Below are 57671 nucleotides of genomic sequence, written 5' to 3'. Positions count from 1 at the left end.
GCGCCCTTGAGCAGCTGGCCTTTCATTTCCTGCGCATTTATGCCCCCATCGCCGCCGCCGATGCGCCGGACGGGCTGGTGCTGGACACGGCGGGTGCAGATCATCTGCACGGCAATGAGATGCTGATGCTGAGCGGGATGGTCAACCGCCAGCATGCCGCAGGCTTCGCCGCCCGCGCCGCCATTGCCGATAGCTGGGGTGCGGCCCATGCACTGGCGCGTTTCGGCCGCGAGCAGATCAGCATCATACCGCCGGGTGGGCAACGGGTGGCGATCAGCAGCTTGCCACTTGCCGCGCTGAGGCTGGAGGACCGTATCGTTTCCGGGTTGAAGGTGCTCGGCTTTCGCAGCATCGGTGAGCTTGCCGAAGCCCCGCGCGCGCCGCTCACCTTGCGCTTCGGCCCGGAAGTCGTCCGGCGTCTGGCGCAGGCTTTCGGAGAGATCGGCGAACCCATAGAGCCGGTGCGCGTGGCCGAACTGGTGGAGGTGCGGCGCGCCTTTCCAGAGCCGATCGCAGCGGCGGAAACGATTGCCCGTTATACACAAAAGCTGGTCACGGGGCTTTGCGCCGCCCTGGAAAGGCGTGGTCTCGGCGCCCGCCGGGTCGATCTGGTGCTGCACCGTGTGGATAGCGGCCTGCAGGCGATCAGGGCGGGCACATCAAGACCGGTGCGCGATGTCAAGCAACTTGTCCGGCTTCTGACTGACCGTATCGACACCATCGATCCCGGCTTCGGCATAGAGATGATGGTGCTCACCGCCTCCCATGCCGAACCGCTTGTCGCCGCGCAGGTCAGATCCTCGCTTCTGGAAGAAGGGCGTGCGGACATCGCCGATACGGTCGATGTCATCCTCAATCGCGGCCACAGGGTCTATCGTTATGCAGCGGTGGCGAGCGACGTGCCGGAACGCTCCGTTGCCCGCATTGCGGCACTTGCCACTGAGGATACGCTCGGCTGGCCCGGCCACTGGCCACGCCCGGTCAGACTGCTTGCAACACCTGAACCCGTTGAGACAATGGCGCTTCTCCCGGACCATCCGCCGCGTTATTTCATCTGGAAAGGCATACGCCACAATGTGCGCCGTGCCGACGGGCCGGAACGGGTGTTTGGTGAATGGTGGAAGCGTGACCGGGAAAAGGCCGCCGTGCGCGATTATTTCACGGTGGAAAATGAAAGCGGCGAACGTTTCTGGATTTTCCGCTCCGGTGACGGCGAACATGCCGAGACGGGATCGCAGGGCTGGTTCATCCACGGGGTCTTCGCATGAATACGCCGCGTTATGCCGAGCTTCAGGTCACCACGCATTTTTCCTTTCTGCGCGGAGCGAGCTCCTGCGACGAATTATTCGAACAGGCAAAAATTCTCGGCATCGAGGCGCTGGGCATTGTCGATCGCAACAGCCTTGCAGGCATTCCCCGCGCTTATGAAGCAGCCAATAATCATGGCATCCGCCTTGTCATCGGCTGCCGGCTCGATCTGGATGACGATCTATCCGTGCTTGTTTATCCCATGGATCGCCCCGCTTACGGCAGGCTTTGCCGGCTGCTTTCCGTGGGCAAAAAAAGGGGCGGCAAGGGCAAGTGCAGGCTGACATGGGACGATCTCGTCACCTATGGCGAAGGGCTGATCGTGGTGCTGCTCGCCGATCTGGCCGATGATCTCTGCGCGCTCCGCCTGCGGCGGCTGAAAGCCGCTTTTGCGGACAGGGCCTATATGGCGCTCAGTCTCAGGAGGCGTCCCAATGATCAGATGCGGCTTTTCGAACTCTCAGCTATGGCCGACGCGGCTGGTGTGCCGACCGTGGTAACCAATGATGTGCTGTTTCATGTGCCCGAACGGCGCATGTTGCAGGATGTCGTCACCTGCATCCGTCACAATTGCACCATCGACGAGGCCGGTTTTCGCCGCGAGCGCCATGCCGATCGTTATATGAAGCCGCCGCAGGAGATGCACCGGCTGTTTGCCCGTTACCCCGAGGCGCTGGCCCGCAGTCTCGAAATTACGAAGCGCTGTAAGTTTTCACTGAAGGAACTGGTCTATCAATATCCCGAGGAGCGCAGCTTGCCGGGGCTGACGGCGCAACAGGCGCTGGAGAAGATGGTCTGGGAAGCGGTGCCGGTCAGGTATCCGGATGGTTTGCCCGAAAAGGTGGAGAAGGCGCTGCATCATGAGTTGGATGTTGTCGGCAGATTAAATTACGCCCCCTATTTTCTGACAGTGAGTGCTATCGTCCGGCAGGCACGTAAGATGGACATCTTGTGCCAAGGACGCGGTTCGGCGGCAAACTCAGTTATCTGTTTTGTACTTGGTATCACTGCCATTGATCCTGCTCGTTTCAGCAATCTCGTCTTTGAGCGTTTCGTTTCCGAAAACCGGGGTGAGCCGCCCGATATTGACGTGGATTTCGAGCATCAGCGACGTGAGGAAATTATTCAATGGGTCTACAAAACCTATGGCCATGATAAAGCCGCGCTTTGCTCAGTTGTCACCCGCTATCGTGGTCGAGGGGCATTGCGAGATGTTGGTAAAGTACTGGGCCTGCCGGAAGATTTGACCAAGCTTCTGTCCTCGCAAGTATGGCGCTGGAGCGAAGGTGTTGGTGAAAAACAGGTAAGGGAACTAAACCTCAATATGGAGGATCGCCGCCTGAAGCTGGCTTTCGAGCTTGCCAATCAGCTTGTTGGCACGCCACGCCATCACAGCCAACATCCTGGCGGCTTCGTGCTTTCCCATGATCGGCTAGATGAACTCGTGCCGATTGAGCCCGCCGCCATGGACGGTCGTCAGATCATCGAATGGGACAAGGACGATATCGATATCGTGCAGTTCATGAAGATGGATTGTCTGGCGCTTGGGATGTTGTCCTGCATGAAGCGCGGCTTCGATCTCCTTGAGGCGCGTACGGGAGAAAAATACGATCTTGCTGCGATGCCGCCAGATGATCCTGCAACCTTTGCAATGATCCAAAAGGCAGACACGCTAGGCACTTTCCAGATTGAAAGCCGGGCGCAGATGTCGATGTTGCCGCGCCTGAGACCGAAGGAGTTTTACGACCTCGTCATTCAGGTCGCCATCGTTCGTCCTGGGCCCATTCAGGGGGATATGGTGCATCCCTATTTGCGACGGCGTCAGGGTAAAGAGCCCGTTGTGTACGAAAAACCGGAGCTCAAAAATATTCTCGAAAAGACGCTGGGGGTCCCGCTGTTTCAGGAACAGGCCATGAAGATAGCCATCGAATGCGCCGGGTTTTCACCCGGTAAGGCGGATCAGCTGCGTCGCGCCATGGCAACCTTCAAAAATGTCGGCACCATCTCCAAGTTCAGGCAGGATCTGATCGATGGCATGGTGGAGCGCGACTATGACAAGGAATTCGCCGAACGAATCTTCAAGCAGCTGGAAGGTTTCGGCAGTTATGGTTTTCCCGAAAGCCACGCGGCTTCCTTCGCTTTGATTGCTTATGCCTCCTCATGGCTGAAATGCCACCATCCCGATATTTTCTGTACTGCCCTTCTCAACTCGCAGCCGATGGGATTTTACGCTCCGGCGCAGATCGTGCGTGATGCGCGTGATCATGGCGTGGAAGTACGCCCGGTCTGCGTCAATCACAGCCGCTTCGATTGCACGCTGGAACCTACGGGTGAGAAAGATGCGAGTGGCAAAGAGCGTTATGCCGTGCGGTTGGGTATGCGCATGGTGAAGGGGCTCTCCAATGATCATGCTGCCGATATAGTCAATGTCAGGCAGGATAGGCCTTTTGTCTCCGTGGATGATTTGTGGCGAAGGGCGGGTGTTCCGGCCGCCGCCCTTGTCTGTCTCGCCGAAGCCGATGCCTTTCTGCCGTCGCTTCGTCTTGCCAGACGCGAGGCGCTCTGGGCCATCAAGGCCTTGCGGGATGAGCCGCTGCCGCTTTTCGCTGCCGCTGCCATCAGGGAAAATGCCGTTATCGAGGAGCTTCAGGAACCCTCCGTCATGCTCCGCCCCATGACTGACGGTGGCGAGGTTGTGCAGGATTACGGTCATGTGGGATTGACGCTGCGCGAACATCCCATGACCTTCCTGCGGCGCGATCTTTCCCGTCGCCGCATCGTCACCTGTGCGGAGGCGGTGCGCGTTCGGGACGGAACATGGCTGGAAACGGCCGGGCTGGTGCTGGTGCGCCAGCGTCCCGGCTCGGCAAAAGGCGTTATCTTCATGACGCTGGAGGACGAGACGGGTATCGCCAATGCGGTGCTGTGGGTCAAAACTTTCGAAAAATACCGCCGCGTGGTGCTGTCGGCCGGTATGGTCGGCATTTATGGCAAGATTCAAAGGGAAGGCGAAGTCGTGCATCTGGTCGCCCACCGGCTGACCGATCTGTCACAGGCGCTTGCTAGTGTGGGCGAGCGCAACCACGCGTTTCCGCTGCCGCACGGGCGTGGTGACGAGTTTCACCATGGCATGCCACAGGAAGATCACCGCGCCATCAGGAAAAGACCGCCGCCGGCCACCCATGATGAAGATGCGGTGGAGCGGATAAAGGTCATTTCCCGTAATTTCCACTGAGTCCGAGGTTTCCGCCGAGAGGGCGCGTCTTAAGCCGCATCCTCCAGCCCTGCCGCATCTTTCCTGCGGAACTGGCTGGGTGGTGCGCCGATTACCCGTTTGAAGGCGCGGCTGAAAGAGGCCTCGGAATCGTAACCGAGCTTTTCGGCCGCCAGCGTCACCCGCATGCCCTCTCGCAGCCACAGCCGCGCCTGATGCATGCGCACCCGCACCACATAACGCGCGGGGCTTTCTCCTACCACGCGGGTGAAACGTTCCGCGAAACTTGAGCGGGATGCGCCCATCAATGAGGCAAGCTCTTCCACGCTCCAGTCCTTTTCGGGATTGAGGTGAATGGCGGCGAGCACGCGGCCGAGTTCGGGATTGCGCACGGCGGCAAGCCAGCCGCTGGAATCGCCACAGCCATATTCCACCCAAGTACGGATCAGCGTTGCAGTCAACACATCGGCAAGCCTTGCCAGAATGCCACCCGCGCCGACGCGGTTCAGCTCGACCTCCCGCGTCATGGCTTCCAGAAGATGCGGAATGGCCGGATCGCTTTTGGCCAGATCGCTGGTCAGCATCACGTCAGGCATCAGCTGCAGCAGCGGATGCAGATTATCCATGTTGAAACGCATCGAAGCGGTGAAAGCCACGGTATCGCCACCCGCACTCGCGCACTCCATGTCGAAAATGCCCTGGCACACTTCCTTCTTGCCGAACCGGTCGAAGGGGGAAGGGGCCACCTTTTCACCGCTCGCCAGCACATGTGCATGCCCGCGCGGCAGAAGCACCGCGTCGCCACATGTCAGGGTCAGCCATTCACCCGAGGGTTTTTGTAATTTCGCATGCCCCACGCCGATGAAATGAAACCGCGCCGCCTCCTGTTCGGGAAAAGCTGTCGCCCAGGGGGTGGCCATGCGGCAGCGGCCATATTCCACACCGTCAAGCCTAAGGCCACGCAACATTTCCGTCAGGGCATCGTTCATGGTATCTCGCATATTCGGACGATTGGTTAAGGAATACGGATTTTCTAGCATGGAAACGCCGGGCTGTCACGCATAGCCTGCTTGCATCGATTTGCAGTCGTCGAAGAAGGGCTCCCAACCGGCTTCCTCGCCTTGCCCTTTCCGTTTCACGACGCGTTCTGGGAATGCGCATCAGGAGATTTTCATGAATAGCCGGACCATAAACGAACTGGAATATACGCCGCGCAGACAGGAGCCGGATGCGAAATGGGCCGCTGTGGTTTCACTTTCGCTCGGCGTTTTCGGACTGGTAACGGCGGAATTCCTGCCCGTCAGCCTCCTGACGCCGCTATCGGCCGATCTCTCCATTAGCTCCGGCATTGCCGGGCAATCCATAACCGTCACGGCGCTGGTCGCGGCGGTTGCAGGTCCGGGTGTCGTCATCGGCACACGCGGCATTGACCGGCGCTGGACCCTGCTGGGGCTGACCACGCTGCTGATCATCTCCAGCACGCTGGCCGCCTTTGCCAATGGGCTTTTCATGCTCTTTGCCTCGCGTGTCCTGCTGGGCATCGGTCTTGGCGGCTTCTGGGCCATGTCGGCGGCGCTGGCGTTGCGGCTCGTGCCTATTGAAAAAATGCCACGCGCCATGGCCATCATCCTTACCGGGGTCTCCGTCGCAACCGTGTGTGCGGCACCGGTGGGCGCGTGGATTGGCGCGACGCTCGGCTGGCGATCGGCTTTCGTCGTTGCCGGCGTGCTCGGCGTCATTGCGCTCGCCGTGCAATTGCTCACCGTGCCTTCGCTGCCGCCGGCCGGTGCCCCCGGCCTTTCCACCATGTTCCGGTTGCTTCAGCGAACGCCGGTCCGGATCGGTCTTTTGACGACGCTATTTATCGTTGCGGGCCACTTTGCCGGCTTTACCTATGTCCGACCGTTCCTGGAAGACGTGCCGCAGCTTGGCGTGGAGGCGATTTCGCTTGTTCTGCTGATTTACGGTATCGGCGGTTTCTTCGGCAATCTTTTCGGCGGTTTCCTTGCCGAAAAGAACACGGCCTGGGCGGTGACCTTCGCCGCGACGCTGATCGCCGCATCGGCTTCCATCCTGGTGATTGCCGGCGCATCTCCCGTTGTTGCGGGCCTTGCCATCGCCTCCTGGGGTTTTGCTTTCGGCGCATTGCCCGTCAGCGTGCAGAGTTTCATCACGCGTGTTGCCTCGGATGAGGCCGAGAGTGCGGGTGCGCTGCTGCTTACGACATTCCAGATCGCTATTTCCAGCGGTGCGGTTCTTGGCGGCCTGCTGATCGATCTCCAGGGCGCAACCATGGTGTTCGTCTTCGTGGCCATCGCAGCTCTTCTCGGCGCCTCGCTGATGGCGTCGCGGCGCGGCGTGGTGCCGCAGGTAGAGGCATCGCAGGGCTGAGGACCTGGCGAGAGGAATGGGCCTGCATTCTTGTGGGCCCGCCTTCACTACGACCGGTTTCGGGTTTCAAACCGTCTTGATCGCCTTCTGCGTCCGGTCCTTGCCCACTTCGATCACATGCCGCATGGCCTTCACCGCCGCATCCGCGTCCCGCGCCGCGATGGCGTGGACAATGCGAAGGTGGTTGGATGCGATCTCGGCGATGGTGTCGGGCGAGGCGGCCGGTGACGAAAGCTGGAATGAGATGGCAAGCGCCGCCTCGATCAGCCCGCTTGCCGAACGCATGAAGGGATTGCCGGACATATGCGCGACGGCAAGATGGAACTCGAGATCCACCTTGGCGATGCTCTCTGGCGTATGCTGCGGATTGTCGAATTTTGCGGCGATGACGTAAAGCGAGACAATATCTTCATTGGAGGCCTGGAGAGCTGCGGCCGCCGCCGCCGCCGGCTCCAGCGCCAGCCGAATTTCAGCCAGGTGCTTCACAAATTCCTGGTCGATGCCAGCTTCGCAGCGCCAGCCCAGCACATCTGGATCAAAGAAATTCCAGCTCGAACGGTCGAGCACCCGGGTACCCACCTTCGCCTTCGGTTCCACCAGCCGCTTGGCCGCCAGCGTCTTCATGGTTTCGCGCAGCACCGTGCGCGAGACGCCGAAACGCATGGAGAGCTCCGCATCGTTGGGCAGCAGAGAGCCTTCGGCGATCCTGCCCGAGACGATGGCGCTGCCGAGTTCGGAAACCACATGCGCGTGGCTGTTCCGGCGTTTTCGCCCGCTAATCGTCGTTTCGAGCAGCCCCAAGCAAGCCTCCGTTTGCGTTATGCCGGATGCGGTCCGGCCAGTCTCCTGTTTGAATACCAGATGATTGCGCGCTGCAACACGATGAACACGAAAAGCAGCACGCCGATGACGATTTTCGTCCACCAGGAGGACAGGGTTCCATCAAAAACGATGTAGGTCTGGATCAGGCCTTGGATCAAAAGCCCGACAAATGTTCCCGCAACCAATCCCGTGCCACCGGTCAGAAGTGTACCGCCGATGACGACGGCGGCGATCGCGTCCAGCTCTACGCCCACCGTCGCCAGCGAGTAACCTGACGAAGTGTAAAGCGTATAAACGATGCCAGCGAGGCCGGAGAGAAAGCCGGAAAGTGCATAGATGCCGATGGTGGTGGTCCCGATCGGCACGCCCATCAGCTCGGCAGATTGCGGATTGCCGCCCAGCGCATAGACATTGGCACCGAAGCGGGTGCGGCTTGCGATCAGCATGCCGGCGGCGAAGACGAGAAGCATGAGCATGGCGAGCGCCGTCAGCCTGCCGCCGCCTGGAAAGCGGAAATAAAAGCCCTGTATCGCATCGATGAAAGGATGTGAGATCGGCACCGACTGGGTGGAGATCAGATAGGCAGCCCCGCGCGCCAGGAACATGCCCGCGAGTGTCACCACAAAAGGCGGGATGGACAGAAAGCGGATCATCGCGCCCATGAGGCAGCCAAACAGCGTGGAAATCAAAAGCACGATGGCGAAGGCAAGCAGCGGATGGATGTTATAGGTGCCGACCAGGACGGCCACAAAGACGCTGGTGAAGGCAATGACCGAACCAATCGAGAGATCGATGCCGCCTGACAGGATGACGAAAGTCATGCCGACGGCGGCTATGCCGAGAAAGGCGTTGTCTGTAAGAAGATTTCCGATCACCCGCGTCGAAAAGATCGCCGGATATTGCATCACGCAAAGAAGATAGGCGACAACGAAAATCGTCAGCGTGGTGAGGAAGGGCAGGTTGCGGCTGTGGATCATCGCGCGGTTCCTTCCTTGGTAATACCGTTGGTGGCGGTTTTGACGTGCTGCTTTGGCGCTTTCACGAAACCGAGGACGGCCATGATCGCCGGAGATTGCAGCGTCAGCACCACCATGATGATGCCGGCCTTTATGATGAGGTTGAATTCCGGCGGAAAGCCCGAGACGAGGATGCCGGTATTGATGGTCTGGATGATGAGCGCGCCGATCAGCGATGCGGTGATGGAGAAGCGGCCACCATTTAGTGAAGTGCCGCCGATGACCACCGCCAAGATGGCGTCCAATTCCAGCCAGAGGCCGGCATTGTTGGCATCCGCGCCACGAATATCCGCCGTCACGATCATGCCGGCGATCGCCGCGCAAAGACCGGAAACGGCATAGACGAAGAACAGCAGAAAGCGCGCCCTTACACCGGCGAGAGCCGCTGCACGGCGATTGATGCCGGTCGCTTCGATCAGGAAACCGAGTGCGCTCTTGCGAACGAGAAAGCCTATCAGGAGCGCGGCCGTTATCCAGATGATGACGGGCAGGGGCACACCGGCAAATGCGCCGGAGCCGATCGCGGAAAAGCTGTCATTGTTGAACGTGAGGATGACGCCCTCGGTGATGAGCTGCGCGATGCCGCGCCCTGCCACCATGAGGATCAGCGTGGCGATGATAGGCTGTATGTCGAGAAGGGCAACCAGCACGCCGTTCCAGAGGCCACAGACAATTCCCACGCCAAGCGAAATGGCGATGACGGCGGGAATGGAATGTCCATTGCTGATGAGCGTGGCGGCGACGGCGCCGCAGATGGCGATGACAGCACCAATGGAAAGATCGATGCCCTTGGTCGCGATGACCAGCGTCATGCCGATGGTGAGCAGCGCCACGGGGGCGGCGCGCACAAGAATATCCACCAGACTGCCATAGAGCCTGCCATTTTGAAACGACACATTGAGGAAGCCGGGCGAAATGATTGTAATCGCTGCGAGAATGATAAAAAGCGCAGCAAGCTGCGGTGCAAGTCTTCTAAGACGCCGATTGACTGCCGTCATCATGCCGCCTCCGTTCTGGCCGCATCTGCGATCGCACGCATGATATTGTCGGCCGTCACTTCGCCGCCTTTCAGCTCGCTGACATGCCGGCGGTCGGAAAGCACGACGACACGATGCGCCACGGCGGTGAGTTCCTCCAGTTCGGAGGATATGACGACAAGCGACATGCCCTCACCGCAGAGTTTTTCGATCATTTTGAGAATTTCCGCGTGGGCGCCGATATCGATGCCGCGTGTCGGCTCGTCGAGGATCAGAAGCCGGGGATGGGTGGCCAGCCAGCGGGCCAGGATGGCCTTCTGCTGGTTGCCGCCGGACAGGAACTTGATCGGCCGGTCGGGGTCGGCCGGGCGGATATCAAGGGATTTGATGAAACCTTCCGCCAGCTCCGCCTTTTGCCGGCGCGACAGCGGCCGCGCCCATCCCCGCCGGGCCTGAAGGGCCAGCGCGATGTTGTCGGTCACGGAGAAATCACCAATGATGCCGTCCGTCTTGCGTTCTTCGGGACAGAAACCGAAGCCGGCCGCAATCGCCGCCTCGGGAGAAGAAATCGTCACCGCCTGCCCGTCGATCGTGGCTTTGCCCGTGTCGGGGCGATCTATGCCGAAGAGCAGGAATGCCGTTTCGGTCCGGCCGGAGCCGAGAAGCCCTGCCACGCCGACGATTTCCCCGGGGCGTATCCCGAGATCGAAGGGAGAGACGCTGCCGCGTTTGCCATAACCTTCGAAGCGAATGCTTGGCTCGCCTTCGGCGATTGTTTCTTCGGTCGCCTGATGGTCATGGGTAATCTGTTGAAGTTCCCGGCCGAGCATCATCGATATCAACTCGGAACGCGGCAGGCTGCCGATTTCGCGTGTGCCGACAAGCCGGCCGTTGCGCAGCACCGTCACCCGGTCGGCGATATCGTAGACCTGATTGAGGAAATGAGTGATGATTACGATACCGATACCGCGCGCCCGCAGTTTTTTGAGCACGCCGAACAGCATTTCAACCTCATGAGCGTCGAGGCTGGCGGTCGGTTCGTCCAGCACCAGCACCTTGCCGGAAAGATCGACGGCGCGGGCGATGGCGATGATCTGACGGATGGCGACGGAATAGCTGGAGAGAAGGGCGTTGACGTCAATGGAAAGGCCGTACTGGGAAAGCAGCGCCTGCGAATTCTTTTGCATCGTGCTGCGGTCGATCAGCCCGAAGCGCCGCGGCTGGCGGCCAAGGTAGAGGTTCTCCGCAACGGTGAGGTTTTCGAGAAGGTTGACCTCCTGATAGACGGTGCCGATGCCAAGGGCCTGCGCCTCACCCACATTGGCGGGCGAGATTTCGCTGCCTTCCAGAAAGACTGATCCGCTGCCGCGGCTGTAGACGCCCGTCAGGATTTTGATCAGCGTCGATTTGCCCGCGCCGTTTTCGCCGAGCAGGGCATGGATTTCGCCGTGCCCAAGCAAAAAGTCGACGCCATCCAGCGCCGTGATCCCCAAAAAGGATTTGCCGATGGCGCGTGCTTCCAGAAGTGGTGCCGTTTCGGACATTGAGCAGTTTCCGTATTGCAATGGGTTTTGGTAGGGCAATCGGCAGGGAGCGGCGTATTTCTTCATCCCCGCCGGGGATAAGGTGGGCCGAAGGGTCGGATGAGGGGGCAAGCTCTCCTGACATCTCCAGGCTTGCGCCCCCCCTCATCCCGCTGCCGCGGACTTCTCCCCGGACGGGGAGAAGAAACAAGTGGCATGCGCTCGCTCCATACGAGATCATTCTGCAGACTGGATCGGAGGGGTTTCGTTCTCCTCAACAGAAAGAGACGGCGCAATCCACGCGCCGTTTCTGCAAAGAATGGCTTAGTAACCCAGGCCCTTCTTCGCCTCGTAGACCTTCATCGGGTCGTCAGATGCCGTGTAGAGCTTGGATTCGGTCTGAATCCACTTCGCCGGAGCCTTCTTGTCTTTCAGATAGGCTTCGAGCGCGTCGAATGCCGGGCCGGCCATGTCGGGCGTCAGTTCCACGGTGGCGTTGGCTTCACCGGCTGCCATGGCCTTGAAGATGTCAGGCACGGCGTCGATCGACACGACCTTGATGTCGGTTCCGGGCTTGAGACCGGCTTCCTTGATCGCCTGGATCGCGCCAACGGCCATGTCGTCATTGTGGGCGTAGACGGCACAGATGTCCTTGCCGCCGCCTTCGGCCTTGATGAAGCTTTCCATCACTTCCTTACCCTTGGTGCGGGTAAAGTCACCCGTCTGCGAGCGGACGATCTTGATATTGGCGTGTGAAGCGATGGCTTGCTCGAAGCCCTTCTTGCGATTGATGGCGGGCGAGGAGCCGGTCGTGCCCTGCAATTCCACCACCTTGCAATCCTTGGAACCGACGTCCTTCACCAGCCAGTCACCGGCAACCTTGCCTTCGTGGACCTGGTCCGAGGTAACTGCGGTCAGGTAAAGATCATCGGGAGCCTCGATCTGGCGATCGAGCAGGATGACAGGGATTTTCTCTTCCTTGGCTTCCTTCAGGACAGCATCCCAGCCCGTTGCGACGACCGGTGCAATCAGGATTGCGTCGACGCCCTGCGCGATAAAGCCGCGAACGGCCTTGATCTGGTTTTCCTGCTTCTGTTGCGCGTCGGCGAACTTAAGCGTGACGCCGCGCTTCTCGGCCTGCTGTTTGGTAACGGTGGTTTCAGCCGCGCGCCAGCCGGATTCCGAACCGATCTGCGAGAAGCCGACGGTAAGCGATTTGGCGGAAACACTTGATGCAAGGCACAGCGAAACGGCGACAGTAACTGTCGCGAGAGCTTTTCTCATCTTAATCCTCCCAGAGATGATGTCAGCGTGACGCGATCACTATGAGCATATAGTAATACTCTTGAAAAGCGATTTTTTAGCCTTTCCGCAATTTGGCTTCGGTGAACTGCGGTGAATTTTCGCCATAATACGATGATTCAATGGGTTGAACGAAAGAAAGCCCCATTTTTCCGCTTGCAGAACCGGCTTGTCGCGGCCTCAGAGGCAACTTGACAGAAGGCGATTGTCTCTAATAGTAATACAAATAAAGAGACTTTATAAAAGGCGGAGCGCGGAGCCGAAGAGCTAGCCGCATTCCCGAAAGGCATGGGAGGGAGAGGCCGTTGCGCGACACCGGTATCACCATAAATACCGAAAAATATTCGGCTAAATCCGAAGAACGGCTTCAGGTCACTCGTCTGGCGCTGCTCTGTCGGTTATGCGTGTTCTCCGAAAGCTGATTCCATTTTCCTTGCGCACAACATAAGCTTGTCGCATTTCGTAATATTTTACCGTTGGCCACTTCCGGCTGGAGACCTGCATCATGACTACATCCGACAAACTGCCTGCAACACAAGGCAAGCTTCGCTCACGCGCCTGGTTCGACAACCCCGCAAATGCGGATATGACCGCGCTTTATCTCGAGCGTTACATGAACTTCGGTCTGAGCCAGGCCGAGCTTCAGTCCGACCGCCCGATCATCGGCATCGCGCAGACGGGTTCGGACCTTTCTCCTTGCAACCGTCACCATCTGGAACTGGCAAACCGCCTGCGCGAAGGTATCCGTGAAGCTGGCGGCATCGCCATCGAATTTCCGGTTCACCCGATCCAGGAAACCGGCAAGCGGCCGACCGCAGGTCTCGACCGTAACCTCGCCTATCTCGGCCTCGTGGAAGTGCTTTATGGCTATCCGCTCGACGGCGTCGTTCTGACCATCGGCTGTGACAAGACCACGCCTGCCTGTCTCATGGCGGCGGCCACCGTCAACATTCCGGCCATCGCCCTTTCCGTCGGCCCGATGCTGAACGGCTGGTTCCGCGGTGAACGCACCGGCTCCGGCACCATCGTCTGGAAGGCGCGTGAACTGCTGGCGAAGGGTGAGATCGATTATCAGGGCTTCGTCAAGCTTGTCGCTTCCTCGGCTCCGTCGACCGGCTATTGCAACACCATGGGCACGGCGACGACCATGAATTCGCTTGCCGAGGCGCTGGGCATGCAGCTTCCCGGCTCCGCCGCCATCCCGGCGCCTTACCGTGATCGTCAGGAAGTCTCCTACCTCACCGGTCTGCGTATCGTCGAAATGGTCAAGGAAGACCTGAAGCCATCGGACATCATGACAAAGGATGCGTTCATCAACGCCATCCGCGTCAACTCGGCGATTGGCGGCTCCACCAACGCACCGATCCACCTGAACGGCCTTGCACGTCACGTCGGCGTCGAGCTGACAGTGGATGACTGGCAGACCTATGGTGAAGACGTACCGCTGCTCGTTAACCTGCAGCCGGCCGGTGAGTATCTCGGCGAGGATTATTACCATGCCGGCGGCGTTCCTGCTGTCGTCAACCAGCTGATGACCCAGGGGCTGATCATGGAAGATGCCATGACGGTCAACGGCAAGACCATCGGCGAAAACTGCCGTGGCGCGATCATCGAGGACGAAAAGGTCATTCGCCCCTATGAACAGCCGCTCAAGGAGCGCGCCGGCTTCCGCGTTCTACGCGGTAACCTGTTCTCCTCCGCCATCATGAAGACGAGTGTGATTTCGGAAGAGTTCCGCAACCGTTACCTTTCCAACCCGAACGATCCCGAAGCTTTTGAAGGACGTGCCGTGGTGTTCGACGGTCCGGAAGACTATCATCACCGCATCGATGATCCGTCGCTGAAGATCGACGCCAACACCATCCTGTTCATGCGCGGTGCCGGCCCGATCGGTTATCCCGGCGCGGCAGAAGTCGTGAACATGCGCGCTCCGGATTATCTGCTGAAGGAAGGCGTCAACTCGCTGCCCTGCATCGGCGATGGCCGTCAGTCAGGCACTTCGGGCAGCCCGTCCATCCTCAATGCTTCCCCTGAAGCAGCAGCAGGTGGCGGCCTTGCCGTTCTGCAGACAGGCGACCGCGTCCGCATCGATGTAGGCCGCGGCAAGGCGGATATCCTGATTTCTGGTGAAGAACTGGCCAAGCGTTACGAGGCTCTGCATGCAGAGGGTGGCTACAAGTTCCCTGACCACCAGACGCCATGGCAGGAAATCCAGCGCGGCATCGTCAGCCAGATGGAAACCGGCGCGGTCCTGGAACCTGCCGTGAAGTATCAGCGCATCGCCCAGACCAAGGGCCTGCCGCGCGACAACCACTAACAGCCATCACAAGACTATGCGGCCCCGAGGACAACCTCGGGGCCGCTTTCGTTTCTTTTAACGGTAAACTAGAAATATTGAGGTCTACGGACCGACCAACGCTATCATGCGCCCCGCGCCCCGCATCATGAGGCCACGGAGGGTCAATGTGTCGATGGCTTGGAGCGTGCGGCAGACGCTCAAATCACCGGGTAAAGCGACCAGAAAAACAGTTCATATTCCTGATCGCGATCGTCATCGTGCGATTCGTCGTCGGGTCTGCGCGGTGTTTTGTCCTGAAACTCGGTCTCCACCCGCTCATTGACGACGGGCATCCTTCGGCCGATGCCAAAGAGGTCAAAGGAGAGCATGTTGAACCCTGCTACCATGGCCGTTTCCCTTCTTCACGCGAGTTAACGTAGCGTTAAGTTTCGCGCGTTGCCATGATTTCGTCAAGATTGGCGGAGGAATTTGTCTACCATTTTTAACAACAATGTCGTGAGCGGCGTTCCATCGCGAGCGGATTTTGCGCAATGAATGTTCTTCGACACCGTCAAGCGCCATCCGCAGGTGCGTCTGAATAGGTTTTTTCTGCGGCTTCCAGCGCGAAATCGGTATTTGCAGCGTGGCCGAGGCTTTTCAGGGCGCCGGAGAAGGCCAGGATATTGGCTTTCACTGCATCCCGATGCGCTCTCCGACCGGTGTGATTAAGCCTGATCAACCGTTCCGCGCCGGGGCCGACGCCACCGGAAATGTCCGCGCCTTGCTTCTGGGACACAGCCGCGAGGAATGCCCTGGCTTCGAGGGTATCCGGCAGGATCGCCGTGGAAACGAGGGCGGAAGCGTGCGCCTCTTCCACCCAGGTTGGAATGCCAAGCGCCCTGAGGCCGTTTCGGGTAGCCGCCGCCGCCGTTTTGTGGCGTCGATTGGCGGATGCCAGCCCTTCTGACTCGATCCTGTCGAGGGCGGCCTCCAGCGCGTAAAATTCCAGCGGGGCGGGCGTTCCGGGCAGTGCGCCGCGGCCGGTATCGAGCCAGAGTTTTTTCTGGTCCATAAGCGAGAGCATGGAGTTGTCAGGAGCGCCGTCATGCGAAAGAAGCGTCCAGGCCCTTTCGCTGACGGAAATGGCGGAAATGCCGGCCGGGCCGGCCAGCGCCTTTTGCGGGCCGATGACGGCGATATCGATACCTAAACGGTCGACGTTGAAAGCATGTCCGCCAATGGACGCGACGGCATCCACAAGGGTCACGATGCCCCGTTCCCGGGCGAGCGCGGCGATGGCGGGCAGGGGGTTGAGGATGCCGCTTGCCGATTCCGCGTGGACGATGGCGAGAAGGTCGAAATCCGGCCCTTCGTCCAGCGCCCGTTCCACTTCCTCCAGGGTGACTGGCCTTGCCGGGCTGGCGGTCAGATTGCGCACGGTCGCGCCGCCCTTTTCCAGCCAGCCGCCAAACCACGTACCATAAGGGCTGGTGACAATGTTGAGCGCTTTCAGGCCTGGTCGCGCAAGGCTGGTGGCTGCGGCTTCGAGCGCCAGCACGGCTTCCGCCTGTATCAGCAGCACGTCGTTGCTTGTGCTCATCAGCGCGGCCAGCCGGTCGGCAAGGGCAGCATAACGCTCGGCAGGAAAAGCGGGTGGGTCGAGTAGCAATGCATAATCCGGAGCGTGCATGTCTTTTCCTTACGTGGTGATGGTCAGGCGCGGTGCGGCGTCGATCAGGGTTCTGGCGGTCGAGGATTGCGGCGCCGAGACGATATTTCCTGTCCGGCCGATTTCAACGATCCTTCCTGCTTCCATGATGGCGACGCGGTGGCAGACGGCGCGAATGACCGCGAGATCATGGGAGACGAAAATACAGGAAACAGCCGTCTCGCGCTGTATTTCCACCAGCAGTTCAAGGATTTGCCGGCGAACCGAAACATCGAGCGCGGAGACGGCTTCGTCCAGGATGAGAAGCGACGGCTTGAGCGCAATCGCCCGTGCGATCGCGACGCGCTGCCTTTGGCCGCCGGAAAGCTCGAAGACCGAGCGGCCGGCATAGCTGGCGGGAAGGCCAACGCGGTTGAGAAGGCGGCGGACTTCCGCCGCACGCTCGCGTCTTGCGACCGTGCGATGAATGCGCAACGGTTCGCCGATGGCATCTTCGACGCTGGCGTGTGGATTGAAAGCGCCATGCGTATCCTGAAACACCATCTGCATGTGCTGGCGGGCGGCGCGAAGCTTGCCGCCGTCCAGTGTCAGCCAATTGTGGCCTCTGAAAAGGATCGTGCCTTCGTCGGCCGGGATCAATCGCATGAGAATGCGCGCAAGCGTGGATTTTCCGCAGCCGGAGGGACCGGCAAGTCCGAGCGTCTCACCGGGCCGAAGCGAAAAAGAGATGTCGGAGAGCGCCGCCACCCTTCTTGCTCCGGTGCGGTAGGTCTTGGACAAGCCGTCGACGGTGAGCAGGGCATCGTTCATGACGCGGCCTCGCTGACCAGCGGCGGCGTGGACAGATCGAGGTAATCGGCAAGCAGCGCACGCGTATAGTCATGGACGGGTGCGGACAGCACCCGCCTCGTCGGGCCATGTTCCACCAGCAATCCCGCGCGCAGAACGGCAATCTCGTCGGCAAGGCTGGATGCAAGGCCGATATCATGGGTGATGAAGACCAGCGTCTTGTTTTCCTGCCGCACCAGATCGTCGAGCAGCGTGGCGATGGCGGCCTGGCTAACCGTATCGAGCGCGCTCGTGGCTTCATCGGCAATCAGGATTGAAGGACTGGCTGCAATGGCGGCGGCAATCGTCACGCGTTGCCTCTGGCCGCCGGAGAGCTGGTGCGGATAGGCCCGGATAAGGTGGGAAGGGTGCGGCAGCCGAACCCGCTCCAGAAGATCGCGGGCAAGATCGCGCGCTTGCCGCCATGAGAGGCCTAGATGCCGGACAGCCCCTTCCGCCAACTGTTCACCGATGGCGAGAACCGGATTCAGCGTTGCGCCTGTATCCTGAAAGATCGTGCCGATATCCCGCCCTGGCAGCGGCCTGCCGTGGAACAGGCTGTCGCGGCTCCACGAAATATCACCGGAAACCTTCGCATGTCCGGGAAGAAGCCCCGCAATCGCCTTGCCGAGCGTCGATTTCCCCGAGCCGCTTTCGCCGATGATCGCCAGCCTCTGGCCTTGCCGGATCGTCAGCGAGACATTCTGCAACGCCGGCGCATCACTTGCCGCATACCAAACGCTGAGGTCGTCGATCCGGCACAGTGCATTTCCGCTCATGGCGCTCGCCTCCCTGTCGCCATCGCTTTGTTGATGCCTTCACCAAGAAGATAAACGCCGAGAACCGTAACCAGAAGGCCAATGCCGGGAATGACCGACAGAAACGCGGCCGAGCGAAGGACATTGCGTCCTTCTGCGATCATCGAACCCCAGGTAACGATATTGGGATCGCCGAGCCCGAGGAAGGATAGGGCGGCTTCGGTCAAAATGGCTGCGGCGACGATGATGGCGGCAAGCGCCATGACCGGCGGCAGGGCATTTGGCAGGATCTGCCTGAATGCGATCTCAAGCGGGTGCATGCCGATGGCGCGGGCGGACTGAACATAATCGCGCTCGCGGATGCTCAAGACCTGCGCCCGCATCAACCGCGCCGGATCCGCCCATGCGCCAAGCGCAATGGCGAGTATGACAATCGGCATGGAGGGCCCGATTGTACTGACGAAGGCGAGCGCTAGCAGGAAGTTCGGGACGATCTGGAAGGCGTCGGTGACGCGCATCAATGCTTCGTCCACAACGCCGCCGGCAAATCCGGCAATGGTGCCGATGACGGTGCCGATAATCAGCGCGGCTGCGGCGGCGCCTATGCCGACGAGCAGGGAGGCCTGCGCACCATGGGCGAGCTCGGCCAGCACGTTGCGGCCCAGCCGATCGGTGCCGAGCGGTAGGGCCGCATCCGTAAAAGGCGTAATCAGCGGTTCGCCAACGATGGCCAGCGGGTCACCTGGAAAGACGGCGGGTGCGGCAAGCGCCGTCAGGGAAAGCAGCACCAGTATGACGGTTCCCGTCATGCCTTCGAAACTGCGCAGGAGCCGGAAAGCGAAATTCATGCGCCTTGTTCCCCGCTGTCAATGCGCGGATCGAGCGCGGAATGGACAATGTCGACGGAGAGGTTGACGAGGATGACAAAAACCGCGCTCGTCAGGATAATGCCCATCAATAACGGGGCGTCTCGGCCAGTGACGGCCTCCTGCGCCAGCCGGCCAAAACCGGGAATGGCAAAAACGCTTTCGATGACCACGCTGCCGCCCAGCATGGTGGCCGCCTGCAGGCCAAGCACGGTGACAAGCGGCAGGGCGGCATTGCGGGCGACGTGGCGTAGCACGATCCGTCGTTTTGAAAGCCCCTTGGACTGGGCAAAGAGCACGAAATCCAATGGCCAGATCGCCGCCATGGCGGTGCGCATCACGCGCAGGAAAAGCGCAAGATAGATCAGCCCAAGACTGGCGACCGGCAGCACGAGATGGCGGCCGATATCAACCGCCCTCGCCATGCCGTGCTTGCCCGAAGCGATGGTCTCGATGCCGGAGGTAGGCAGCCATCTGAATTTCACCGCAAAGACGATGGCGAGCACGAGCCCGAGCCAGAAGCCGGGCGTGGCGTAAAGCGCGAGTGAGAGTGTGGAAAGTGCGCGGTCTGTCGCCCCGCCCGGACGCGCGCCCGCCACGATGCCGAGTGCTGTGCCGAGGATGAAGGCGAGCGTTGTCGCACTGCCCATCAGAAGAAGCGTGTTCGGCAGCCTTTCCAGGATCAGCCCCAGCACAGGCCGGTCAAAGGCAAGCGACCAGCCGAGATCAAGCCGCAGCACCGAACTCGCATAGAGCCAGAAACGGGCCAGCACGGAGCCGTTCAGACCATATTGTTCGCGCAGCGCATCGCGCAGCCCGGCATCGCCGCCGCCTATGGAAACGAGATAGGCGTCGACCGCGTCACCCGATGCGTTTTCAAGCAGCAGGAAGGTGAAGACGAGCACGATCAGCAGCACCGGAATGGCGGTGAATGCCCTTCGCCGCAGCAATTTCGCCGCACGTCTCACGGCGTTGCCTCACGTATCCACCGCCGTATCCGCCCAGTTGGACACCGCCCACCGAGGATTACTGGCGACATGTTTGACCGTATCGCGCGCCACAGTGATGAAACCCCACTCGGCGACGTTGATCAGCGGCAGATCGGCCGCGACCTGTTTCTGGAAGTCCTTGTAAAGCGCCGTGCGCGCGGCGGCATCCACCGTTATCGCCGCCTTGTCGATCAATTCGTCCAGCGTCTTGTTCTCGTAGCCGCCCTGATTGGAGAAGCCGACGCCGGCGGGAATCCCGGAGCGGACGAGAATCGTGGTCGATATTGCAGGATCACCGCGGAACACCGGCGGCGCGATGGCAAGATCGAAGGCGTGGTCGGTGTAAACGGCCTTCTGGTGCGCCGCGGCGTCATTGTTCACCAGTTCTGCATCAATCCCGATTTCCTGAAGCGCCTGCCGCAGATAAGAACCGAACTGGCGGGTCTCATTGAAGTAGGGCGCGGGCAGAAGCTTCAGCGAAAAACGTGTTCCATTCGCGCCACGCGGATAACCCGCCTCATCCAGGAGAGCGTTGGCCCTGGCGACGTCGAAATCATAGGTCTCAACGTCATTCGTGTAAAATTCCGGCGCATTCTTCGGTACGGGGCCGGTCGATGCAGTGGCGTAACCGAGAAAGACCTTATCGATGACGAATTTCCTGTCGATGGCGTGCGCGATCGCCTTTCTGACCTTGAGATCCGCCAGTTCCTTGCGGCGATGGTTGATTTCCACCACCAGCTGATAGGTCAGTGCCTCATAGCCATCCGCAATAACCTTTATGCCGGGCTCCTTGGCGATGCGGGCAAGATCGGCGAGCGGCACGGCTGAAAACGCGGCAAGCTGGATTTCTTCAGCCTCCAGCGCAGAGGCCGCGCCGGCCCGGTCGGGAAGGACGCGATAGATGATTTCCTCGAGCTGCGGCCGACCCTTGCCCCAATAGTTCGGGTTCCGCGTCAGGCGGTAATATTCGCCGGGTTTATATTCGGAAAAGACAAAAGGCCCGGTGCCCACCGGTTTGGTATTGGCCGGATTTGTGGCGATGTCGGTACCCTCATAGAGGTGTTTCGGCACGACGCTGGTAACCACCGGCAGCGCATTGCGGATGAGCTGGAACGGCGTGGGTTTGGAAAAGCGGAAAATCGCCGTGTGGTCATCAGGCGTTTCCACCGTCTGGAGATTGGCAAAGACCAGCCGCCCGAGATTTTGCAGCGGTTTCCAGACGGAAAGCGCCGAAAACGCAACGTCCGCCGAGGTGAATGGCTTGCCGTCATGCCATGTCACACCCTCGCGCAGCTTGAAGGTGGCGCTGAGCCCGTCATCGGCTCCCTGCCATTCCGTCGCAAGTCGCGGCTCCAGCCCGTCGGTGCCGTTAAAGGAGGCCTCGGCCAGGGGCTCGACGATCTTGCTGGCGATGTAAAACACGCCGTTGGAGGCAACAATGGCCGGGTTAAGGTTTTTCGGTTCCGAATCGGCCGCGACGATCAGTCGCCCGCCGGATTTCTCCTGTGCGACGGTAATTCCCGCCAATCCCGTGGTTGCGGCCAGCGCGAGCGAGGTCTTGAGAAGCGAGCGGCGGGAAAGCTGGACAGGCGACATGAATTTCACTCCGGAATGAGGGCGAGGCGGGCTTTTCCGCTTGGCCCGCGGCGCGCCGATCTTAAGGCTGCAACCTCGGCAGTGTCCACGTTAATTCGCGCCCTTTACAGCAATGATTTTACGTTGCGGAGAGCTTTGCGGAAACAATATGCCCCGTCTCGGAAAATTCGTTTCTCCAGTTCGCCATCAGCGGCGAATTCACGGCGGAAAACTCGACATTACCGAATGAAACCAAGCGTTTGATATGTGTTTTGCGAGGCAGCGGATGGCGCTGCGAACCTGTGGAGCGGTTGAAAATCCGTCGGTACGACCCCGTTTGGAAAGGGGTAATTAACCTTTATTTTTTATTTCAAAGAGACCGAAATATGTACGTTTATGATGAGTGTGCACGCTGCCATGAGCTTCTCCCGATCCAGATTTCAGAATTCGTCCAATAGCGTAGGGGAGGGGAGCGAAAACGCCCGTCATGCCGGTGTCCAGACGCCTGCGGGGCAGCGGACGATCGTGACGGCTGCAGGTGCAGCGCCGCGGCAGAATGCTGACGTGATCGCAGCCGATGCCATCGAAGGCCGTGCCGAGATGCCCGGCTGGCAGAATGCCTTCGTGCTTGGCCCGAATGTCCGCTTTACCCGCACGCCGGAGAGCGTCTTTAACCGGCGTATGCCGGTGGAGACGCCGAATATCCCGGAAGAGGAGGCGCCCGCTGCCTCCGTACCGGCTGCCGCAGAGCCCGAGACGGCGGTTCGCCAGGATGCGCCGGCACCCCAGCCCGCCGAGAAGCCGGCCGAGCAACGCATGGCGCCGCCGCGCATGCCGTTTCTGCCGCAGCCGCCCGACGCCCGCGGTGCTCGCGCCTTGACTTACAAATTGCGGCTGGAGCTTGCCCGTAAACAGGCGGAAGAGGCTGCCGCAGCCGTGCGGGATCCATCTTCATCGACGTCTGCCGCGCCCGATGCGGAACCCGCAGCGCCGCAGACGTTTGAGCCGCAACCTGCCGCGCAGCCGGAAGCTGAGACGCAGACTTCCATTCCCGTCTTTGCCGCCCATCTGCCGGATGAGCTGTTCTGGGAAGTGATGACGCTTGATCTGCCCGGCGATGCGGCTGAAGCTCTTACCGCCCAGGTGCGGAGCGTATTTTCCGTTTCGGCGCCCGCAGCTCCGGCGCCTGTAAACACCGTTCTGACAGCGCCTTCATCCGCAGTGGCTGTCGCTCCCGTCTCCCCCGCAGCCGCCCCGGTTATCCTTTCGGCCGAGCCACCTGTCGTCACCGTACCCGGCGGCTCCGCCATCCGGCTTTATCGGGAAATTGGCGTGCGGCAGGCATTCATTCCAGCCGCCGGCGTGGCTGCCGAACAGGAGTTCGCGTCGCAGCCGATAGTGGAAGCTGGCATGGTTGTCGCGCCGCAGCTTACAGAGCAGATTCAGCCGGCGGAAAGGATCGTTGCCGAGCCGCGTTTTACGCCGCGAGCGCCTATCCAGTCCTCTCAGCCCATGTTCCGTGAAGCACCTGTCTTCGCCGATGGGGAATATGAATATCCTTCGATTGACCTCCTGCAGGAAGCCCGCGTCCAGCAGACCACGACCATGACACCGGAAGCCCTGGAACAGAGCGCCGGTCTACTCGAAAGCGTGCTCGAGGATTTCGGCATCAAGGGTGAGATCATCGATGTCCGTCCTGGTCCTGTCGTCACGCTCTATGAATTCGAGCCCGCCCCTGGCGTCAAGTCCTCGCGTGTCATCGGTCTCTCTGACGATATTGCGCGCTCCATGTCGGCGCTCTCGGCTCGCGTTGCGGTCGTGCCCGGCCGCAATGTCATCGGCATCGAGCTGCCGAACCCGGTGCGCGAGACGGTTTACCTGCGCGAACTGATCGAGGCGCAGGATTACGCCGAGACACGCCAGAAGCTTGCCCTTTGCCTCGGCAAGACCATCGGCGGCGAACCGGTTATCGCCGAACTTGCGAAGATGCCGCACCTTCTGGTGGCCGGTACCACCGGTTCGGGCAAGTCCGTCGCCATCAACACCATGATTCTGTCGCTGCTCTACCGCCTGAAGCCGGAAGAATGCCGCCTGATCATGGTCGACCCGAAGATGCTCGAGCTCTCGGTCTATGACGGTATTCCGCATCTCCTGACGCCTGTCGTCACCGATCCGAAAAAGGCGGTGATGGCGTTGAAGTGGGCGGTGCGTGAAATGGAAGACCGCTACCGCAAGATGTCGCGTCTCGGCGTGCGCAATATTGATGGTTACAATGCAAGGGCCGCTGCTGCCCGTGCCAAGGGCGAGACGGTGTTCTGCAATGTGCAGACAGGCTTCGATCGCGCCACTGGCGAAGCGGTCTATGAGCAGGAGGAAATGGACCTGACGGCGATGCCTTATATCGTTGTCATCGTCGATGAAATGGCCGACCTGATGATGGTCGCCGGCAAGGAGATCGAAGGTGCGATCCAGCGTCTGGCGCAGATGGCGCGCGCCGCCGGCATCCATCTCATCATGGCAACCCAGCGTCCCTCGGTCGATGTCATCACGGGCACTATCAAGGCCAATTTCCCCACCCGCATCTCATTCCAGGTCACCTCGAAGATCGACAGCCGCACGATCCTTGGTGAGCAGGGGGCGGAGCATCTGCTCGGCCAGGGCGACATGCTGCACATGATGGGCGGTGGCCGCATCGCCCGTGTTCACGGCCCCTTCGTGTCCGACGAGGAAGTTGAAAAGGTCGTGGCGCATCTGAAGACGCAGGGTCGTCCGGAATATCTGGGCACGGTCACGGAAGATGCCGAGGAAGCGGAAGAAGAGGCGGAAGAGGATACGGCTGTCTTCGACAAGACCTCGATGGGCGACGACGACAGCGATGACCTCTATGAAAAGGCCGTCAAAATCGTGATGCGCGACAAGAAGTGCTCGACCTCCTATATCCAGCGCCGCCTTTCGGTGGGCTATAACCGCGCCGCCTCGCTGGTGGAGCGAATGGAGCAGGAAGGCATTGTCGGACCTGCCAACCATGTCGGCAAGCGCGCCATCATCGCCGGCGAGCGCGACTCTTACGATGCGATGGGCTCCGACGACTGATCATCGCGTCACCAAATGAACGAAGGGAGATGTTGCAAACAACATCTCCCTTTTTCTTTGTGTGGCGTTCGTTGCGAATGTCGGCGAAGCCGCTATTTCATTCCCGTTCCGGCGATGCCTGTCGTGATGTAGCGCTGCAGGAACAGGAACACGACCGTGACGGGTGCCAGGCTGAGGAAGGTCATGGCGAGGATATAGTGCCATTGCACAGAGAACTCGCCCTGAAAGGCGTTCAACCCTACCTGCAGCGTGAAATTCTCACGGCTGCTGAGAACGATTAGCGGCCAGAGGAAGTCGTTCCAGCGCCACAAAACCGAGAATATGGCGAGAACCGCGAGCGCCGGGGCCGTCAGCGGCAGGATGATGCGCCAGAAGATGCGGAATTCGCTGGCGGCATCGACGCGCGCCGCCTCGATCAGTTCGTCGGGGATGGTCAGCATATATTGCCGGAGCAGAAAGACGCCTGTCGGCGTTGCGACGGTGGGAATGATGACGCCCCAGAGATTATCGACGAGACCGACACCGACGATGACGAGATAGGCCGGCACCATCACGACGGTGAGCGGGATCATCAGGGTGGAGATGATCAGCACGAAGATCGCCTTTTCGCCGCGGAAACGGTATTTGGAGAGCGCAAAGGCTGCCATGGCGTTGACGATCAGCGTCAGGACCGTTGCGACGACGGTGACGAAGACCGAGTTCTTGAGGAAGGTCAGGAAGCTGAACTGTGTCAGGGGATCGGTGAAGTTCTCCGTCGCGATGGTCAGCTTCTGAACCGGCGTTATTTCCCGTGTGTCGACACTGATTGGCGGGCCCGGATTGGCTGGGTCCACCATCTGGGCTTTGAGGCCGATGCGGCGGACCATGGCCATCTCACGCTCTGCGCCGTCGATGGTGGCCTTCCACAGGCTGAGCGGCCTGTCGTAGCCCTGAACCTCCACTTGCACGGCAGCGCGCGGCAGGAGGCTTGGCGGAAACCTCGTGATCTCGGCTTCCGGTTTCAGCGATGACATTGCGGCCCAGACAACCGGGATGAGGACAGCGAGTGTGCCGCCGATGAGCCAGACCCAGGAGAGGATATCGGTGAGGCCGATCCGGCCGGGACGGCGGGTGCGCGTGAGGAAAGAGACGGCATTGGACATGGTCAGGACTCCATCTTTTTGCCAAGGCGCAGCTGCACGAGCGTCAGTGCGAGAAGCACAAGGCCCATCAGAACCGACGCGGCGGAGGCAAGGCCAAACAGCCTGAGATCGCTGCCGAAGGCCATCTGGTAGATATATTGCACCACGAATGTATTGGCCGTGCCTGGCCCGCCGCCATTCGTCAAAACCCAGGCTTCATCAAATATCTGCACGGAGCGGATCATCAACAGGATGAGCACGACGAGCAGGTTGGGGCCGAGAAGCGGCAGGGTGATACGCAAAAGCGTGCGCCGGGGCGAGGCGGCATCGATGGCGGCGGCTTCGTAGAGATCCTTCGGGATGGCCTGAAGTCCGGCGAGCAGGATCAGCGTATAAAAGCCCATGTGGAACCAGACCGAAACGACCACTACGAAAAAGCGCGACCAGCCGACATCCAGCAGGAAGATTTCCGGCGGCACGCCCAGCATCTGGAAGAAGGCGTTGAGCAGGCCGTTGCGGTCCAGAAACCATTTCCAGATGAGGCCGATGACGACGGGCGACAGCAGGACGGGATAAAAGAACATGGCGCGGAAGAAACCGCGCGCGGCTATCGCCCTGTTGAGGATGAGGGCGGTTATGAGCGCGACCAGCAACGTGGCGATGACATTGAAACCGACAAACCAAAGCGTGTTCCAGATTGCCGTCCAGAACAGCGATTCCCGGCAGCTTCCCGGGTCCATATAGCTCTGGCAATCCAGCAGCTCGCCGAAATTCTCCAAACCGACAAAAGGGGCGGTCGGTGATCAAAAGTTCGGTGCCGCCGGTGAAGGCATAACCGACCGCAATCGCAATCGGCAGGAAGGTGAAGATGCCAAAAAGAACGAGGTTCGGCATCAGGAAGATATAGGGCATGCGCCTTTTGCCGATCAGCCGCTCGATGAAGTTGAGCGGCACTTCGGCAATCGCCATCACGGCGTCGAGCGCACGGTCGGACAGTCTCGCAAGCGTCGGATTGGCCATGCTACCCCCTCCCTTCGCCCGCAAGGCGCGGCAGCGCCAGTTCGGTGGCGGGATCGAAGACATGGACCTTCTCACGTGCCGGCATGATTTTGAGCATCGCGCCGGAGGCGGGCGCGAAATGGCCGGCCTGATGCACGATGATCTGGTCCTTCTCACCCTTGATATTGCCGTAGAGATAGGTCTCGGTGCCGAGGCTTTCGTGGTATTGCACCTCGAAGGGCAGGCCGGCATCCGCGATGGTGAAATGCGAGGGTCGGATGCCCGCCAGAACCGCCTGTCCGGGGCTGACGGTTGCCGGATCGACGAGGCAGGGGAGCGACACGCCATAGCCGGCATCGATGGAAATGGTGCCGTCGTCGCGCTTGATGATGGTGCCTTTCAGCATGTTCATGCGCGGCGAACCGAGGAAACCGGCAACGAAGAGGTTGCGCGGATTGTCGAAAAGCTCGAGCGGGCTGCCCACCTGTTCGATGCGCCCGGCGCGCAGCACCACGATCTTGTCGGCCATGGTCATGGCTTCCACCTGATCGTGGGTGACATAGATCATCGTCGTCTTGATATCACGATGCAGCCGGGTGATTTCGGCGCGTGTCTGCACGCGCAGTGCGGCATTGAGGTTCGATAGCGGCTCGTCGAAGAGGAAGATGTCAGGCTCGCGCACGATGGCACGGCCGATGGCGACGCGCTGGCGCTGGCCGCCGGAAAGCTGTTTCGGCTTGCGGTCGAGATAGGGTTCGATGGCGAGCATACGCGCCGCCTCGTTGATGCGGTTTTCGATTTCCGACCGCTTGAAGCGCAGGTTTTCCAGGCCGAAGGCGAGGTTCTTGCGCACGCTCATATGCGGATAAAGCGCGTAGGACTGGAAGACCATGGCGATCTTGCGTTCTGCCGGCGACAGTGCGCTGACATCGCGATTTCCGATGGCGATGCTGCCTGATGTGACGTCCTCAAGACCGGCGATGATGCGCAGCAGCGTCGATTTTCCGCAGCCCGACGGGCCGACGAAAACGACGAATTCGCCGTTTTCGATCTGGAGATCGATATCATGCAGGACGTGAACGGCGCCGAACGCCTTGTTGAGGTTTTCGAGTTTCAGACTTCCCATCACCTGCTCCCTTCAACCGAGCTCGCCGTCGCGACGATCTCGTGGTCGTTCCAACCCTCGGGCAAGGGCATTGCTCTTTTGATGGCGACATCGTCAGCCGAAAAACCGTGAACGCCCTCAAGATAGATCGCGGGCATGCCGCCCGGATAATCCTCCATACCGACGATCCGGCCATGTGCGTCCTGGGTCCAGGCATTGGCGCGGCCGGCCGCATCGGCGCTTGGCGCTATATCGGCATTGGTGGGACGCAGGTCATATTGCAGGCCGGTGCCGAGCTTGCCGGGCTCCTGCGCCAGCGTGATGCGCGCAAGCCTGACATTGTGAATGCCGGCTGCCGAGGTGGAGACGAGGTTGATCGCTCCCTCCATCGAACCGCTCAAATCTTCGATAACAAGATTGTCCACCCTGCCTGCCTGCCGTTCGGGGCGGCGGTCAACGACAGTGACGGTGACAGCTTCGCCAGAACCCCAGAAACCACCCGGCGTTTCATGGCACTCGGCCTCGATGCGTGAAAAGCGGATGTTGCGCATGGCGCCGCCATCACGGGAGAAAAGACCCATGCCGCGATTTGCCTGCACCACCTTGCAGTCTTCGAACACCACATTAGTGAAATCGCCGAAGGATTCGGTGCCGAGCTTCAGCGCGCAGCTCATGCTGGAAACGGTGCAGCGGCGAACCGCGATATTGGCGCACACGCCCACTGCCTTGCCATCCGGCCCGGCACTGGTCTTGAGGCAGATGCCGTCATCCGCAGTCGAGATGAAGCAATCCTCGATCAGCGCGCGGCGGCAGGCATCCAGCACGATGCCATCCGTATTGGGCAGGCGGCGGTCGTTTTCGATGCGCAGATTGCGGAAATGAAGGTCCTCGCAATTGACCATATGCAGCGTCCACATGGGGGAGCCACTGACGTGCAGGTTTTCGAGGCGCACATTACGGCAGGCTTCCAGCACCATCACGCGCGGGCGCTTTTTCGCCGGGATATAGGTTCCCATGGCCGTGTCATCGCCAATGATGAAGTTTTCACCGCCGGCCTCGATACGGCCCGGACCCGTGACGGCGATGTTGCTTGCGCCTCTTGCAATGATCATGCCGCGATCAGAGTCTCCGGCAATCACCGAAACGCGGGTTAGGGCGTAAGCCTCGTAATCGGAAACGGGGGCGAGTACCGCGTCTGGTGCAAGGTGCAGTTCCACGCCGCTTTTGAGCTGGAGACCGGCGCTGACATGTCGTCCGGCCGAGAGAGAAACGCGGCCGCCGCCCGCTGATGACACGGCATCGATAGCCTGCTGGATGGTCGCCGTGGCATCGAGGCCACTGGCCGCAACTGTGATGTCCTGATTGATGTTCATGATGCTCACGATGCCTTTGGCCTTTTCAGAAAAACGTCGATCAGAAGCAGCATCGTCAGTGCCTGCCCGTAGGGCGTGGGCAGGTTGGGGATGCGGCGGTAGAAATCGAGATCGTGGCCCATTGGCGTGCCGTCGGAGACGCCGTGAACGACGCCTTCCTCATCGATATTGCCGAGCACCGCCTTCAGCGCACGTTCCGCATGCGGACGGTTCTCGTCGCCGAGAATGCCGGCCTCGATGCCGCGCAGAATGCCATAGGCGATGCCGGCCGTTGCCGATGTCTCGACCGGCGAGGTCGGGTCATCGAGCAGCGTATGAAACATGCCGTCTTCACGTTGATATGTTCTCAGCGACCGCACCTGGCTCGAAAGCACATTGGCGAGGAAGCGTTTGTCCTTTCCAGAGAGTGTCGGTACCAGTTCGAAAAGCTCGGGAATGGCGACGGTGATCCATGAATTGCCGCGCGCCCAGAAAGCGTCCGCGAAATTGTGGCGGCCGTTGAAGGTCCAGCCGTGATACCAGAGCCCGGTGACGGGGTCGGAGAGATAGCGCGCATGGATCATGAACTGGTAGACGGCCTCGTCGATCCAGTCCTGCCGTTTGCAGACAACGCCGGCGCGGGCGAGGAACAGACAGGCCATAAACAGCGTGTCGTCCCAGAGCTCCCCCTCATTCAGCCGTTCCTTCACGACGTGCTGAAAACCGCCATCCTCGGTTTTTGGCAATTTATGCACCAGCCAGCCGGCCCAGTCTTCCACCAACGCGCGGAAATCCGGCCGGTCGACATGTTCTGTCAGGATGACGAGGGGCAGCATCGGCGCGGAACTGTTGATCTGGCGCGGCGGCAGGCCACGGTCGATCTGCCAGCCGTACCATGTCACGAGGTCGTCCAGTGCCTTCTGGTCGTTGGCCGCGAGTGCCCGGCGCAGGAAACCATAAAGGCCAACACCCACTTCCCAATCCCATTCATCGAACTGGATCTTGCCATCGGAACTGCCGCTGACCAGACCTTCTTGAATGCCTTTGAGGCGGCTGAAGGCGGCGGTGCCATCGATCATCTGCGCGGCGGGTCACAGGTTTCTCGCACCGCGCTAATCCGGATTTTCGCGAGACAGCTGTGGGGCAGCCGTGAGTTTCAGGAGGGGTACGACTCCGGCTGGTTTGGCCTTGACACGAACTCCTTGGAGGATAGACGGGCTGCGGTGTTCTTTATGGGAGTTTAGACATGAAAACGCTGGCAGCCGTTTCGGCTTTCGTGGGCAAGACTTTTGCCATCTGGGTCATTCTGTTCGCCGTCCTCGGCTTTTTCTTTCCGGATACGTTCAAGCAGATCGCGCCGTGGATCGTCACGCTTCTGTCAATCATCATGTTCGGCATGGGTCTCACACTTTCGGTCGATGACTTTAGGGAGGTCGTGAAAAGGCCGTTCGATGTGACGATCGGCGTGCTCGGCCAGTTTCTCATCATGCCGCTTCTGGCCGTGCTGCTGACGCTTATCATTCCCATGCCCCCAGAAGTTGCGGCTGGCGTCATTCTGGTTGGCTGCTGCCCGGGCGGCACGTCCTCCAACGTCATGACTTATCTCTCCAAGGGCGATGTCGCGCTATCGGTCGCCTGCACCTCGGTCACCACGCTCGCGGCGCCGCTGGTGACGCCATTTCTCGTCTGGCTGTTCGCAAGCCAGTTCCTGCCCGTCGACGGTTGGGCGATGTTCCTCAGCATCGTAAAAGTCGTTCTGGTTCCGCTGGCGCTGGGTGCCGCCCTGCAAAAGCTGCTGCCCGGCCTTGTCAAAACCGCCGTCCCGGCGTTGCCACTCGTCAGCGTCATTGGCATCGTCCTCATCGTCGCGGCGGTGGTGGGAGGATCGAAGGCGTCCATCGCGCAGTCCGGCCTGATGATTTTTGCCGTCGTGGTTCTGCACAACGGCCTTGGCTATCTGCTCGGTTACCTCGCGGCAAAGGCAACGGGCCTGTCGCTTGCCAAGCGCAAGGCCATTGCGATCGAGGTGGGCATGCAGAATTCGGGCCTTGGCGCAGCACTTGCCACGGCCTATTTTTCGCCTCTCGCTGCCGTTCCGAGCGCCATTTTCAGCGTCTGGCACAATATTTCCGGTGCAATCCTGGCAAACTGGTTTTCGGGCCGGGTGGACGCAGGCTCCGCCAACAAAACCGCCTGAAGCTCCGCATTTGTTAGCCGCCCGTCGTTCAGGCGGCCTGACCCTGCCTTAGAACGGCATAGTCTGACGTGCTACGGCCGGTGGATTAAGTCGGGCAAAGCCTTCCTGGCGCTGATACGGGAAATGCGGGTAGGGCGCTGTCGTCTCGCTGGCTTTATCCAGTGTCGCTAGCTGTGCGGATGTCAGCTCCCATCCCACGGCATCGAGATTGTGGCGAAGCTGTTCCTCGTTGCGCGCGCCGATGATGACCGTCGAAACAGTCGGGCGTCTGAGCAGCCAGTTGAGGGCGACCTGAGGCACCGTCCTGCCGGTTTCTTGTGCGACAGCGTCGAGCGCATCGATCACGCGGTAGAGATGTTCATCATCCACCGGCGGGCCGAAGCTGGCGGTCTCATGCAGGCGGCTGCCTTCGGGCAGCGGCGTGCCGCGGCGGATTTTTCCGGTCAACCGCCCCCAGCCAAGCGGGCTCCAGACCATAGCGCCAAGACCCTGATCCGCGCCGAGCGGCATCAGATCCCACTCGTAATCCCGGCCAATCAGCGAATAATAGACCTGATTCACGACATAACGCGGCCAGCGATATCGATCGGCGACCGCCAGCGATTTCATGATCTGCCAGCCGGAAAAATTCGAGACGCCGGTATATCGCACCTTGCCCGACCGGACGAGCGTATCGAGCGTCGAGAGCACTTCCTCAACCGGCGTGAAGGCATCGTAGGCGTGGAGCTGAAGGATATCGATATAATCGGTCTTAAGGCGGCGCAGGGCGTCATCCACCGCACGCAGCAGCCGGAAACGGGACGAGCCGGCTTCGTTCGGCCCGTCGCCCATCGGCAGGCTGGTCTTCGTCGAGATCAAAACTCTGTCGCGCCTTCCCTTGACGGCTTCGCCGAGCACTTCCTCCGATGCGCCATTGGAATAGACATCGGCGGTATCGAAGAGGTTGACGCCTGCTTCCAGACAGATATCGATCAGGCGTCGGGCTTCTGCGGCATCTGAATTGCCCCAGTTGCTGAAGAGCGGGCCGGAGCCGCCGAAGGTTCCGGTGCCGAAACTCAAGACCGGCACCCTCAGACCGGATTTGCCAAGCTGGCGATATTCCATGAGACTTTCCTTTGTTGTTTCGAAATGGTCGTGGGCGGCGCGTCGCGGCGTGGCGTGGCCTTCTGCCCGTCCATTCGTGATCCGACGGGTGAAGACTGCGGTGTGTTACAATCGCTGTCGTAAGGTAGACGCCTCCTCTTCAATGAAATAGAATGCCGAAACTATTATCACTTGTGAGATGAAGTCATCATGGCGCGATTGGAGATCAACCGGGCAGGGGAGATGGAGATCTTCGTACGGGTCGTTGAGCTTGGTGGTTTTTCCCGCGCAGCGGCTGCCGCTAATATGACGCCTTCCGCCGTGAGCAAGCTGATCGCGCGGCTGGAGAGCCGCCTTGGTGCGCGCCTGCTCAACCGTTCCACCCGTCAGCTTCAGATTACCCCCGAGGGCTGCGCCTTTTATGAGCGGGCCACCCGTATCCTCGCCGATCTTGAAGAGGCCGAACGCGCCGCCGGGGAAGGTGAACGGCCTCTCGGCCGCGTGCGGATCAACACCAGCGCATCCTATGCAGCGCATATTCTTGCACCCATCTTGCCACGGTTTCTGGCGCTCCATCCAGGCATTACGCTTGATATCGTCCAGACGGATGCGGTGGTCGACCTGCTTGCGGAACGCACGGATGTGGCGGTGCGCGCGGGACCATTAAAAAGCTCAACGCTTGTCGCTCGCAAGCTCGGTGAGACGAGAATGATCATCGCCGCCTCCCCGGATTATCTGGAGCGTCATGGCACGCCGCAGACAATAACCGATCTCGAAGATCACAATCGGCTCGGATTCGGTTATGCCCGGTCAGTCGACGGATGGCCGTTGCGGGACGCCGGAAAGACCGTCGTTATCCCCGCGACGGGGCGCGTGCAGGTCAGCGATGGCGAAGGGCTTCGCCGTCTTGCCCTTGCCGGTGTCGGTCTGGTTCGCCTTGCGGCTTTTACCGTGCGGGAGGATATCGCCGCCGGCCATCTCATACCGGTCCTCGATCATCTCGATACGGGAGAAACGGAGATGTTTCATGCCGTTTATGTCGGCCAACGGGGACCGCTTCCGGCACGTATTCGGGCCCTGCTCGATTTTCTCGGCGAGTATGGGCGGGTGAAGTGACGTTCCACGTACCACAAAAGGCGTGAGTGGGATTAAGGCCTCAGACTGCCGGAAAACGGTAGCAGCCTAAGGAGCGAAAGGCTATCGTTTCGGCCCTGAGAGCGTGAAAGCACCAGCCGATTCCAGTCTTATGCGCATCTCGCCGGCTAGTCCGCTTGGTATCGCCCCGCAGAGGCTACCCGTCGTCACGACATTGCCAGCCTTCAGCATCTCGCCGGTGTTGAATGCCGAATTGGCGAAGGCGACAAGCGGCGCAAGCGGATCACCATTCGGGTGCTTTACCTTGGCATCGAACAGCGACACCGTTCCCTCTGTAACGGTGAGCTGCAGCAGATTCTCGCCGTTCCCGGTAAAGAGCTCCACGATGCCTTCGTCCAGTTCCGGGCCGATGACGAAGCCGTGGTTGGCGAGGCGATCCGCCAGAAAGAGCGGAAACGGCACTTGGTTTTTCTCCACCAGCCTGTAGCGGAGAAGTTCGGCGCCAAGATGGACCTTGTCGATAAATCCCGTCAGATCGGCCCTTGTCATCCGCCCAGCGGTTGAAGCAGGGATGTCGGCGGAAAGCGTGAAGCAAATCTCGACTTCGACACCTTCGGTGCCATCTTCAGGAAAAGAAGCGAGGTTGGCGTCGTCGACCCTAACACAATCGAAAATCGGCGCCCCAACAGCCTCGCCATCCGGCCGGATCGCCAGTTTCCAACCGGCGATCGGCGTCGCCCAGTTTCCAGCAAATGTCCGCTGAACCGCCATGGCCTCTGAAAGGGTGGCGGGAACAAGGCTCTCCGCCTCAAGCTCTGCCAGAGGAATTCTCGCGCCTTCATGAACTGCTTCCGCGAAGCGCCGTGCTAGTTTTTCGATTGACGTCATTGTCTGATATGTCCCTTCGGTCTGCGTCGCTAATGGTGGCACGATCTGTAGCTGTTCGCCAGAAGTTCGCGCAGATGAACGCGCTTGGACTGAGGGATAGTGATGCTGCTCAAAACGACGGTTTTTAGCCTTTGTTTTCAGTCTTTCTTGTCGTATGGGTGCCACGGATACACCCCAAGAAAGAGTTACCGCATGACCGTGCAATTTCCGAGTATCGCGCAAACACTTGCCGAGGAGATCGGAACATTACGCAAATGGCTGGATGAGGACGCCTTGCCATTGTGGTGGGAGGCGGGGTCAGCCCGGCCGGATGGCGGCTTTTACGAGCGTCTCGGTCAGGATGCGAAACCGGTTTTTTCCGATGACCGCCGCGCCCGCGTCCAACCGCGCCAGGCTTATTGTTATGCCGCCGCCGGCCAGCATGGCTGGCATGGCCCCTGGAAAGACGCAGTGTTGCACGGGCTGTCCTGGTTCGAGAAGGTCTATCGCCTTGAGAACGGCCTTTACGGCAACCTGGCCGACCAGACCGGAAAACTGATCGACCCCTCCTTCGATCTCTACAACCAGGCTTTTGCGCTTTTCGCCGCAGCACAGACAGCTGCGGTCCTTCCCGAGCGGAGGAATGAGATGCGCAGCCGCGCGCTCGAAATCCTTGCCATTCTCGAACGCGACTACAGGCACCCCATCGCTGGCTTCGAGGAGGCGAACCCGCCGCGCACACCGCTTTGCTCCAATCCGCATATGCATCTTTTCGAAGCGATGCTGGCATGGGAAGAACAGGATCGTGACGGCCCGTGGTCGGCGCTGGCCGACGAGATTGCCGGCCTCGCACTTTCCCGCTTCATCGATGGCGGCAATGGCGGCCTGCGCGAATTCTTCGCCCATGACTGGACGCCCTACGAGGGGGAGAAGGGCCGGATCATGGAGCCGGGCCACCAGTTCGAATGGGCCTGGCTTCTGGTGCGCTGGGGCAGCCTGCGTGGAAACGAAGGAGCGATCAGGAATGCAAAACGCCTGTTCGAGATCGGCGAAGACCACGGTATCTGCCCGCGCCGCAAGGTGGCGGTGATGAGCCTTTACGACGATTTTTCGATGCGTGACGGGCTTGCGCGACTATGGCCGCAGACGGAATGGCTGAAGGCGGCGGTGCGGCTTGCCAGTGTAACTGATGGCGAGGAGCGGCAGCGTTACCTTGCCTCTGGTCTGAGCGCCGTCGGCGCGCTGCAGCCTTTCCTTGACACGCCGGTCAAGGGCCTGTGGTTCGACAAATGGCCGGCGGATCGGCCGATGCTCGACGAACCGGCGCCGGCAAGCACGTTTTACCACATCGTCTGCGCCATCTATGAGGCCGAGGCAGTGCTGGTGACGGCAAACTAATACTGGACCATTGAGCAACCAGATAATCACCCGTCGCTGTGCCGCAATCAAGCGATCCGCCGACGCCGCTAGTGGCGTCGCGGTTGTCACTTGGGTTTGGTGATCACGCGACATCCGCATCGAACTGGATGCTGTGAAGCCGCTTGTAGAGACCATCATTCGCCAGCAATTCACGGCGGCTTCCCTGCTCGACCACTTCGCCATTGTCCATAACGACGATCTTGTCGGCGCGATTGATGGTGGAGAGGCGATGGGCGATGACTATTGAAGTCTTGTTCAGCGTTAGGCGCTCTAGCGCATCACGAACGAGCGACTCAGACTCCGAATCCAGTGCGCTCGTTGCTTCGTCTAGAATGAGAATATCGGCATCTCTAAGCATGGCACGCGCAATCGCTACGCGCTGCCGCTGACCGCCCGATAGGCCCGAACCGTTCTCTCCAAGCTTTGTGTCGTATCCATCCTGCATCTTCATGATGAAATCATGGGCATTCGCGGCCTTCGCAGCGGCAACGATTTCTTGGTCCGTCGCATTGTCGCGGCCAACGGAGATATTGTGCCGGATGGTACCGGAAAACAGGAAAGTTTCCTGCCCGACGTACGAAACATGCTGGCGCAGGCTGGCAAAGGAAACATCGCGCAGATTCATCCCGTTGATTTCAACGGAGCCGTTCTGCGGATCATAAAGGCGCATCATAAGGTTAATGATGGTCGATTTGCCACTCCCGGAGGGACCGACCAACGCTGTCATCTTGCCACCTTCGAAAAGGATGCTGACATCCTTGAGAACTGGCTGCCCGGAAACATATTCAAAGCTTACATTCTTGAGTTCGACGTCGCCGCTTGCCTTGGGAAGTGCAACGGCGTCTTTCTTTTCGGTGAGAGTCAGCGGTGCATCCAACACCTCGAACATCATACGTACGCCGATCATGCCGCTTTCAATTTGTACACGCATGCGCGCCAGGCGCTTTGCAGGTTCATAAGCGAGCAGAAGCGCAGTGATGAAGGCCATCAAGTCACCTGGCGATCCGCCCTTTTCGAGTACGGTATAGCCTGAGACTGCGATAACCACCGCGATTGCGAGACCGGACAAGGTCTCCATGATCGGGCTGGTTGCTGCTTCAAGCCTAGCGATGCCGTTGGCGCGCTGTTCAACATCTGACACTGCCTTGTTCATGCGTTGGCGCATCAGCTTTTCGAGTGAGAAAGCCTTGATGACGCGAACGCCGATGCTGGTTTCCTGAACAACATTGACGATTTCACCGAGGGAAGCGAGTTCCGCTTCCATGATCTTGCGGACCCGGCGCAGAACGAGGCGAACGCTAAAAATTGCGAGAGGGCCTATGATCATAGAAATCGCGCTTAAAAGAAAATTTTGCGCAAACATCACTACGATTAGACCGAGAAGGGAAAAGAGATCGCGGACAAAAGAGGTAACGATTGTGTCTATGACGTTGCGCGCCGCTTGAGCGTTAAACGTAACACGAACGAGCAACTCAGATGACGGCAGATTCTGAAAGAACGAGACGCCTTGTTTCAAGAGCCGATCATAGATTTTTCTTTGCTGCTCGGCGACAATACTGTTCCCCGCTTTGCTTAAGTAAAAGCTCTGTACAAAAGTCGCGGCTCCTTTGATAATAAAAATTGCCGCTACAGCAAAAGCGATATTGAGAACAACATTGAAGCCTTGTTTCAAATAGACGCTGTTTACGATGTCGCGCATGATCCAGGCGCTCAATGATGTCATTCCTGCGACGACAAGCATTGCAACAATCGCCGCGGAGTACCACCCTACGTGCTTTTTGAAATTCTCTTTGAAAAGTCGCGTCAGCAACTTTTTGTCGTCTGGCGACAAAAACGATCCGATCACAGAAAAACCCTTATTCAACATCGACGCCTACCAAGACTCTTCTCTGCATTGGCCACCATACGGAATTTTCGCATTCTTACGTGGTGCCGAATACAAAGTTCTGCGGCGCACTTTCGGTTAGCGTGTGAGCGAGGCTCTGGTAGCTTAGCTGGGCAAGGCAATAATCCTCGGGCTTAGGAGTGTCAACATTTCCGTACTCCCTTGGACGCAATGCACCTACAATGGCGTCAAAGTTTTGTTCCAGTGCTTTGACGGGGCACACGATTGACAAGCTCCCCGGTCGAAATCTATATCGGCGCAATGTGGCTTTCGTCTGAACGTATGCACTTGGTGGGTACGCGCGAAATCATAAGTAGGCTCTCGATGGCGTTCATCAGGCCGTTTCAAGGCAGGTAGATCAGCGAATGCCAGATGTATTTTACGATTTATCAGAATTGTTTCTGAACTCGAGTGTGAGGTTTAAGTATTACGGAATCGCCAGGACCGTTATGGAGGTTGCGTATGAGCTTACGAAGCTTGATGGGTCAATCCGGTACGTAATTTACTCTCCATTGCATCGCCGTTTTTTTGAGGTATTCCCTAGGACGGGTGATGCTTCACCAACTGGTGTTCTAGATCCCAATATACCTCCATCGGCGACGCCATTGCGTCTTCGTCAAAATCTGTATGATCAGAGCTCCTTGAAAAAAGCGGTCTACGGGCTGCTGCATCAAATAGTTAGATATCGAAATACCAAGCGCTGGTCTAACATTCCGGAAGGCGCCGTAAGAGACGTTGATCTCAATGATCATATTCTCGTATCTCTAGGTCGCCCAAAGATAATGTCGGACTATCTGATGGCTCTGGCCGAGAGTGGGACTAAACCGATTTTCGTTCCGCTCCTGCACGATATGATTCCGTTGCATGATTTCACTCATCGAAATCAGTTTAATTTTCCGCGAAACTTTCTCTACGACAATTCAGTGACGATCAACGCGGCGTCTTTAATTTTAACGAATTCTGAGTTCACCGCGTCAGAGGTTAATCATTTTTCAGATGTTGGAGTCTTGCCTAAGGTTCCGCAGGTTATCGCTATTCCACTCAGTCATGAGCTACGCCCTACCAATGAAGTTGTTAAGAAACGAGGGCCAGAAACCGCTTACCTTCTTTGTGTTGGAATATACAATGGGCGAAAGAATCTTGAATGCGTAGTGGACGCTATGCTTCATCTCTATAAAAAAGGGGTGGAGGTACCTGAACTCGTGCTGGCCGGCGCTCGTCGGAAGAGAGTCGAAAAATTCCTGAAAAAGAAGAAATATTCACCGCTTACCGAGAAGTTCCGATTTGTTTTAAATCCGAATCAGGCGGAGTTGCGTCTCTTATATGAAAATGCTTATGCGCTTTTGTTGCCAAGTCGAATGGAAGGATGGGGATTGCCGGTAAGCGAGGCACTGTGGTGCGGAACTCCCGCCCTCGCGGCTGATGTGCCTGCCTTGAGGGAGGCTGGAGGTGACTTGGCGCGTTACTTCGATCCAGAAAAACCCGAAGAGCTCGCGGACCGACTTCAGGTACTTCTTGAAAATCCTACCGAATACGGAGACTTGAGAAGAAAAATTGCAGCCTCCCGAGAGCACATGCGCACTTGGAGAAATGTTGCAGAGGAAATTATTGACGCAATTGGTTCAGTTCGAACGCCGAAGAGCTAAATTTTTCGTTTACGTGATTGGTGCAAATCTCTTGTGTGCACTGTCGTTCCACGGTTAGGGTCTGGATGGGCGGTATCGTCCGCTCGAATAGAGGCTGACGTTTCGACGGACCACCTGACAATGCAGACCACTCATCATCTTTCTGCAAATTAATCCTTGGGAATAAGGCGCGTTGCGCTTACCTACCGGATCATAGCGGACTCGTCTCGCGCTGAGGCGCACCGCGCCCGGGGACAAGCGTTACTACGCTCAGCTCCGCGCCTCATACCTGACGTAGATCCTCCGCCGCGTTGTCGTGAAACCAACGGTACGTATCCTCGATACCTCGCTCCAGCGGTATGTTCGCGGTCCATCCCATTGAGGTTAGCCGTGAGACATCCATTAGCTTGCGTGGGGTACCATCGGGCTTGGAAGTGTCGAAGGTGATCCGTCCAGTATAACCGGTCACCGCAGCGAGCATATGCGCCAGTTCGTTGATGCTGACATCCGTGCCGGTGCCGACGTTGATGTGGCTCAAAGTGGGTTGCGTATTTGCTGCGTAGACCTCCGCGTCGAGGTGCAATACGAACAGTGATGCTTCCGCCATATCGTCGACATGTAGGAATTCGCGCCGGGGGGTGCCGCTACCCCATACCACGACTTCTTCGGCGCGGGTCCGGGCCGCTTCATGGAAGCGTCGCATCAGAGCGGGCAGGACGTGGCTGTTTTCGGGATGAAAGTTGTCACCTGTGCCGTAAAGGTTCGTTGGCATCACGCTGCGGTAGTCGGTGCCGTACTGTCGATTGTAGCTCTCGCAAAGCTTGATGCCAGCAATCTTAGCGACGGCATAGGGTTCGTTCGTGGCCTCGAGTGTTCCGGTCAGTAGAGCATCTTCGCGCATGGGTTGCGGCGCAAGGCGCGGATAGATGCAGGACGACCCGAGGAACAGAAGGCGTTGCACTCCCGCCCGGTAAGCCGAGTTGATGACGTTTGCCTCCATCATCAGGTTTTCGTAGATGAACTCGGCTGGGTAGGTGTTGTTTGCGTGAATACCGCCGACCTTGGCGGCTGCGAGTATCACCGCATCGGGGCGTTCTGCCTCGAAAAACGCCCGCACCGCCGCCTGGTCCACGAGGTTCAGCTCTGCGTGCGTGCGGGTGATGATTTCAGCTCCCTGCGCCTGTAGCTGGCGTAGGATCGCACTCCCAACCATGCCCCGATGGCCTGCAACATAATATTTCATGGCTACCTCAGGTTTCGATCGATACAGGAAGTTCCAGGCCATGCTCGCGTAGCAGCGCATGGCGGCGTGCGGCCTTGTAATCCTCCTCCACCATTTCGCGGCACAACTCGCGGGTAGTGATTTCAGGCTCCCAGCCGAGCTTTTCCTTGGCCTTGGTGGGGTCGCCTAGCAGGGTCTCAACCTCGGCGGGGCGGAAGTAGCGCGGATCGATGCGGACGATTACGTCGCCAGGACGGACCGACGGCGCGAGGGTGCCTTCCACGGCTTCGACGATGCCAACCTCCTCCGTGCCTTGCCCATGAAACCGCAGCGTGATTCCGAGGTCCGCTGCCGACCAAACGATGAACTCACGTACCGAGTACTGCTTGCCGGTTGCGATGACGAAATCCTCAGGCGTGTCCTGCTGAAGCATCATCCACTGCATGCGAACGTAGTCCTTCGCGTGACCCCAATCGCGTAGCGCGTCTATGTTGCCCATGTAAAGGCAAGGCTCCAATCCGAGGGCGATATGGCACAACCCACGGGTGATTTTGCGAGTGACGAAGGTTTCGCCGCGCCGTGGGCTCTCATGATTAAAGAGAATACCGTTGCAAGCATACATTCCGTAGGCTTCGCGGTAGTTCACCGTGATCCAGTAGGCATAGAGCTTAGCGACAGCATAAGGTGACCTTGGGTGGAACGGTGTCGTTTCGGACTGTGGAATTTCCTGCACTAGGCCGTAAAGCTCGGAGGTCGACGCCTGATAGAAGCGCGTCTTCCTCTCAAGTCCGAGGAAGCGGATCGCTTCCAATAGACGCAGCGCGCCGACTGCATCGGTGTCTGCAGTGTACTCAGGCGCCTCGAAGCTCACCGCCACGTGGCTTTGTGCGCCTAGATTGTAGATCTCGTCAGGTTTGATGTCGCTTATAATTCTGGTCAGGTTCGAGGTGTCGGTTAGGTCGCCATAATGTAGCTTCAGGCGCTGCTCAGGGGTGTGCGGATCTTCGTAGAGATGATCGACGCGTTGTGTATTAAACATCGACGCCCGGCGCTTAATCCCGTGAACCTCGTAGCCTTTAGCGAGCAGGAATTCGGTCAGGTAGGAGCCGTCCTGGCCCGTGATGCCGGTGATCAGTGCCTTCTTCATCTGAAATCCTTACAAATTGTTAAGCGTCCAAGGTGGCCCCTGATACGCACTAAGGGCGCCGACTACCATAAAAACCGGCGCAAGCAAGCGAAAAATTCTCGTGTGTAGCTCTCCGCGGCAAGTATTTCCTTCCTGTGCGGCAAGTTTAGGTCAGACTTATACGGGGTGCTTGGGGCCGACCACCGACCTGCTTGCAGGCAGGAAGGTGGTAGGTATGGCGACGTCTGAATGATTGCCGCCGGTCGTTCGGGGCTCGCACCGCTCAGCGAAGTGCAGCCGTCTTGTGGGCCGCATCTTCAGTATGATGTTGTACCTATGATCAGGCAACGTCGTATCGTCGAGATCAAGACCGCGCAATATTTCAATCGCAGAGGCAAAAGCGTCTGTCACTACGCGCTATCGCCTACCGAAAGCCAGCATCCTCCCGATATTGTCCATGACGGCCGGCAAATTGGCTCTCCGAAGTTGAAAGGGTAAAGGATAACGCATCGCTCCAATGGGTGCTTGTATCGAAACAATCCTCGACCTGCTCGAGGCGCACGAAAACACGACGCGTCAGGTCGCAACTGCGAAGTTCAGGCAAACTTCTATGATACGTTGTAGCACCTCTTGTGCCGTTTCGGTAACTTCTCTATAGGGATCCCGAAAGGACCATGGTTTATCTACGAAGGTTCCTGACATCCTAATGGAGCCGTTGCTGATGCTGTTACATCCTGCCTTGCTACAGCCTGCGATGGCGAGCGTTGACAAGTCGGAACAATCTCGGCCATGCTGACAAAGACTTCTGCAATCCCTGCGCGATTAGCCCGAATCGATCCATTGACTGTGCTATGCGCCTTGACGGTCGAGGGTCGCGATGGCCAACGCTGCCTTGCCGAGTCGTGGCGACGCTCCATAGCATCACGGTCGAAACGATCGTTCAGGTCGCTTCGATTTGCCCCAGCGCCGACGAACAAGACATCGCCTGATCTGGGTGCCGCGCTGCGCCTGGCATCTATCTCGGAGTCGGCTGCACTGGGAGGGATCGCTCAGTTTACCGTTGTGTTGAAGCCGCGAGATGTCCGCAGCCGAGGCATGTGATCGTAGGAGCATTGATAGCCTCTATTTAACAGTTGGGTACGCACGTTATGAACGACCACAATACTGGAGCGGATCCGCTCGACCAGTTTACCGACATACTGGAGAAGCGCAGGCAACATCGGCACAACCAAGGGTTGGTTCCGTATGGTTATACATCTGCCGAAGCCCTCGTGTTCTCCTTCCGCGTTTATATGAGACGCAGACGCGCATCCTTCCGGCGTTCGATCGAAAAACGCATACGCCGGCTGACCAATAAGTTCCGGAAGCTGGGAGGGCAGCAATGAGATCTTTTCTCGTCGTAGGCGGTGTCGGAGATCAGCTTTACCAGCTTCTCTGCATCGCCAGCTTGGCAAACGGGATCGAGCCCAGGATTTGCGTGTCTCGGCGCGACGAGGCAAAAACCTTATATCTTGCGAAGCTCATCAACAAGCGGGATGGGATGCAAAATGTCTTCGACCTTGGCAAGTTCAAGGTCCTCGAGGACGATAGCGTCGCGGAACTTCTCGACTTCTGTCAGGTCCACAAGAAGAAGGGGGATCTGACTGGAGGGTTTACGGCCTACGCGCCCGAAGTTGGGTTGGTCACTTGTCTCTGGCCCGATCTGTCAAACGATCTTGGTGCACTATTCGGCGCGTCAGAAAGCTGGGTCAACCTCTACGAGATGTATTCTGAAGCGCGGATTGCTTCGAGTCTCGATCGAAATTATACCCAAATCTACGCACGTGACGTTGCGATGGCTGTGATCTCTGGCGCGAGGTCTGTTTTCGCCTCGCCGAACGCGAATAGCGTGCCAATCGACATGACGCAGATCAGTGAATTGATCACTGTTCTGGACGATCCGGCGTGGAACGTGGTGAAGGTGCACTCGAACGCAGGCAATTCACGCCGGCTGGATATCAAGTCGAAAAGTGATGAATCTCCCTTGAGTGAGAAATTTGCGGAGGCACTTACCCGCCAAGGCATAGACACACGGATAGTTGGGGGAGATTTGGTGGCGCTGCATTCGGAAATCGAACAGAGCGATCTGGTGCTGACCGTACGGTCCGGATTGACGGACCTTGCGTATTTCACTGGTCGATCGCTGTTGACCTATTACCCCTCGATGGAAATCTATAAGAACTACCGGATGTCACGCCGAGAGGTCGTACTGGAGGAACTGGCAGGCGGTGGCGTCTGCACGGCACTGATACACAGCCCGGAGAAAGTAGGATGATTCTGACTTCGAAGCTCGACTGGAATGAGGTCCGCAACAACCTAGACAAGCTGTCGACTGAAGTGCCAATGGCGCGTACGGTCGTGGTGGTTGGGGCCCGGGAACTCATTGCGGAGCATCTGGGCGCGGACTACCTTGCGAATTTGCCTTTTCCGATCGTGAGCTTCGAAGAAGCCTTGCCGGAGCTTGAGGTGGCGCTGGTAGATCATGGACGAGACGAAATCCTCGTCGTGTTCATCGAAGAAATCGCGCAAACCATGCTTCCGATGGTCGGCTTCTGCGTTGATTATCAAATCAGGTGGGTCGCGCTAGGCGGACATGGCACTGGGGGCTATCGTTTCGACGATCCCATGGTCAATTTCAGCCTGCGAGAGTCGTTTCAAGAGCAACAGCAAGAGAATTTCCTGAAGATTGACGACCCGGGTACACTTGGGGATTTTGTCAACCTCTGCCAGGCACTTTCGATCATCCAGCACCTCGAGGGTGACATCGTTGAATGTGGATGTTTCAACGGGTCGAGCGGCGGGGTCATTCTTGATTACTATAACCGAAAGGGGTATCCGAGGAGAGATTTCTACTTCTTTGACGTGTTTTCCGGCTTCGACTACGATGTCGCGTATAACTCCACCGACACCCGCTGGGCCGATAGCCACCAGAGCGCTGGCTATGATGTCGTGCGTCAGCGTCTGGAACGGAAGTGCGGTATCAATTCGGTGACCGTGAAGAAGCAGAATATAATTACCGATGATTTCCTCGAAGGTATCGACAAGATCGCGATGGCCAACCTGGACGTGGACCTTTACGAGGCCGTCGATGTTGGGCTCCGCAAGCTCGCGCCGAAGATTGTCAAGGGTGGGTTGCTGATCTGTGAGGATGCCGGCCATACCCCCGCACTCATCGGCGCGCGCCTCGCGCTTCAAAGGTTCATGGACTCGGACCTCGGCCGCGATTTCGTGCCTGTCTTCATGGAATCCGGCCAGGTGTTTCTCATCCGGCTCTGACGTAGGGAAATTCAAGCTTTGCGACTTAGCGCCCTTGGCTGGTAAACCCCAGAGTGATACGCACCATCATAGCACGGAGGTAAAACGGTGGAAAATGACTGCAAGTTGACTGTTGTCACGGCCACGCGCAACAACTCTCAAGACCTGATCGCTACAGCCAAGTCGATCCGGGAACAACTGAACAGGAACTTCGAGTGGCTAGTCTATGATGGTAGCGACCAGGAAGACGAGCGGCTGAAGATAGAAAGCATAAAAGACGGGATAGCCGCCGCCGGCGTGCCGCGCGTCAGGATGGTTCATCGTTTCGACAACGGCATATACGAGGCCATGAACAACGCCGTCACTCTGTGCGAAGGCGAATTTGTGATTTTCCTCAACTGCGGCGACATGTTCGTGGACGAAAGGACCACGGACCTGATCCAGGCGTCCCTCGCGGACAATGTCGATGTCCTTCACGGGGACGAGATCTACATCGAGAGCGACGGCACGGTAAAGCTGAAAACCGGGATGCCAGCAAAGGATCTTGTCGAAGGTTTCGGAGAAGGCTCGCAACCCTATGTGGATAACATGGTTTGCCAGCAGGCGATCGTCTATCGCACTTCGGTCCTTCGCAAGAACCCGATGTCGTTGACATTCCGTGTATCCGCTGATCACGATTATTTCTTCGACCTTTACAGTAAGGGCTATCAGTTTTCTTACATAGACAAGCCGCTTTGCATCTATTTCGCGGGTGGTTTTTCATTTCGGCATCCGGCGAATTGTTATTTTGATTGGCTTCAGGTTCAGGCGAAATATTCTGATACCACAACACCGACGTCACCAAAGTCGGTCCTTAAGCCTTTTAGACACGCTTTCCGCGGCACCTTGAATCTGGCGCTGCTGCAACGGGAACAACAGAAAAGGCGGCATGCATTCGGCCTCGTGATGCGGATAGTAGGGATGCTGGACAATGACTCCGACCAAGCTGCCGCTTTGGACCGGATGTCCCGGATGTTTTTGGAATACTCCAGGGACCTGAACGATCTCGAATTCTGGACACTCGCGAAGTTCTTTGCCGAACTCGTGAACCGCGTTGCGCCGTCAGAGGTGGCGGACGTCGGGAATGTTCATATCGCTGTTCTGCAAATTCTGGACCGCATCCAGGAATATGATGAGACGAAACTGACAGCCTACGAGGTGAAACTGACTCGGCGACTAGTAGAGGGTGCCGCACGCTACATGAACGCGATGCCCCGTCTTTGCATGAACGGATATAAGCATCTTGATACATGCAACCTGAGCGGTGGTGCGTCGAGTGTGCTTTCCGCGGATCAGAACAGGAAGGTCAGTGCAATATGGAGATGACAGGTGTTTGATTTCGACGCTTATTTCAACGGAGCCGCCGAGGCTGTAACTGTCGTCGAGAGTGCCAAGGACCAGATAGAGACGGTAGTCGCGCGACTAGTCGAGGCGATCGGATGCGGCGGAAAGGTAGTGCTGGTCGGGATCGGAAAGTCTGGCCACATCTGCCGCAAGGTCTGCGGCTCTTTCAACAGTTATGGCGTGACATCGCTTTTCCTTCACGCGTCGGAATGTGCGCACGGCGACCTTGGCGCACTGGACAGTAACGATGTGGTTATCCTCGTGTCGCGTTCCGGTGCTTCGACGGAACTTTTTCCGGTCGTGAATTTTTGCGGGAGTGCAGGAATCTCAACTGTGGCCATTTCTTCAAATGCCACAAGCGCCCTAGTGCGCGAGTCGGAATTCGCAATTGTAATTCCGAAAACCGACGAGGCCGTGCCGCACCGGCTCGCACCGACGTACTCCACGCTTTCCGCCCTGGTCGCGCTCGATGCGATCTTCGTCGCCACGGTCGCCGGCCTCGGACTGGATGCTGGCGCGTTCATGCGTCACCACCCCGGCGGTGCTCTGGGTCAACTCGGACGTTCTGTTGAGGACGTGATGCAGACGAAGCCGCTGCCCCTCGTGCGGCAAGGCATGACCATTCGTGATTCCATCGTCATGATGACGACAGGTATGGTGGGATGTGTGGGTATTATTGACAAAGACGGGACACTGGTCGGCATCTTCACCGACGGGGATCTGCGTCGCGGGGTCGAACACCTTGATTTGTCGGCACCCATCGACTCTGTTTCCAACGCGAACATGACCGTCCTTGAGGCGGAAATGGTTCTGTCCGACGTGGTCAGTGTGTTTCGTGATCGCAAGATTCCGTCTGCATTCGTTTGCCGGGAAAATAAGCCGATCGGGATCGTGCACATTCGTCATCTGACAGAGCTGCAACCTGAGAAAGCGGAGGACTAAGCATGCCCGATTACGTTGTCGTCCAAGCCGGAGGTCGCGGAAGCAGGCTGAGGCACCTTACATGGAACAAGCCGAAATGCCTTGTCTCTGTCGAGGGGCGACCAATCTTGTACCGAATATTCGACAAATTTCCCGAGGCGAAATTCATCGTCATAGGTGACTACAAGTTCGATGAGCTGCGCAGTTACCTTCAGATGGAGCCTCCGCCTTGCGACTACTCGCTTGTTAACACCAAGGAGACAGGAACTGCCTCTGGGATTTATGAGGCCATCCGTGAGATCGATGACGCAAGTTCCATCGTTGTCATTTGGTCCGATATCCTTGTCGACGGTACGGAACTCAATGATGAGTTGAACCGGAGAATCCGCGATACAGATTTTGGAGTTGTACTGACGGATAACTTTGTCTGCCGCTGGTCGATGACTGAAGAAGGCGCGTTGGCTGAAAATCCTTCCACGACGAATGGTGTCGCCGGGATTTTCTACATGAAAAACAAGAGCGCCCTCGCGGAGGTGCCGGCCGGAGGAGAGTTCGTCAAATGGGTGTCCCGAAACATTTCGGGGTTTGACAGCTTCACCTTCAACGCCATGCGCGAAGTCGGTGATTTCGACACGATCCAGGGACTTAACGAAAGCAGCAGCTATTGCCGGTTCTTTAATAACATCGTTATCAAGGACGAAGTTGTTAAGAAAACTCTCACCGATGAGCGGTATCGCAATGTCGCCCAGGACGAGGTGAACTGGTACAAGGAAGTTTCCGCTCGCGAGTTCAGGCACATTCCCCAGATTCATTCCTACTCACCCCTCGAGATGCAGCGCATCCGGGGCAAGCACCTCTTCGAACTCGAGGAAATGGAATCTGCCTCGCGGAGGCAGCTGATCGAGGACTATTTGGATGTCCTGGGAGAATTGCACGCGCTGGACAGCACGCCGGCTGATTTTGAGGCTTGCCACTCAGTCTATTTTCGCAAGACCGTTTCGCGCACGAGAGAAATCGAGTCCATAAATCCGTTCGCATCGCGCAAAAGCCTAGTTATCAACGGCCTGAAGTGCAAGAATTACCTCCATGACGACTATCTTCCTGAGCTCGAGAAGATCGTTTCGGATATCTGTGAGGTCGAGAAGTTCTCCGTAATCCACGGGGATTGTACCTTTTCCAATTCGCTGCTCTCCGACGACGGCCGGATCTACCTGATCGATCCCCGGGGCTCCTTCGACAAGCATAAGGTCTTTGGTGATCCGCGTTACGATTTCGCCAAGCTCTATTATTCCAGCTATTCGAATTACGACGGGTTCAACCGCCGGAAATTCAAGCTCTATCTTGACGCGGATGCCGGTATATCCGAAGTCCTGACGGATAAAAGCCTTTTCAAGTCGGTTTCCGAGAGTGTCTTCAAGGAAGCATTCGGCCCGAAGCTTGCTGACATCAAGGTTATCAATGCGATGATTTGGGCGTCTCTTTCGGGCTACGCGAAGGATGACTTCGACAGTGCCATCGGGTCCTACTGCCTCGGCATCTACTATCTCAACAAGGCTTTGAAATGAGCGGACCTGTTCGTATCAGCGAGCTTGGTTCCACTTGGTTCATCGATCTGGACGGGACCGTCTTTGCACACAACGGACATTTGAGCGGGGCGGGCGACCAACTCCTGCCGGGGGTGCGGGAATTTTGGGGTGCGCTTCGTGACAACGATATGGTGGTCATCATCACTGCGCGTTCCGAGAAATATAGGGGCGTCACGGAAGCTGCGTTGCGTGGCTTCGGTCTGCGTTATTCGACCCTCATTATGGACGCGCCGCACGGTGAGCGTATTTTGGTGAACGACACGAAACCCTCCGGCATGCGCACTGCTTTTGCCATTAACGTCCCCCGTAACGCTGGTCTCGGTGAGTGCCTAGTCATCCGTGATCCAAATCTCTAGGCTTTGAAAGCTGGATCGTCCTGGGGCGAGCCCTCCGTGGCCCGGATTGTGAGCCGGTGGGGAGATTGGTCTCCAGATTGGGCACAGATTTGAGGCTGCCGTTGTGCAGCACGTAAGAAAGGATATATAAAATGATCACCCCGATCCTGATGTGCGGCGGTTCGGGTACGCGGCTATGGCCGTTGTCGCGCAAGAGCTACCCCAAGCAGTTCGTGCCGTTGATGGGCGAGCGGACGTTGTTTCAGCAGGCGGCCATGCGGCTGTCCGGGCCAGGCTACGGTAAGCCAATTGCGATAACCGGGTCGGATTTTCGCTTCATCGTCACTGAGCAACTGGCCGAAGCGAGGATCGACTCCGGGGCGATTCTGATTGAGCCAGAGGGGCGTAACACGGGGCCAGCGGTGATGGCTGCGGCGCTGCACGCCCTGGAGGCCGACCCTGAGGCTGTGCTGCTAGTGGCGCCCTCGGACCACGTCATCGCCGAACTGGAATCGTTCCGCGCTGCGGTCGTTAAAGGCCTTTCGGCGGTGGCTGAGGGCCGCATCGTCACTTTCGGCATCACTCCCGACCGGCCCGAGACTGGCTATGGTTATCTTGAGCTTGCCGATGCCATAAAGGACGATGGGGCGCCGGTGGCGCTGAAGCGTTTTGTCGAGAAGCCCGACCACGCGACAGCGGAGAAAATGCTGGCCGCCGGTACCTTTCTGTGGAACGCCGGGATATTTCTATTTGCGGCCAAGGATATGGTAGTTGCCTTCGACACCCACGCGCCGCAGATCGCGGAGCCGGTGCGCCGTGCGCTCTGTGAGGGGCAGAAGGACCTCGGCTTCCTCCGTCTCGCGCCAGGTCCTTGGGCCGAGGCCGAGGCGCAGTCTATCGACTACGCAGTGATGGAACACGCCGATAACCTGTCGGTTGTGCCATACAGCGGCGCTTGGTCGGATCTCGGCGACTGGGACGCAGTCGCGCGCGAAATGGAAAACACCGGTGACGGTACCGCCGTCTCAGGACCGGTGACAAATATCGACTGCCGCGATACGCTCCTGCGCTCCGAGGTTGAAGGGCTGGAGCTGGTCGGCATCGGCCTCGATGGTATTGTCGCGGTGGCGACCCCAGACGCGGTACTGGTGGCTCACAAGTCTCGCGCTCAGGATGTGAAGCTTGCGGTGTCGGCTCTAAAGGAAAAGGGCGCGGCGCAGGCCGAGAGCTTCCCCAAGGACCATCGCCCTTGGGGCTGGTTCGAGACACTCGTTTTAGCCGACCGGTTTCAGGTAAAGCGGATTGTGGTACATCCTGGCGCAGTGCTCAGCCTGCAAAGCCACCATCACCGGGCTGAGCACTGGATCGTCGTACAGGGCACGGCTCGGGTGACTGTGAACGATACGGTGAAACTGGTGACCGAGAACCAATCGGTCTACATCCCTGTGGGCGCGGTGCACCGGATGGAGAACCCGGGTAAGATGCCAATGGTGCTGATCGAGGTGCAGACGGGTAGCTATCTTGGCGAGGACGACATCATACGTTATGAGGACGTTTATTCGCGGGGACAGGCCGCCAAGGTGTAGGGTCCGCCTTTGCGCCAGGTGTTGGTATCTTGTCCGCCCTAACGGATCTGTCATTTTCACCAATTTGCTTCCGTACGTGAAACGTCTAAACTGTTGGTTGTCCTGAGCCAAGTACGCCACCAGGGCCTTGTCTGTGCAACTTTGGAAATATTATCTCTATGGCATTCGCACCAGAAAGAATTTTTCTTCTCGATTACACATGCGTGCAGCCTTTCGGGCACAATGTGCCGAGCTTGCATATCTTTGGCACATATTTTTCAGAATTTGCACCTATTACAACTCTGGTGCCGATCACGTTCCGAGGAAACATTGCGGAGTTCGATAAGATCCTTGCGTCCCCCCTGCAAGGCTTCTTCAGGTTCGACCGCTCCATCAAATTTGCTGGGTTCCGGGTCAGTACGGAAAACTTCCACCGGGCGGCCATCAAGATCAGTAACAGGCTGGCACGTCGGTTGACAGGACGCGAAATAGCCGAGATTGATGCGTTGCGAAACGTGGCCGAAGTGGATCATGCTCTCGACTTTTCCTCGTCGGATATACTCGTTCTGCCGAGTGCCGACATGTACGGGGTGCGCTGTCTAGTAGAGCATTTCGAGAAATGTCCATCCGAGCGAAGGCCGCGGCTGCATTTCCGGCTGATCGGCGTAATGGAGCATCACTCCTACTCGTATCGGTCTCCGCTGGACGAAATCGTGGCTAGTGTCAGGCGCGGCCGGGACAAGGGTCTGTATATCCAGGTATCTTGCGAGACCCCTGCCTACCTTGACGTTCTAAAGAGGCACATCCCAGACGCGTTCCTGTTCCCATACCCGATGCACGCAGTTAGCCCGGGGCCGGAAGGGTCGGAACTGCCGACGTTCGCGCTACCCGGTCAGGGGCGCGTTGACAAGGGCTACGACCGAATATGCAATATTGCGGCCCTCGTAAAGGAGCTCGGCAGGGATGTCCGCTGGATCGTCCACTCCATGAGAACTACGGACCGGCACTATTCGCCGGGGTATCAAGATCTCCTGCATTTAAACCCGTCAATCGAAGTGATGTCTGCCGATCTGACGGATAACGAAATGAGAGATCTCTACAGGCGGAGCAGCTTTTCAATTCTTCCTTACTCACGGGAAACCTACAAGCTGCGGGGCTCGGCTGTGTTCCAGGAGGCACTAGCCTACGGCCATCTGTGTGTCGTCCCGAAGGGAACTGGGATCGCAGGAATTGCTGAGATCGTCGGCAACGGGATCACCGCAGAGACTGACGAAGAATTTGCTCACTCTGTGGTGACACTGTGCGACTTGCCTTGGCAACAACGGCGGGACAAGGTTGCCGCTGCGCAAGAGCGGTATGGCCTCCTCGTATCAGAAGCCATGGCGCGAATTTTTGCCTAGGCCCCGGTCTGGTTTGCGATGTGTTTCACAGTCTCAGGAAGGTGGCCGTGATGAGTGATTTGTTTCTGCTAAGCGAACACCAGATGGCTTAGATCTAGCAGCCTTTTCGGCTGTCTGCACAGGTGGATGACAGGTGGGCGGTCAGTGCCTTGTCCATCTCATCAAGCATATCTTATGATCCAGACTGCGCCAAAGATTGTGGGCCGTCCTATACGCTCATAACTCTTTCATCAGGTGGCGCTACCTTGGTGCGATCCACCCTCGATTTTAGGTTCGTAATTCAATTCGCTGGGGTGAGGGCATTCGCGGATGCTCTGGAGAGAATTGCAGGTTTGTTGATTGGCCGGATGTCATGTTGAGCATCTAAGTCGACGACACCGTGTCCACAACGAATATGTTTAGACGTTAAACCGTATTTAAGGGTTGCATGAAGCCGATGGTGTGGCTAACGCGTGGAGACGCGCTGGAGGCTATCACAATGAAAGAATACCGATATCTAAATCGTAACCGCTGTCCCACCCCCACGTTGCCCGCTGTCGCCTGATCTGTGATCGAGTTTTCATGGACGAGCGATAAGGAGTTTCTGTAAGCGGCAAGCTGAGGCCGTTCAGGCCTTGTAGCTCCACGGCATAAGGGTATGGATTTCGCTGCTAGGCCAGCCGTTTGCAAGGCGCTCGAGCGTCTGCGTCAGCCAGGCCTGGGGATCGACAGAATTCATTTTTGCAGTCTGCAAAAGTGTCGCGATTGTCGCCCATGTCTTGCCGCCGCCGTCGCTGCCGGCGAAGAGACTATTTTTTCTTGTTATCGCCTGAGGTCTGATCGCTCGCTCGACGATGTTGGAGTCGAGCTCGACACGGCCGTCCGTGAGGAAGCGTTCGAAGACGTCACGACGCTTGATCGAGTACCGTAGAGCTTCGGCGAGTTTGGATTTGCCTGATACTCGCGGCAAAGTCGTCTGCCAGAGAGTGAAGAGGTCACGGACTATCGCCGCCGAGCGTTCTTGTCGGGCAGCGACACGCGCCTCAGGGCTTTGACCACGGACGGTATCTTCTATTTCCCAGAGCGTTGCCATTCGCTCGACTGTCTCAGTTGCAACCTTGGAGCTCTTGGCGACATGCAATTCATAGAACTTGCGACGGCTATGGGCCCAGCAGCCAGCCAGAATAACGCCGTCGTTGCCGCCGTCCTTGCGGACGAGTTTGCTGTAGGCCCCGTACCCGTCAACCTGCAGAATCCCGCGATAGCCGCTGAGGTGTCGTGCCACGCAGTCGGTCGCCCGACTGTCTTCGAAGCGATAGGCCACCATGGGCGGGCTGTTGCCTGCGAACGGTCGGTCATCCCTGGCATAGGCCCATAACCAAGCGGTCTTCGCCGACCCGGATCCAGGCGCCAGTGTCGGCAGGGTCGTCTCGTCGGCAAATATTCGTTCCGCCTTCTTGATTTCGTTCAGGATGTAATCGGCGAGGATGTCGAGCTCGAACCCCAGCTTTCCCATCCATTGAGCCATGAGCCTGCGGTCGAGTTCGACCTTGTCGCGGGCGTAGATCGCTTCTTGCCGATAGAGTGGTAGGCCATCGGCATATTTGGAGACGGCGATCTGGGCCAGAAGCGCTTCGGTTGGGATACCCGCCTCGATGATATGTGTCGGGGCCGCAGCCTGGATCACGCCGTCTTCGTTCTTAAAAGCGTATTTGGGACGGCGCGTAACAATGACACGGAACTTCGCTGCAACGACATCCAAGCGTTCGGATATGTCTTCTCCGATCAGGATTTTGGTCTTACCCGCATGCTCCGGCAAGTCTTCCGGCTCGATCACCACCTCGATACGCTCCAGATGCGCCGCAAAGCCCTTGCGTGGCCTCGGTGGACGTTTGCCATCTTTGTTGATGCCACTCGTAACCTTGGCCCTGATCGCCGCAATACCGGTCTCGATCTCCTCAAAGACAAAAGCATGCTGCTCGTCATCAACACTGGCCGCTGCAAGTTTCTCTGAACGCCGCCCGAAGCGCGCGCGGTCAAAAGCTTTCAGGATCTGTGTCAGCCGCTCGATGCGCTCATCGGCATCAGCATTTCGGGCCTCGAGATCATCGACCTGCTTTTCCAAAGCCTCGACGCGAGCGGCCTTTTCGGCCATGGCAAGAACCATGGCCTTGAGTGCCTCTACATCATCCGGGAGCTCTATATCGGGTCGCGTCATGGGTATGATCAGAGCATATTTTGCTGTGATCCGCCCGCAGTTTCAGGTGCATGATTCAATTCGCCGCAGGGGTTTTACCCAACAATCTCGGGCGGCTTGATGGGTGTTGATCGAACGCGTTTCCAGTCCATCCCATCCACCAAAGCCAGAAGCTGGGCATTGTTGAGCTGGACCCGGCTATGTCCGATGCGCGGCCAGCAGAACTGGGCTTTCTCCAGCCGCTTGGCGTAAAGGCAAACGCCCGAGCCATCCCACCATACGATCTTGATACGGTCTGCTCGTTTCGCCCGGAAGACATAAAGAGCTCCGTTGAACGGATCACTGCCAGCATCTCGAACCAGTGATAGCAAGCTGTCAGGTCCCTTACGGAAGTCGATCGGATGGCTCGCCAGAAAGACTTTCACGTTCGACGGGATCATGCCGACCGCACCACTCGGATCACGCGACTGAGGTGTGCTTCATCGGCATCCACCCCCGCCCGGATAATCACGTCGCCGATAACCACCTCGATCACCGCCCGCGCACAAATCGGCCCCAAATCCGCCTCGACAGCCGCAGGCACCGAAGAGCCCCCTTGTTCGGCGCGAGCATCACGACGCCAGCCGAATAATTGTGATGGGTGTATGCCGATGCGACGCGCAATTGCCGAGACACTCGCTCCAGGCTCCATCGCCTCAGCCACCGCTCGCTCCTTGAAATCATCGGACCAACGCCGCCGAAACTGCCGCGGCGCGCCCTCGAAACGTTCCGGAACGGCCTCGATCATATGAAAGTTTCTAGTTCCAGAGTAAGCGGCAAGGAGACCCCATCTGGCGCGGCTGATGCTGAGTAGGGTATGTCGGGCATACGAGTTCTCTGAATGTGAGGATCTATGTCTAGACCTGCGGCTAGCCTTGGGTTGATGCGAATGATCGAGGCGGTGCCCGATCGCCTTGACGGGTCGCCGCGACAGTTGCGGCGGTTCTGGTCCGACGAATTCAAGGCCACAGCGGTTGAGCAGGCCTGTCAGCCCGGTGTGAACATGTCTGCCGTGGCGCGGCAGATCGGTATCTTGCCGTCCCAACTCTACCGCTGGCGTAGAGAACTGTTGGGCAGTGATGAGTCTGGACTAGCAGCACCAGTTGATCCGCAGAGAGTCGCACCTGACCCCGACCCCGTCGTCGAAATCGACATTGACGGTATCGTCGTGCGGGTCGGCCGGCATGTTGAAGAAGCGCATCTGCAGCGTGTCATCCGAGCGGTTCGCTCAGCATGATCCCCGCAGGTGTAAAGGTCTTCCTGGCCAGCCATCCCATCGACTTCCGCAAAGGGCCGGACAGCCTGCTGTCGCTGGTGCGGGATGCTGGCAGTGATCCGTTCAACGGCTCGCTTTATGTCTTCCGGGCCAAACGGGCCGACCGGATCAAGATCGTCTGGTGGGATGGATCCGGGGTTTGCCTTTACGCCAAGCGGCTGGAGAAGGCGCAGTTTTGCTGGCCGCGGATAGGCCACAACCGAGTCCAGCTCAACCATGCCCAACTCATGGCGCTCGTTGAAGGCATGGACTGGAAACGGGTGCGTTCGGTGGCGGTGAAGCCGCCGGAGATTGTTGGGTAAATGCCTGCGGCAAAGTGAATCAACCGCCTGAAAGGGCAGGAAAACCGGAGCAAAATATGCTCTAGTAGACGTCATGACGCCGCCCGATCTGCAGCTCCCGGATGATATGGAGACCCTGAAAGCTATGGTCCTTGCCATGGCCGAGAAGGCAGCGCGCACCGATGCTCTTGAGAGCGAGGTCGCAGACCTGAAAGCCAGAAACGCCGATGCTGATGAACGCATCGGACGACTGACCCAGATCCTGAAAGCCTTTGATCGTGCCCGCTTTGGCCGGCGATCAGAAAAACTCGGCTCTCCAGGCATCGATGATGAGCAGCAGGCCTTTGTCTTCGAGGAAATCGAGACCGGCATCGCTGCGATCCGAGCCCAGGTCAACAAGGGCGCAACCCATCCCGACAGCAAACGTCCGCCGCGGCCGCGCAAAGGCTTCGCACCGCATCTGGAACGGGTCGAAGTGGTGATCGAGCCGGATGAACTGCCCGAACACGCCGGCAAACAGAAGGTGCTGATCGGAGAAGACGTCTCGGAGCGACTTGACGTCGTGCCGGCGAAGTTCCGCGTCATCGTCACACGCCGGCCGAAGTATGCCTTCAAAAATGAAGACGGCGTCATTCAGGCCGCCGCACCCGCGCACATTATCGAGGCGGGCATTCCGACGGAAGCGCTTCTCGCGCAGATCGCCGTCTCGAAGTATGCCGATGGCCTTCCGCTCTATCGGCAGGAGGCAATCTATGCCCGCGACAAGGTCGAGCTTGACCGGAAGCTGATGGCTCAATGGATGGGTAAGCTTGGCTTTGAACTTGATATCCTGGCCGACTACATTCTCGCCGAGATCAAGAAGGCTGAGCGTATCTTCGCTGACGAGACGACGTTGCCCACACTCGCGCCCGGATCCGGATCGGCCAAGACGGCCTGGCTTTGGGCTTATGCCCGCGATGACAGACCCTTCGGTGGCAGTAGCCCGCCGATGGTTGCCTATCGCTTCGAAGATAGCCGTGCTGGCGATCGGGTCGCCCGGCATCTGAGTGGCTATCGCGGTATTCTGCAGGTTGACGGACATGGTGCCTATAACAAGCTTGCCAGATCTGACGGAGGCAATGACGGCGTGATGCTGGCCTACTGCTGGTCCCATAGCAGGCGCAAGTTCTACGAGCTCCACGCCTCAGACAGCTCCAAGATCGCCACCGAGACGGTGGAACTGATGGCGAAGCTCTGGCAGGTGGAAGAAACGGCTCGCGGGCAAAGCCCTGACGCCCGTGTCGCCGCGCGCCAGGCGACATCTGCTGCGGTTGTCACGGAGCTCTTCTCCCTCTGGCAGAAGACCCTACCGCGGATCTCTGGCAAGTCGAAGCTGGCCGAGGCGATCCGCTATGCCACCTCGCGTCGCTCCATCTTCGAGCGCTTTCTCACCGACGGCCGCATCGAGCTCGATAACAACATAGTCGAGCGTGCAATCCGGCCCCAGACAATTACCAGAAAGAATAGCCTCTTCGCCGGCAGCGATGGCGGTGGAAGGACTTGGGCAACAATCGCCACGCTCCTTCAAACAGCGAAAATGAACAATGTCGATCCGCAGGCCTGGCTCACCCAAACACTCGAGCGCATAGCCAATGGTTGGCCCAGCAGCGATCTCGATGCACTCATGCCCTGGAATTACACGCGCTGAACGGTCTCAGCTTGCCGCTTACG

45 protein-coding genes and 1 pseudogene (1 of these 46 only partly in view) are annotated in these 57671 nt (G+C 58.5%); 20 read left to right on the top strand and 26 right to left on the bottom strand.

What is annotated here, in order from left to right:
- Together AGR2A_RS16390 and AGR2A_RS16385 are read left to right on the top strand one after the other, a co-directional pair.
- Window positions 1-1268, top strand: the 3' portion of a protein-coding gene (locus tag AGR2A_RS16390) for a Y-family DNA polymerase (protein WP_167378220.1). The gene continues 250 nt to the left of window position 1, outside the view; the window shows 1268 of its 1518 coding nt (coding positions 251-1518); the start codon falls outside the window, past its left edge; the stop codon is at window positions 1266-1268.
- Complete coding sequence (locus AGR2A_RS16385) at window positions 1265-4543, top strand: error-prone DNA polymerase (RefSeq protein ID WP_080823210.1); 3279 nt, start codon at window positions 1265-1267, stop codon at window positions 4541-4543. Before AGR2A_RS16390 ends, AGR2A_RS16385 begins: the two co-directional genes overlap by 4 nt.
- Window positions 4544-4572: 29 nt before the next feature.
- Here AGR2A_RS16385 and AGR2A_RS16380 read toward each other — a convergent pair whose 3' ends face one another.
- Complete coding sequence (locus AGR2A_RS16380; protein ID WP_035208187.1) at window positions 4573-5511, bottom strand: AraC family transcriptional regulator; 939 nt, start codon at window positions 5509-5511, stop codon at window positions 4573-4575.
- Window positions 5512-5695: 184 nt separating this feature from the next.
- Between AGR2A_RS16380 and AGR2A_RS16375 the strand changes: the two genes are divergently transcribed.
- Window positions 5696-6913: an MFS transporter gene (locus tag AGR2A_RS16375; protein ID WP_080823209.1), complete on the top strand. Its 1218-nt coding sequence runs from the start codon at window positions 5696-5698 to the stop codon at window positions 6911-6913.
- A gap of 66 nt (window positions 6914-6979) precedes the next feature.
- Here AGR2A_RS16375 and AGR2A_RS16370 read toward each other — a convergent pair whose 3' ends face one another.
- The 5 genes from AGR2A_RS16370 to ytfQ all read right to left on the bottom strand — a co-directional run bounded on the left by AGR2A_RS16370 (window position 6980) and on the right by ytfQ (window position 12535).
- Window positions 6980-7714, bottom strand: coding sequence for a FadR/GntR family transcriptional regulator (locus AGR2A_RS16370; RefSeq protein ID WP_004438874.1), 735 nt, complete (start codon window positions 7712-7714; stop codon window positions 6980-6982).
- 17 nt (window positions 7715-7731) lie between these two features.
- Window positions 7732-8712 (bottom strand): galactofuranose ABC transporter, permease protein YjfF, encoded by a 981-nt coding sequence (gene yjfF / locus AGR2A_RS16365; RefSeq protein ID WP_006697252.1) that lies wholly within the window; start codon window positions 8710-8712, stop codon window positions 7732-7734.
- Window positions 8709-9749: an ABC transporter permease gene (locus AGR2A_RS16360; protein WP_167378245.1), complete on the bottom strand. Its 1041-nt coding sequence runs from the start codon at window positions 9747-9749 to the stop codon at window positions 8709-8711. The genes yjfF and AGR2A_RS16360 overlap by 4 nt, the downstream gene beginning before the upstream one ends.
- The gene (locus tag AGR2A_RS16355; RefSeq protein ID WP_080823207.1) at window positions 9749-11272 is read right to left on the bottom strand and encodes a sugar ABC transporter ATP-binding protein; all 1524 of its coding nucleotides are present in this window, start codon (window positions 11270-11272) and stop codon (window positions 9749-9751) included. The genes AGR2A_RS16360 and AGR2A_RS16355 overlap by 1 nt, the downstream gene beginning before the upstream one ends.
- Window positions 11273-11575: 303 nt before the next feature.
- A complete protein-coding gene (ytfQ, locus tag AGR2A_RS16350) occupies window positions 11576-12535 on the bottom strand; it encodes a galactofuranose ABC transporter, galactofuranose-binding protein YtfQ (protein WP_004438884.1) in 960 nt (319 codons plus the stop codon).
- 523 nt (window positions 12536-13058) lie between these two features.
- Here ytfQ and AGR2A_RS16345 point away from each other — a divergent pair.
- Window positions 13059-14870, top strand: a complete 1812-nt coding sequence (locus AGR2A_RS16345; protein WP_035208190.1) for an IlvD/Edd family dehydratase — start codon at window positions 13059-13061, stop codon at window positions 14868-14870.
- Window positions 14871-15049: 179 nt separating this feature from the next.
- Here the strand turns inward: AGR2A_RS16345 and AGR2A_RS29620 are convergent, their stop codons facing one another.
- From AGR2A_RS29620 to AGR2A_RS16310, 7 genes are all read right to left on the bottom strand, one after another.
- On the bottom strand, window positions 15050-15238 hold the full coding sequence (locus tag AGR2A_RS29620) for a hypothetical protein (RefSeq protein WP_003506556.1): 189 nt from the start codon (window positions 15236-15238) through the stop codon (window positions 15050-15052).
- Window positions 15239-15402: 164 nt separating this feature from the next.
- Window positions 15403-16521, bottom strand: a complete 1119-nt coding sequence (locus AGR2A_RS16335) for a pyridoxal-phosphate-dependent aminotransferase family protein (protein ID WP_080823205.1) — start codon at window positions 16519-16521, stop codon at window positions 15403-15405.
- Between the two features lie 9 nt (window positions 16522-16530).
- A complete protein-coding gene (locus AGR2A_RS16330; protein ID WP_080823204.1) occupies window positions 16531-17310 on the bottom strand; it encodes an ABC transporter ATP-binding protein in 780 nt (259 codons plus the stop codon).
- Window positions 17307-18107, bottom strand: a complete 801-nt coding sequence (locus AGR2A_RS16325; RefSeq protein ID WP_080823203.1) for an ABC transporter ATP-binding protein — start codon at window positions 18105-18107, stop codon at window positions 17307-17309. The genes AGR2A_RS16330 and AGR2A_RS16325 overlap by 4 nt, the downstream gene beginning before the upstream one ends.
- A complete protein-coding gene (locus AGR2A_RS16320) occupies window positions 18104-18934 on the bottom strand; it encodes an ABC transporter permease (protein WP_080823202.1) in 831 nt (276 codons plus the stop codon). Before AGR2A_RS16320 ends, AGR2A_RS16325 begins: the two co-directional genes overlap by 4 nt.
- Complete coding sequence (locus tag AGR2A_RS16315; RefSeq protein ID WP_080823201.1) at window positions 18931-19920, bottom strand: ABC transporter permease; 990 nt, start codon at window positions 19918-19920, stop codon at window positions 18931-18933. Before AGR2A_RS16315 ends, AGR2A_RS16320 begins: the two co-directional genes overlap by 4 nt.
- Before the next feature lie 9 nt (window positions 19921-19929).
- Complete coding sequence (locus tag AGR2A_RS16310; RefSeq protein ID WP_080823200.1) at window positions 19930-21537, bottom strand: ABC transporter substrate-binding protein; 1608 nt, start codon at window positions 21535-21537, stop codon at window positions 19930-19932.
- A gap of 375 nt (window positions 21538-21912) precedes the next feature.
- On the opposite strand from AGR2A_RS16310, the gene AGR2A_RS16305 reads away from it, so the two are divergent.
- Window positions 21913-24609: a DNA translocase FtsK gene (locus AGR2A_RS16305; RefSeq protein WP_080823199.1), complete on the top strand. Its 2697-nt coding sequence runs from the start codon at window positions 21913-21915 to the stop codon at window positions 24607-24609.
- Window positions 24610-24701: 92 nt separating this feature from the next.
- Here AGR2A_RS16305 and AGR2A_RS16300 read toward each other — a convergent pair whose 3' ends face one another.
- The 5 genes and pseudogenes from AGR2A_RS16300 to AGR2A_RS16280 all read right to left on the bottom strand — a co-directional run bounded on the left by AGR2A_RS16300 (window position 24702) and on the right by AGR2A_RS16280 (window position 30265).
- Window positions 24702-25751: a carbohydrate ABC transporter permease gene (locus tag AGR2A_RS16300; RefSeq protein WP_022563731.1), complete on the bottom strand. Its 1050-nt coding sequence runs from the start codon at window positions 25749-25751 to the stop codon at window positions 24702-24704.
- A gap of 2 nt (window positions 25752-25753) precedes the next feature.
- Window positions 25754-26699 (bottom strand): annotated as a pseudogene (locus AGR2A_RS16295) (carbohydrate ABC transporter permease).
- A 52-nt stretch (window positions 26700-26751) separates the two neighbouring features.
- Window positions 26752-27855 carry an ABC transporter ATP-binding protein gene (locus AGR2A_RS16290; RefSeq protein WP_080823198.1) on the bottom strand — a complete coding sequence of 368 codons (1104 nt, stop codon included), beginning with the start codon at window positions 27853-27855 and terminating at the stop codon, window positions 26752-26754.
- Window positions 27855-29207: a polygalacturonase PglB gene (gene pglB / locus AGR2A_RS16285; RefSeq protein WP_167378219.1), complete on the bottom strand. Its 1353-nt coding sequence runs from the start codon at window positions 29205-29207 to the stop codon at window positions 27855-27857. The genes AGR2A_RS16290 and pglB overlap by 1 nt, the downstream gene beginning before the upstream one ends.
- A 5-nt stretch (window positions 29208-29212) precedes the next feature.
- Complete coding sequence (locus AGR2A_RS16280) at window positions 29213-30265, bottom strand: glycoside hydrolase family 88/105 protein (protein WP_080823196.1); 1053 nt, start codon at window positions 30263-30265, stop codon at window positions 29213-29215.
- A 167-nt stretch (window positions 30266-30432) separates the two neighbouring features.
- Between AGR2A_RS16280 and AGR2A_RS16275 the strand changes: the two genes are divergently transcribed.
- Entirely contained in the window at window positions 30433-31383 is a 951-nt protein-coding gene (locus tag AGR2A_RS16275) for a bile acid:sodium symporter family protein (protein ID WP_080823195.1), read from the top strand.
- Between the two features lie 48 nt (window positions 31384-31431).
- Here the strand turns inward: AGR2A_RS16275 and AGR2A_RS16270 are convergent, their stop codons facing one another.
- Window positions 31432-32487, bottom strand: a complete 1056-nt coding sequence (locus tag AGR2A_RS16270) for an aldo/keto reductase (RefSeq protein ID WP_080823194.1) — start codon at window positions 32485-32487, stop codon at window positions 31432-31434.
- A gap of 189 nt (window positions 32488-32676) precedes the next feature.
- Between AGR2A_RS16270 and AGR2A_RS16265 the strand changes: the two genes are divergently transcribed.
- A complete protein-coding gene (locus tag AGR2A_RS16265) occupies window positions 32677-33582 on the top strand; it encodes a LysR family transcriptional regulator (protein WP_080823193.1) in 906 nt (301 codons plus the stop codon).
- Window positions 33583-33663: 81 nt separating this feature from the next.
- Here the strand turns inward: AGR2A_RS16265 and AGR2A_RS16260 are convergent, their stop codons facing one another.
- Complete coding sequence (locus AGR2A_RS16260; protein ID WP_080823192.1) at window positions 33664-34449, bottom strand: 2-keto-4-pentenoate hydratase; 786 nt, start codon at window positions 34447-34449, stop codon at window positions 33664-33666.
- A gap of 192 nt (window positions 34450-34641) precedes the next feature.
- Between AGR2A_RS16260 and AGR2A_RS16255 the strand changes: the two genes are divergently transcribed.
- Window positions 34642-35826: an AGE family epimerase/isomerase gene (locus AGR2A_RS16255; RefSeq protein ID WP_080823191.1), complete on the top strand. Its 1185-nt coding sequence runs from the start codon at window positions 34642-34644 to the stop codon at window positions 35824-35826.
- A 103-nt stretch (window positions 35827-35929) separates the two neighbouring features.
- On the opposite strand, the gene AGR2A_RS16250 is transcribed toward AGR2A_RS16255, so the two are convergent.
- On the bottom strand, window positions 35930-37693 hold the full coding sequence (locus tag AGR2A_RS16250) for an ABC transporter ATP-binding protein (protein WP_080823415.1): 1764 nt from the start codon (window positions 37691-37693) through the stop codon (window positions 35930-35932).
- Window positions 37694-38373: 680 nt separating this feature from the next.
- Here AGR2A_RS16250 and AGR2A_RS16245 point away from each other — a divergent pair.
- Window positions 38374-39378: a glycosyltransferase family 4 protein gene (locus AGR2A_RS16245; protein WP_286079588.1), complete on the top strand. Its 1005-nt coding sequence runs from the start codon at window positions 38374-38376 to the stop codon at window positions 39376-39378.
- 262 nt (window positions 39379-39640) lie between these two features.
- Here the strand turns inward: AGR2A_RS16245 and fcl are convergent, their stop codons facing one another.
- Both fcl and gmd read right to left on the bottom strand, forming a co-directional pair.
- Window positions 39641-40600: a GDP-L-fucose synthase gene (gene fcl / locus AGR2A_RS16240; RefSeq protein ID WP_080823189.1), complete on the bottom strand. Its 960-nt coding sequence runs from the start codon at window positions 40598-40600 to the stop codon at window positions 39641-39643.
- Between the two features lie 7 nt (window positions 40601-40607).
- A complete protein-coding gene (gmd, locus tag AGR2A_RS16235) occupies window positions 40608-41726 on the bottom strand; it encodes a GDP-mannose 4,6-dehydratase (RefSeq protein WP_080823188.1) in 1119 nt (372 codons plus the stop codon).
- A 1360-nt stretch (window positions 41727-43086) separates the two neighbouring features.
- Between gmd and AGR2A_RS16230 the strand changes: the two genes are divergently transcribed.
- The 8 genes from AGR2A_RS16230 (at window position 43087) to AGR2A_RS16195 (ending at window position 52189) form a co-directional block, all read left to right on the top strand.
- Complete coding sequence (locus AGR2A_RS16230) at window positions 43087-44019, top strand: hypothetical protein (RefSeq protein ID WP_080823187.1); 933 nt, start codon at window positions 43087-43089, stop codon at window positions 44017-44019.
- A complete protein-coding gene (locus tag AGR2A_RS16225) occupies window positions 44016-45020 on the top strand; it encodes a TylF/MycF/NovP-related O-methyltransferase (protein ID WP_080823186.1) in 1005 nt (334 codons plus the stop codon). Before AGR2A_RS16230 ends, AGR2A_RS16225 begins: the two co-directional genes overlap by 4 nt.
- A gap of 87 nt (window positions 45021-45107) precedes the next feature.
- Window positions 45108-46364, top strand: a complete 1257-nt coding sequence (locus AGR2A_RS16220; RefSeq protein WP_080823185.1) for a glycosyltransferase — start codon at window positions 45108-45110, stop codon at window positions 46362-46364.
- A gap of 3 nt (window positions 46365-46367) precedes the next feature.
- Window positions 46368-47324 carry an SIS domain-containing protein gene (locus AGR2A_RS16215; RefSeq protein WP_080823184.1) on the top strand — a complete coding sequence of 319 codons (957 nt, stop codon included), beginning with the start codon at window positions 46368-46370 and terminating at the stop codon, window positions 47322-47324.
- A 2-nt stretch (window positions 47325-47326) separates the two neighbouring features.
- A complete protein-coding gene (locus tag AGR2A_RS16210) occupies window positions 47327-48868 on the top strand; it encodes an NTP transferase domain-containing protein (RefSeq protein ID WP_080823183.1) in 1542 nt (513 codons plus the stop codon).
- Window positions 48865-49245, top strand: a complete 381-nt coding sequence (locus tag AGR2A_RS16205) for a hypothetical protein (protein WP_080823182.1) — start codon at window positions 48865-48867, stop codon at window positions 49243-49245. The genes AGR2A_RS16210 and AGR2A_RS16205 overlap by 4 nt, the downstream gene beginning before the upstream one ends.
- Before the next feature lie 131 nt (window positions 49246-49376).
- Complete coding sequence (locus AGR2A_RS16200; RefSeq protein ID WP_080823181.1) at window positions 49377-50810, top strand: mannose-1-phosphate guanylyltransferase/mannose-6-phosphate isomerase; 1434 nt, start codon at window positions 49377-49379, stop codon at window positions 50808-50810.
- A gap of 158 nt (window positions 50811-50968) precedes the next feature.
- Entirely contained in the window at window positions 50969-52189 is a 1221-nt protein-coding gene (locus AGR2A_RS16195) for a glycosyltransferase family 4 protein (protein ID WP_080823180.1), read from the top strand.
- 607 nt (window positions 52190-52796) lie between these two features.
- Here AGR2A_RS16195 and tnpC (AGR2A_RS16190) read toward each other — a convergent pair.
- From tnpC (AGR2A_RS16190) to AGR2A_RS16180, 3 genes are all read right to left on the bottom strand, one after another.
- Window positions 52797-54386, bottom strand: a complete 1590-nt coding sequence (tnpC, locus tag AGR2A_RS16190; RefSeq protein WP_080823179.1) for an IS66 family transposase — start codon at window positions 54384-54386, stop codon at window positions 52797-52799.
- 74 nt (window positions 54387-54460) lie between these two features.
- Window positions 54461-54805, bottom strand: a complete 345-nt coding sequence (gene tnpB / locus AGR2A_RS16185) for an IS66 family insertion sequence element accessory protein TnpB (RefSeq protein WP_012478067.1) — start codon at window positions 54803-54805, stop codon at window positions 54461-54463.
- Window positions 54802-55152, bottom strand: coding sequence for a transposase (locus tag AGR2A_RS16180; RefSeq protein WP_080823178.1), 351 nt, complete (start codon window positions 55150-55152; stop codon window positions 54802-54804). The genes tnpB (AGR2A_RS16185) and AGR2A_RS16180 overlap by 4 nt, the downstream gene beginning before the upstream one ends.
- 141 nt (window positions 55153-55293) lie before the next feature.
- Here AGR2A_RS16180 and AGR2A_RS16175 point away from each other — a divergent pair, with 141 nt between their 5' ends.
- The 3 genes from AGR2A_RS16175 to tnpC (AGR2A_RS16165) all read left to right on the top strand — a co-directional run bounded on the left by AGR2A_RS16175 (window position 55294) and on the right by tnpC (AGR2A_RS16165) (window position 57648).
- Complete coding sequence (locus tag AGR2A_RS16175; protein ID WP_107328138.1) at window positions 55294-55641, top strand: transposase; 348 nt, start codon at window positions 55294-55296, stop codon at window positions 55639-55641.
- Window positions 55638-55982: an IS66 family insertion sequence element accessory protein TnpB gene (gene tnpB / locus AGR2A_RS16170; RefSeq protein ID WP_037095105.1), complete on the top strand. Its 345-nt coding sequence runs from the start codon at window positions 55638-55640 to the stop codon at window positions 55980-55982. Before AGR2A_RS16175 ends, tnpB (AGR2A_RS16170) begins: the two co-directional genes overlap by 4 nt.
- A gap of 73 nt (window positions 55983-56055) precedes the next feature.
- On the top strand, window positions 56056-57648 hold the full coding sequence (tnpC, locus tag AGR2A_RS16165; RefSeq protein WP_080823177.1) for an IS66 family transposase: 1593 nt from the start codon (window positions 56056-56058) through the stop codon (window positions 57646-57648).
- Window positions 57649-57671: the final 23 nt, after the last annotated feature.

Source organism: Agrobacterium genomosp. 2 str. CFBP 5494 (assembly GCF_900013495.1).
In the GTDB taxonomy this organism is placed as follows: Bacteria; Pseudomonadota; Alphaproteobacteria; order Rhizobiales; family Rhizobiaceae; genus Agrobacterium; species Agrobacterium pusense.
The sequence above is the reverse complement of the archived record's forward strand: the minus strand, read 5'-3'. Positions and strand labels throughout refer to the sequence as shown.

Coding starts and splice junctions, on each gene's coding strand:
- AGR2A_RS16385 (WP_080823210.1), top strand. CDS start 1,265: ATGAATACGCCGCGTTATGCCGAGCTTCAGGTCACCACGCATTTTTCC.
- AGR2A_RS16380 (WP_035208187.1), bottom strand. CDS start 5,511: ATGAACGATGCCCTGACGGAAATGTTGCGTGGCCTTAGGCTTGACGGT.
- AGR2A_RS16375 (WP_080823209.1), top strand. CDS start 5,696: ATGAATAGCCGGACCATAAACGAACTGGAATATACGCCGCGCAGACAG.
- yjfF (WP_006697252.1), bottom strand. CDS start 8,712: ATGATCCACAGCCGCAACCTGCCCTTCCTCACCACGCTGACGATTTTC.
- AGR2A_RS16360 (WP_167378245.1), bottom strand. CDS start 9,749: ATGACGGCAGTCAATCGGCGTCTTAGAAGACTTGCACCGCAGCTTGCT.
- AGR2A_RS16355 (WP_080823207.1), bottom strand. CDS start 11,272: ATGTCCGAAACGGCACCACTTCTGGAAGCACGCGCCATCGGCAAATCC.
- ytfQ (WP_004438884.1), bottom strand. CDS start 12,535: ATGAGAAAAGCTCTCGCGACAGTTACTGTCGCCGTTTCGCTGTGCCTT.
- AGR2A_RS16345 (WP_035208190.1), top strand. CDS start 13,059: ATGACTACATCCGACAAACTGCCTGCAACACAAGGCAAGCTTCGCTCA.
- AGR2A_RS29620 (WP_003506556.1), bottom strand. CDS start 15,238: ATGGTAGCAGGGTTCAACATGCTCTCCTTTGACCTCTTTGGCATCGGC.
- AGR2A_RS16335 (WP_080823205.1), bottom strand. CDS start 16,521: ATGCACGCTCCGGATTATGCATTGCTACTCGACCCACCCGCTTTTCCT.
- AGR2A_RS16330 (WP_080823204.1), bottom strand. CDS start 17,310: ATGAACGATGCCCTGCTCACCGTCGACGGCTTGTCCAAGACCTACCGC.
- AGR2A_RS16325 (WP_080823203.1), bottom strand. CDS start 18,107: ATGAGCGGAAATGCACTGTGCCGGATCGACGACCTCAGCGTTTGGTAT.
- AGR2A_RS16320 (WP_080823202.1), bottom strand. CDS start 18,934: ATGAATTTCGCTTTCCGGCTCCTGCGCAGTTTCGAAGGCATGACGGGA.
- AGR2A_RS16310 (WP_080823200.1), bottom strand. CDS start 21,537: ATGTCGCCTGTCCAGCTTTCCCGCCGCTCGCTTCTCAAGACCTCGCTC.
- AGR2A_RS16305 (WP_080823199.1), top strand. CDS start 21,913: ATGATGAGTGTGCACGCTGCCATGAGCTTCTCCCGATCCAGATTTCAG.
- AGR2A_RS16300 (WP_022563731.1), bottom strand. CDS start 25,751: ATGTCCAATGCCGTCTCTTTCCTCACGCGCACCCGCCGTCCCGGCCGG.
- AGR2A_RS16290 (WP_080823198.1), bottom strand. CDS start 27,855: ATGGGAAGTCTGAAACTCGAAAACCTCAACAAGGCGTTCGGCGCCGTT.
- pglB (WP_167378219.1), bottom strand. CDS start 29,207: ATGAACATCAATCAGGACATCACAGTTGCGGCCAGTGGCCTCGATGCC.
- AGR2A_RS16280 (WP_080823196.1), bottom strand. CDS start 30,265: ATGATCGATGGCACCGCCGCCTTCAGCCGCCTCAAAGGCATTCAAGAA.
- AGR2A_RS16275 (WP_080823195.1), top strand. CDS start 30,433: ATGAAAACGCTGGCAGCCGTTTCGGCTTTCGTGGGCAAGACTTTTGCC.
- AGR2A_RS16270 (WP_080823194.1), bottom strand. CDS start 32,487: ATGGAATATCGCCAGCTTGGCAAATCCGGTCTGAGGGTGCCGGTCTTG.
- AGR2A_RS16265 (WP_080823193.1), top strand. CDS start 32,677: ATGGCGCGATTGGAGATCAACCGGGCAGGGGAGATGGAGATCTTCGTA.
- AGR2A_RS16260 (WP_080823192.1), bottom strand. CDS start 34,449: ATGACGTCAATCGAAAAACTAGCACGGCGCTTCGCGGAAGCAGTTCAT.
- AGR2A_RS16255 (WP_080823191.1), top strand. CDS start 34,642: ATGACCGTGCAATTTCCGAGTATCGCGCAAACACTTGCCGAGGAGATC.
- fcl (WP_080823189.1), bottom strand. CDS start 40,600: ATGAAATATTATGTTGCAGGCCATCGGGGCATGGTTGGGAGTGCGATC.
- gmd (WP_080823188.1), bottom strand. CDS start 41,726: ATGAAGAAGGCACTGATCACCGGCATCACGGGCCAGGACGGCTCCTAC.
- AGR2A_RS16230 (WP_080823187.1), top strand. CDS start 43,087: ATGAGATCTTTTCTCGTCGTAGGCGGTGTCGGAGATCAGCTTTACCAG.
- AGR2A_RS16225 (WP_080823186.1), top strand. CDS start 44,016: ATGATTCTGACTTCGAAGCTCGACTGGAATGAGGTCCGCAACAACCTA.
- AGR2A_RS16210 (WP_080823183.1), top strand. CDS start 47,327: ATGCCCGATTACGTTGTCGTCCAAGCCGGAGGTCGCGGAAGCAGGCTG.
- AGR2A_RS16205 (WP_080823182.1), top strand. CDS start 48,865: ATGAGCGGACCTGTTCGTATCAGCGAGCTTGGTTCCACTTGGTTCATC.
- AGR2A_RS16200 (WP_080823181.1), top strand. CDS start 49,377: ATGATCACCCCGATCCTGATGTGCGGCGGTTCGGGTACGCGGCTATGG.
- AGR2A_RS16195 (WP_080823180.1), top strand. CDS start 50,969: ATGGCATTCGCACCAGAAAGAATTTTTCTTCTCGATTACACATGCGTG.
- tnpC (WP_080823179.1), bottom strand. CDS start 54,386: ATGACGCGACCCGATATAGAGCTCCCGGATGATGTAGAGGCACTCAAG.
- tnpB (WP_012478067.1), bottom strand. CDS start 54,805: ATGATCCCGTCGAACGTGAAAGTCTTTCTGGCGAGCCATCCGATCGAC.
- AGR2A_RS16180 (WP_080823178.1), bottom strand. CDS start 55,152: ATGATCGAGGCCGTTCCGGAACGTTTCGAGGGCGCGCCGCGGCAGTTT.
- AGR2A_RS16175 (WP_107328138.1), top strand. CDS start 55,294: ATGATCGAGGCGGTGCCCGATCGCCTTGACGGGTCGCCGCGACAGTTG.
- tnpB (WP_037095105.1), top strand. CDS start 55,638: ATGATCCCCGCAGGTGTAAAGGTCTTCCTGGCCAGCCATCCCATCGAC.
- tnpC (WP_080823177.1), top strand. CDS start 56,056: ATGACGCCGCCCGATCTGCAGCTCCCGGATGATATGGAGACCCTGAAA.